The sequence below is a fragment of the Streptomyces sp. NPDC018833 genome, assembly GCF_044390825.1.
In the GTDB taxonomy this organism is placed as follows: Bacteria; Actinomycetota; Actinomycetes; order Streptomycetales; family Streptomycetaceae; genus Streptomyces.
Map to the genome: position 1 here is coordinate 110346 of NZ_JBIRZM010000012.1, position 56259 is coordinate 166604.

The following is a 56259-nucleotide window of genomic DNA, read 5'->3' on the forward strand; positions in this document are numbered from 1 at the left end:
AGGGAGGACGGCCGGAAGCTCACGCTCATCCCGTACGCGACCGCCAGTCGCCCCACCACGGCCAGCCCCAGCCGGGTACCCTGCACCGCGGCGAGGTCGGTGACATGGCCGGACACGGCCTCCTCCGCGCGCCGCATCGCCGCGGGGCCCATCTTCGGACCGCTGTCCTCGATGGTGACCACGAGCCCCGCCGCGCGCTCCTCGACATAGACGTGGACCTCGTCGACGGGCGGCGAGAAGTTGGCCGCGTTGTCCATCAGTTCGGCCAGCAGATGCATCACGCCTTCCGCGGCGAAGCCCGCGATCGCCGCGGCGGGTGCTGAATGCATCCGTACCCGCCGATAGGCGGCGATCCGGCCGACCGCGCCGCGCAGAACGCTTTCGAGCGGGATCGGCCTGTTCCACGACCGGCTTGCCCGGCCGCCCGTCAACAGGGCGAGACGGTCTGTCATGAAGCCCAGTTGCGACGTCTTGTGGTCGAGCCCGAGCAGATCGCCGAAGACCTCCTCGCCGTGCCGGTCCTGCATATCGCGCAGGTCGGCGAGGATCGACACGGTCTGCGCCTGGACACGGCTGAGCGCCTCGGCGCCGGCGGCCTGCGCGGCAGCCGCGCGGCGTTCGCTTGTCGCGAGCTCTCGCACGGCCGTGTCGGTGAGTGCCCGCAGCCGGGTGTCGGCGGGCAGTTCGAGTTCGCCGAGCACCGTCTCGGCCGAGGCGCCGCCGCGCAGCCGGGCGACCGCCGTCGGCAGCGTCACGGTGGTGAGCCTGTCGATGCCGTCGGCTGCCAGGGTCAACTGCCGCATCGCACAGGCGGCGTTGGCGGCGGCGGACCGCACACGGTGCTCGGCGCCACCGACTTCCGTGGCGAAGATATTCAGGACGCGCCGCAGTCGGGGGTCGTTCGGCGGCGGAGTGCTCGTGAGCGCGTCGTCGGTGTTCGCGCCGTCCCGCAGCCGCTTGACGACCGAGGGCATCGTGACATCGACGAGATGGGCCAACTCGGCGGCGCACTGGGCGAATCGGTTCTGCAGAATGCGCAGTTCGCGCCGGGTCGAGGCGGTCGCTTCCTCCTGCCGGTGCAGGGCGACCGTCGCGCCGGCGACGGCGATCGCGAGGCACACCCAGGCGACGGCGACGGTGGTCACCACGTAGGACCCGGCCGTGTCCGGCGCCGCAGCGCCCACCGCGCCGCCGACCGCGGCGGCCACCACGAGCGAGGACATGGGCACGGCGACAGGCATGGGCCGTGGCATACGGGTCCTGTGGGGTTTGGGAGCGACTGGCACTGACATTCCGCGATCCCTCGTTGTTCGACTGCGGGAGGTACAGGAGAACGGGGCCGGCCGTTCGGCGTGTGTGCGGCGGCCGCCCGCATGTCGGTCACCGGGCCGGGTTACCGATCACTAGGAGTGATCCTCCGTGCGCATGCGGTGCTCATGCTAGCCACGGGGCAGGAGATGCGGTCCGAAGCGCGCGCAGTGTCCACAGATCGGTGGAGTTGTTCCCGAAGTCCCGTGCGGTGGCGGGTCGTCGTGGTACGAGTGGCGGTGGAGGCGCCCCGCAGAGGCGGCCCAGCAGAGGCGCACGGCTGCGGCGCGCGGCAGCGGCACCCCGCAGCGGCACCCGGCAGAGGCGCATCGCTGGAGCGCCCAGTTGGGGTGAACGTCACAGCGCTTCCCGCGGATCGGGCGCCGGACGGCCGACTACCGTGTGCGGGTGGGGAAGAACAGAAACACGTTCTCATCGCTGACCGCCTGGCGTCGGCGTGTTCTCGCGCGTGCTGTCCACCGCGGCTGGCAGTGGGTGCAGGAGGCCGGATCCGTCACGGCGCAGCACCCGGGTCGGCTGCGCTTCCGGCGGCTGGGCGTCGGCACCCGGCTGGCTTTCCCGCAGGGGACCGTCTTTGGTGAGCGCTGGATCGAACTCGGCGACCACTGCGTCATCGCCGAGCAGGTCACGCTCACGGCGGGCATGATGCCGGATCTGGACCTCGGGCCCGATCCGGTCCTGACCCTGGGCGACGGCGTGGTCCTGGGGCGTGGCAGCCATGTCATCGCCGACACACGCGTGACCATCGGCTCGGACACGTACTGCGGGCCGTACGTCTACATCACGTCGACCAACCACAGCTACGACGACCCCGGGCAGCCGGTCGGCAGGCAGTGGCCGCGCACGGAGCCCGTCGTCATAGGTCCGGGCTGCTGGCTCGGCACCGGGGCGGTGATCCTGCCAGGCGCCCGCCTCGGCCGCAACGTGGTGGTCGCGGCGGGGGCGGTCGTACGCGGAGAGGTGCCCGACCACGCCGTGGTGGCGGGAGCGCCCGCACGCGTCGTGCGCCGCTTCGATCCGGTGGACGGCTGGCAGCCGCCCCTGCGGACCCCCGCCCCCGTGCCGATCCCGGAAGGGGTAACCCCCGAGCAACTGCTCGCGCTCGCGGAGCTGGAGGACGACCTCGCGGAGCTCGGGGACGGCTGATCGGCCCCCGAGGCCTGCTCGGCCTGTGGTGGGACCGGCAACGCCGCCGTCCGGGTTTCGTCGGCCTGCGGTCCGCTCGGCTCGTGGCCGGAGCGGGCCGCGAGCTCGGCCGTGGCAGGAGGTGCCCTGTGGTCAGCCGGTGCCGAGCAGTGCCGTGCGCTGAGCTGGTGACGAGAAGTGCCGTGCGCTCAGCCGGTGGCGAGAAGCACCGTGCCGACGAGCGCCAGCCCCGCGCCCGCGGCCTGCACCACGCGCAGCCGTTCCTTCAGTACGGCGAGGGCGGCGAGCACGGTCACCACCGGATAGAGGTTCGCCAGGACGGCCGCGACGGTGACCGGACCCGTCTGCGCCGCGATCGAGTACGTGCCGTTGGCCGCCACATCGGCCAGCCCCACGAACGCGAGCGCCGGCAGCGACGCCCAGATGACGCGCATGCCGCCGTCCTCCGGCAGGGCCCGGCCGCCGCGCCTGACCGAGACGACGAGTGCCGCCCCGCCCACCGCCACATTGGTGACCCGCTGCACGAACAGGGCGAGGAAGAGTCCGGTGATCGTGGTGGACGCCTCGGCGATCAGCGCCATCACGGCGCCGAAGCCGAACGCCGCTGTCAGGGTCAGCAGGATCGCCTGCCGCCGCACAGGTGCGCCCCGCAGTTCCGGGCCGCCCGCGAGAACAATTCCGGCGACGGCCACGCCGATGCCCGCGAACTGCAGCAGCCCGGGCCGCTCGCCCAGCACGAGCCCGACTCCGACGGGCACGGCCACGCCCAGTGAACCCAGGGGCGAGACCACGCCCATCGGCCCCAGGGCCAGTGCCTTGTAGAACGAGAGCATCGCGACCGGCCCGACCACGCCGGCCGCCGCCGCGTACCACAACTGGGGCCCGGCCTCGGCGAAACCGCCGGTGGCGACCACGATCGCGCCCAGCACCACGACCGCGATCGACTGCGAGGCGACCACCACGGTGAGAGCGGGCGTACGTCGGGTCAGCAGTCCGCCGCCGAAGTCGGCCAGCCCCCACAGCAGGCTGGTGGCCAGGGCGAACAGTGCGGTCATGACGGCCTCGCAGTACAGTGCGGTGAACGATGGGGTACACCACACGGTAGTGCATTCCATTGAACTCTGCCATTGAATATATTGGACGGAACGTGTCTGATCTTGATCAGCTCACCCAGTCGCTCGCCCGCAACCTCAAGCACTGGCGGGGGGAGCGAGGATTCACGCTGGACGCACTCGCCGCCCGCTCCGGTGTGAGCCGGGGAATGATCATCCAGATCGAGCAGGCGCGGACCAACCCGAGCATCGGCACCACGGTGAAGCTCGCCGACGCTCTCGGAGTCAGCATCACCACGCTCCTCGACTACGGGCAGGGCCCGCAGGTGCGGCTCGTCCCGCCGGAGCAGGCCGTGCGCATGTGGTCCACCCCCGCGGGCAGTTCCACCACCCTCCTGGTCGGCAACGAGCGCGGCGGCCCGCTGGAGCTGTGGGCCTGGCGGCTGGTGCCGGGCGACGAGAGCGTCTCCGACCCGCACCCCGACGGGACGACCGAGCTCCTGCACGTCACCGCCGGCGAACTCACCCTGGTCGTCGACGGAAAGCCCCACACGGTCCCCGCGGGTACCTCCGCCACCTTCGAGGCGAACGTTCCGCACGCCTACCGCAACGAAGGGGACGAGACCGTCGAACTGACCATGGCCGTCTCCGTGCCGCCCGTCCGCTGAGACGCCGCGTCCGCCGAGACATCGGGGGCTCGGACACCCGTCTCCTGAAGACACCCGGACTCCGCCCCGCGCCGTGCTGTTAGCGTGCGTTGTATGCGTACACCCATCGGAGACTTCGACAACGCCAGGCCCGCTCCCGACTGCCTCGACCAGCTCACCGCACCGGTCGCCGAGGCCGTGCGCGCCTGGCACGGGGACGTCCCGGCCGAGCAGCTGATCTACGTCGACACCGACCCCGAGATCGCCGACACCGCCGTGTTCGCCGAGCACTACGGCCGGCAACTGCTGGACGAGTCGGCGAACTGCGTCATCGTCGCCGGGAAGCGGTCGGGCGGGACGAGCCTCGCCGCATGCGTCGTTCTCTCCTGCACGCGCGTCGACGTGAACGGAGCCGTACGCAGACAACTTGGCGCCCGCAAGGCCTCGTTCGCGTCCATGGACACGGCGACCGGCGAGAGTGGCATGGAGTACGGCGGTATCACCCCGATCGGGCTGCCCGCCGACTGGCCGCTGCTCGTGGACTCCCGCGTCGTCGACACCGAGTGGGTCCTCATCGGCAGCGGCCGCAGGCGCGGCAAGCTGATCGTGCCGGGCAAGGCGCTCGCCGGCCTGCCGGGCGCTGTGGTCATCGAGGGACTCGGGGTCTAGTGTCCTGAGTCGTTAATTCATTGGCAGTAGACAGTGAGGGTCTCTCACGCGAGTGTGTCCGGTTCGGTCGTGCTGCATTCGGCGCCACTTCCTGCGTCGTTCCTGTCGTTCCGAGGAAGCTTCAGCCGTGCGCTTCTCCGGCTGTCACACGTGGCTGCGACACTCTCTGCCCATGACGACGCAACCACGCTGGACCGACGACCTGTTCCCGTTCCCCACCCCACCCGCACTCGCCAGAATGGTCGACATCGCCTGGGAGGAGGGGTTCCTCACGACGGACCTGTACGAGGAGGGCCTGTACGACGCTCCCCGCGTGCAGACCAGCTTTGCCTTGCCCTTCGACCTGTGCGAGGTACCCCTCGCGCCTCAGGGGTGGGAGTACTGCTACGCGGGGGAAGTGTTCCGCCGACACCACGTACCGTTCATGTCCGTACCGGAACTCCTGCCCTTCGCGGACCTTGGCACCGGCACCAGCGTCGGATGGGTGGTCCCCGCGCCGGAACTCGGGCGCACCGACCATCCCGTTGCTTCCTTCGGCCACAAGGAGCCGGGCGTCATCGGCCGGAACACCCTGGACGGCCTCACATTTCTGCTATCTCTCGCCCTGCGCAGCGGAGGAGAGCGCCGCCGCACCCAGGTGGCACGCCTGTCGGCTGAACTTGGCATCCGGCCCACCCCGGAGTATGGGGTGACCCCCGACGGCGGGGACGTGGAGATCCCCCTCGATCTCGCGCCACCGGCCGGCTGGCACCACGAACCCGACCCGTCCGGCATCGGGATCGGCGTTCTCGCACCGAACGACGCCTTTGGCGACGAGTACCCCTCGTTCACCGGGGAGACAGACACCATCCTGGCCGACGCCTCCCGGATGCTCGACGCGGGCCACCCGGCGAGCGCTCTTCTGGGACTTACCGCCGCCTACCACGAGGATGCACTGCGCCTCCCGGACCTCCACCCCTTGTGGGCCCGCGCTTACGACGATCTCGACCGCCCTCCCTTCCGTGAACGTCTCGACGTGATGCTGGAGGACCACCAGCAGGCGTTCTGATGCTGTGAGTTGAAAGCGTCTGGGTGGTTGATGGGGTGGGTGGATGCCGAGTCCAAAGCCGTTGCCGCTGGAGTTGTCCGATCAGGAGCGCCGGGTGTTGCGGGGCTGGTCGCGGCGGCGGACGGCGTCTGCATCGCTGGTGCTGCGCTCGAAGATCGTGCTGGCGTGTGCGGAGGGCGCGTCGAACTCGCACGTCGCGCAGATGCTGGGCGTCTCGCGGGAGACGGTGCGCAAGTGGCGGGCGCAGTTCGCCGCGCACCGACTGAAGGGGCTGGTGGACCAGGCCGCGTTCGGGGGCGCCGCGAAAGATCACCGATGAGCAGGTCGAGGCGGTGATCGCGAAGACTCTCGATCAGGCGCCGCCGAAGGGGGACACACACTGGTCGACGCGCTCGATGGCTCAGGCTGCCGGCATGTCGCAGTCCGCCGTCTCCCGAATCTGGCGGGCCCTCGGACTCAAGCCCCACATCGTGCAGACCTGGAAGCTGTCCACCGACGCGCAGTTCGTGGACAAGGTGCGTGACGTGGTGGGCATCTACCTCGCTCCGCCCGAGAACGCCCTGGTACTGGCGGTGGACGAGAAGTCGCAGATACAGGCCCTGGACCGCACGCAGCCCATGCTGCCGCTGGCACCCACCGTGCCCGCGAGGATGACGCACGACTACGTCTGCCAGGAACCACCAGTCTGTTCGCGCCCTGGACATCGTCTCCGGCTCGGTCATCGCCCAGCACTACCGCCGCCACCGGCACCAGGAGTTCCTGCGCTTCCTCAAGCTCATCGACACGGCCGTGCCCAAGGACCTGGACCTTCACTTGGTGCTGGACAACTACGCCACCCACAAGACCGAACCGGTCAAGAAGTGGCTGCTGCGCCATCCCCGCTTTCACCTGCACTTCACTCCCACCTCCGCCTCCTGGCTCAACCTCGTCGAGCGCTGGTTCGCCGAACTCACCACCCGGAAACTGCGCCGCTCCACCCACCGCAGCGTGGTCGAGCTGGAACGCGACATCCGAAGCTGGACCAACGAATGGAACAAGGCCCCCAAGCCATTCGTGGACCAGGACAGCCGACGAGATCCTCGAAACCCTCACCGCATACTGCCAACGAATTGACGACGCATGACACTAGTGTCATGCGCCGGAAACCGCGGGCTGAAGTCTGTAGCGTGTTGCCATGTCGCCGGGACCCCGTGCTGTCGAAGCCGGGCTGCCCGATGCGGAGTTCGCCTAGTTGTCGCGCTGGGTGGATGGGGCGGTAGAGCCCCGTCTTGCCGAGCGGGCCCGCATCATTCTGTCGTGTGCGGCCGGGGCGCCGAATACGCGCGTGGCGGCGGATCTCAACGTGACCGCGCACACGGTGCGGAAGTGGCGCTCGCGGTTCGCTGCACATCGGCTCGAGGGGCTGACGGACATGCCGCGGCCGGGTCGGCGCAAGGCAGAACTGGTGCTCACCCGCCACGCCGTGCCCACAGGCCAGGGCTGTTGACGGTGCGGCGCAACACCACGCGGCTTGCATGGCGTGGCGGCCGGCGTCGGCGATGGCGCGCCCGCTGGTGTTGTGGGCGCCCGGCGAGAATGGCAATCCGCCATCAGACGAGGGTCCTTGAGTGGGTGTGACGTGCCAGTTTGCGATCACATAGCGCCGGGTGTAGAGAGGGAAGAAAGGCACTCTCGATCTGCCTTCCTCTGCGGGGAGGCTGCCATGTTCGACCATGGATGGCTCATAGGTCTCGTTGCCCTCATTGCCACTTTGGCCGTCGCGGGATCCATCTTGGCCCTCAGTGCCTGGCGGATGGCAAGAAATGAGGAGAAGACGACTCGCGAACCCAAGATAGAGGTTCTTGCCGGGATCGGTGGCGGCCTGGTCACAGGGATTGCTGTCGGGCTGTCGGCGCTGTTCCTGGAACAGTCCATAGAGAATGCGCAACTCTATGCTACCTGGAAGTCCAACGTCGAAGTTGCGGATAGTATACCGGGGTTCGATCCTGACGGACGTGATATCGAGGGCATCAACTTCAGTGGAAAAGAGCTTCGCGACGCCGACTTCAAGGACAACGAAAAGCTCAAAGGCGCCCAGTTTCGAGATACGGACCTCACCGGCGCAGACTTCCGCAACGCGAACCTAACCGGTGCGAATCTCATAGGTGCCAATCTCCAGGAAGCGGATCTCACCGGTGCCACCCTCGACGGGGCGATGCTGCAGAGCGCGAATCTGGCCGGCGCAATCATCAATCACCCGGGAACTTCCTTCAACGGGGCAATGGTGAATGCATACACGTGTTGGCCGGAAGACGTTGATGTGCGCAAGGTCGAGGGCGTGGTGGCGGTGAAAGCCTACAGCAGCTACCGGGATGGAAAGACGGTGACTGTTGCGGAGGAGGGTGATGACGGATTTATCGGAGGCGAGAGGTACGAAGGGGGGGAGAACCCGAAACAGTGCACCATGTGGAAGGAGGGAAAGCGAATTCGGTGAAGTCCATGGGCGAACCGGCGGTGGGACGGGCGAAGACACCCCAACTGCAAACAAGGCGATGACCCCGGGCATCGCCGCCCACGCGATGCGCACCTGCACCAAATCGCACGACCTGTTCTGCGACCCCATGTGCGGCATCGGCACCACCCTCGTCGAAGCGTCCACAGGCGGACCACGACCGGCTGTTCGTGGTCGACGTAGGTCAGCGCCGTACCCGATCATGCGTTCATGCCCCTGAGAGAGACCCTTGCCCGAATCGATGCAGACCTGGCTGCCGGCCGGGTTCCCGTCGCGCGCCAGCGCCTGCGCGGTCTCATCTCGTCCTTCCCGCACGACCTGACGCTCCGCCGTCGTCTGGCCGAGGTGTACCGGCTCTACGGCGACGCCGCCGAGGCTGGACGCTGGATGTACCTCCAAGAGGACCGGAACGCCGACGAGACCGCCGCCTTCGAGGCGCGGTACGGGTCTCCCGGGTGGCGGATGAAGGCCCTCGCCTGGCACGGCCCTGAGGCGAAGGCCGCCACCGCCTTCGCGGAGGGGCAGTTGGTCGCGGTGCGGACCGCCTGCGCCGAGGAGTTGGGGCACCCCGTCGACTGGGACGACCCCGCCTCCTACCGGGACGACCTGGAAGGGGAGTACGAGGCGCCCTCCGAGCCGTGGACGGTCGGCGGTGTGCTGGCGGGCGTCGGTTGCCTGGTGGCGGCCCTTGTGTTCCTCGCGATCTGGGTGAATGGACTCGTTGCCCTCTTCGACTGACTTAGGTCACCGGGGCATGTGAGGAGCGCCGCTCAAGGTGTCCCTACGTTCTTCCACGGGACTGGGCGAGCCCTTCGTATGGTTGGCCCACCCAGGGGCGTCGGGTGTGGCTTTCAAGCGGGCGGTTCTCCCGGCACGGGCCGGCCGGCTAGCCGCATCGGTCCAGCAGCGGGAATCAGTCCAGCAGCGATATCTCGATCGCCGGGCAGCGGTCCATCACCATGTCGAGACCGGCCTCGCGGGTGCGGGCGTAGGCCTCCGTGTCGATCACGCCCAGTTGGAACCACACGGCCTTCGCGCCGATCGCCACCGCCTCGTCGGCGACCTTGCCGGCGAGGCCGGAGTTCACGAACACGTCCACGACGTCGACCGGGAACGGGATATCGGCCAGCGAGGCGTACCCCTGTTCCCCGTGAACCGTCTCCGCCTTCGGATGCACCGGCACGATGCGCTTGCCGAAGCGCTGCAGCACACGCGCCACCCCCCACGCGGCGCGCGACGGGTTGGTCGACAGACCCACCACCGCCCAGGTGTCGCCCGTAGAGGTCAGGATCCTGCGGATCGTCTCAGCCGTTGCGTCCATGCCCGGGACAACGGGCGGAACAGTCCCGATCATTCCCGGAGACGGGGAGCGGTCCCGGTATTCCCCGGTGGAGAGGGCGCCGACGGGCGACGCATAGGGTGGCGGGATGCAGGACCAGTACCGGACGGTCGCCCGCGAGGGCGTCCACGAGAGCGAGATCAACCGCTCCCGCTTCCTCTGCGCGCTCGCGCCCGCCGCGACCGAGGAGGAGGCGCAGGCGTTCATCGCGCGCATCCGCAAGGAGCATCCGACCGCCACCCACAACTGTTTCGCCTACGTCATCGGCGCCGACGCCGCCGTGCAGAAGGCGAGCGACGACGGCGAGCCGGGTGGCACCGCGGGGGTGCCCATGCTCCAGATGCTCATACGGCGCGAAATGCGGTACGTCGTCGCGGTCGTCACCCGGTACTACGGCGGCGTCAAGCTCGGCGCCGGTGGTCTGATCAGGGCGTACGGGGGAGTGGTGGGCGAGGCTCTCGACGCGCTCGGCACCCTCACCAGGCAGCGCTTCCGGCTGGCCACCGTCACGGTCGACCACCAGCGCGCGGGCAGGCTCGAGAACGACCTGCGTGCCACCGGCCGCGCTGTGCGCGAGGTGACCTACGCGGACGCCGTCACGATCGAAATCGGCCTGCCGGACTCCGACGTCGACGCCTTCCGGGCCTGGCTCGCCGACGCCACCGCGGGCACCGCGACCCTGGAACTGGGCGGGGAAGCGTACGGGGATGCCTGAACCCGCCCGTGATGTCCGACCCCGCCGATACGCTCACGGATCATGAGACTCCTCCATACGTCCGACTGGCACCTGGGCCGGTCGCTGCACCGGGTGAGCATGCTCGACGCCCAGGCCGCCTTCCTCGACCACCTCGTGTCGACGGTCCGCGAGCGCGGGGTCCACGCGGTGCTCGTCGCGGGAGACGTGTATGACCGGGCGGTGCCGCCGCTCGCCGCCGTGGAGCTCTTCGACGACGCGCTGCACCGGCTCGCGGCGGCCGGGGTGCCGACCGTGATGATCTCCGGCAACCACGACTCGGCGCGCCGGCTCGGCGTCGGCGCCGGACTCATCGAGCGCGCCGGCGTGCACCTGCGCACCGACCCGGAGGGATGCGGCACCCCCGTCCTGCTCGCCGACACCCACGGGCCGGTGGCCTGCTACGGACTGCCCTACCTCGAACCGGCCCTGGTGAAGGACCGGTTCGGGGTCGCGAGGTCCGCGCACGAGCCGGTCCTGGCCGCGGCCATGCAGCGGGTGCGCGACGATCTCGCCGCGCGGGAGCCCGGCACCCGCTCCGTCGTCCTCGCGCACGCCTTCGTCGCCGGGGGCGAGGAGAGCGACAGCGAGCGGGACATCACCGTCGGCGGCGTCGCGGCCGTGCCTTCGGCCGTCTTCCACGGCGTCGACTACGTCGCCCTCGGCCACCTGCACGGCTGCCAGACCATCACCGAGCGCGTGCGCTATTCCGGCTCCCCGCTGGCCTACTCGTTCTCCGAGGCCGACCATCGCAAGACCATGTGGCTCATCGACCTCGACGCCCGGGGCGACGTGAGTGCCGAGCGTGTCGACTGCCCCGTGCCCCGGCCCCTCGCACGCCTGCGCGGCACCCTCGACGAACTCCTCGGCGATCCCGCACTCACCCGCCACGAGGACTCCTTCGTCGAGGCGACGCTCACCGACGCGGAGCGGCCAGCCGATCCGATGGCCCGCCTCACCGAACGCTTCCCGCACACCCTCAGCCTCGCCTTCGAGCCGGAGGGCGCCGAGGAGCACGGCACCACCTCCTACGCCCAGCGGCTCCGGGGCCGCACCGATCAGCAGATCGCGGAGGACTTCGTGACCCATGTGCGCGGCGGCAGTGCCCCCGACGAGGAGGAACGCGCCGTGCTCCACGGGGCGTTCGACGACGTCCGCGTGGACGCCGGTGTGCGCGAGGTGGCCGGGTGAGGCTGCACCGGCTGACCGTCACGGCCTTCGGACCGTTCGGCGCCACCCAGGAAGTCGACTTCGACACGCTCTCATCGGCGGGCCTGTTCCTGCTCCACGGCCCCACGGGCGCGGGCAAGACCTCTGTCCTCGACGCGGTCTGCTTCGCGCTCTACGGAGCAGTGCCCGGCGCGCGCCAGAGCCCGGGCACCTCGCTGCGCAGCGACCACGCCGATGTGCGCACCCCCACCGAGGTCCGCCTCGAACTCACCGTCGCGGGACGCCGGCTGGAGGTCACCCGCCGGCCCGCACAGCCCCGTCCGAAGGCACGCGGCACCGGCTTCGTCACCGAGCGGGCGCAGAGCCTGCTGAGGGAGTACGACGCCGACACCCGGCAATGGCGTCCGCTCAGCCGATCGCACCAGGAGATCGGCGAGGAGATCACGCAGCTGCTCGGTATGAGCCGGGACCAGTTCTGCCAGGTCGTCCTGCTGCCGCAGGGCGACTTCGCCCGCTTCCTGCGCGCCGACGCCGAGGCGCGCGGCAAACTCCTCGGGCGCCTCTTCGACACCCGCCGCTTCGCCGCGGTGGAGGAGCGTCTCGCCGAGCTGCGGCGTGCCGCCGAAGCCCGGGTGCGCGCCGGCGACGAGCGTCTGCTCGCCCTGGTCCACCGGATGGAACAGGCCGCGGGCGACGCGGCGGGCGACTGGCCGCCGCCGGACCAGCAGCCGGGCGATCCCGGGCTCGCCGCCGCCGCCCTGCGGTGGGCGGCCGTGGCCCGCTCCGGCGCGCGGGAACGGCTGGACATCGCCGCGCAGGCCGCCGCCGCCGCGGAGAGCCGGCAGGCCGCGGCCCGGCACGCACTCGACGGCGAGAGGGACCTCGCCCGGCTCCAGCTGCGCCACGCCGACGCCCGGTGCCGGGCCGACGCCCTGGATGCCGCGCGGCCCGGACACGAGGCGCTCGTCGCTGAGTTGGAGCGGGCCCGCAAAGCGGATCTGGTCGGGCCCGCATTGCGGCTGCGCGACGAGGCCGAGCACGAGCACAGCGCCGCCGGCGTGGAACGGGAGCGGACGCAGGCCGGCCTGCCCGCCGACCTGGCCGAGGCCGGCGCCGAACAGCTCCTGGCGCGCGAACGGGCGCTCCGCCAGGAACTGGGCGGCCTGGAGTCGGCGCGCCGGGCGGAGCAGCGCAGCGCGGACATCGCCCGCGAGCGCGCCGACCTGGACCGGCAGGCCCGCGCGGACGACGACGTGCTCCAGGAGGCGACCGCGTGGCTGGCCGAATGGGAGGGCCTGCGCCGCGCCCACCAGGACCGGATCGCGTCCGCGCAGGAGGCGGCGACCCGTGCCGAACAGCTGGCCGGCCGTCTCGAACCGGCCCGCGAGCGGCTGGGCGCGGCACGCGAGCGCGACGAGCTGACCGCCCGCGCCGGACGCGCCGAGGCTCGTCTGCGCACCCTCCACGACGGCGCCAACCGTGCGAAGGCGGCCTGGCTGGACCTCAAGGAGCGCCGACTGCGCGGCATCGCCGCCGAGCTGGCGTCCCGGCTGACGCCCGGACAGCCGTGCGCGGTCTGCGGGTCGGCGGCCCATCCGGCACCGGCCCGCGTGGGGGCCGACCATGTGGACCGCGCCGCGGAGGAGGAGGCGTACGCGGCGAGCACGCGGGCCGAGGCGGCGAAGACCGAGGCCGAACGCGACCTGGCGGTCCTTCACGAGGCCCGTGCGAGCGCGGCGTCCCGCGCACGGACGGGCGGTACGGCGGCCGGGGGGAGTGCCGCGTCCGGTGAACCGGAGGCGGTCGTATCGACGGCCGGCGTCCGCGTGATGCCCTCGGGTGACCGCGGGGCGACCGTTGCCGGCGCTCCTGCCGCAGCGGCTGAGAGCGGGCTGCCGGGCGAGGGTCCGGCGGGCACCGCGTCCTGGGGTGCGGGTCCGGCCCCGCGACACGGCGACGGCGCTGAACCGGACGCCCCGGAGGCGGGCCCCGCCGGACACGGGACCCTGCCCGGCAGCCGCGCGCACAGCATCGACGGCATGCTCGGCGGCGCCGCGCCCCACAGTGGCGCTCGCGGTGTTCCCGCGCCCCGACAGGCGCATGACGCCCCGTCTGTCGACGATCTGCGCGCCGCCGTCGAGGAGTTGGAGCACGAGCACGCCGAGGCGCGTCGCACCGCCTCCGGCATCCACGCCGCTCGGGAAGCGCTCGAACGGGCTGAGCGCGAGCACCGGGAGCGTGTCGACGCACGGCAGCAGGCGGAGCGCCGTATCGCCGCCCGCATGTCGCGGCGTGAGGCGCTTGACGGGGAACAGGCCGTGCTGGACGCCGAGTTGGCGCGGGCACGCGGCGACGCCGCGAGCGTGGCCGAACGCGCCGAGCTCCTTGAGCGCCGTGTCGGACTGCTCGCGGCCGCCGCCGAAGCCGTACGGGCACTCGACGCCACCGGGCAGCGGCTGAAGGAGGCGGACGACCGGCTGGCCGATGCCGCTTTCCGGGCCGGGTTCGACACGCCGGCCGACGCGGCGGCGGCCGTCGTCGCCGACGCCGCGCAGCGCGACATGCAGCGGCGGATCGACGCCTGGCGCACCGAGGAGGCAGCCGTCGCCGATCGGCTCGCCGAGGAGGACGCGAGAAGCGCGGCCGCGCGGCCCGCCGCCGACGCCGAGGGGGCCGAGGCCGACGCCCTGGCGGCCGACCGGGCCCTGCGTGACGCCGCGTCCCGGCTCGCCGCCGCCCGGCGGTGCTGTGCCGAGCTGGACCGGCTCTCCCGCGAGTCCGAGCAGGAGGTCCTGCGGCTCGGCCCGCTGCGCGAGCGGTACGACCGCGTGGCCCGCCTCGCTGGGCTGACCGCGGGCACGTCCGCTGACAACGAGCGCAAGATGCGCCTGGAGTCGTACGTCCTCGCGGCACGGCTGGAGCAGGTGGCGGCGGCAGCGACCGTGCGGTTGCAGCGCATGTCGTCGGGGCGGTACACGCTCGTCCACTCCGACGCCCGCACGGGCGGGAAGCGGGCCGGGCTGGGTCTGCATGTGGTCGACGCATGGACCGGCAGGGAACGGGACACGGCGACGCTCTCGGGCGGCGAGACGTTCTTCGCTTCGCTCGCCCTCGCACTCGGCCTCGCCGATGTCGTCACCGACGAGGCCGGCGGCATGCGGCTCGACACGCTCTTCATCGACGAGGGCTTCGGCAGCCTCGACGACCAGACCCTCGACGAGGTACTGGACGTCCTGGACTCACTGCGCGAGCGGGACCGAAGCGTCGGCATCGTGAGCCATGTCGGCGATCTGCGGCGGCGCATCCCGGCCCAACTGGAGGTCGTCAAGGAGCGCCACGGCTCGGCGGTGAGGCTGCGGACCGGCGGAATGGGCGACTGAGCGGGGCGCGGGCCGACCGCTCAGCGGCTGATCGGCCGGCTCGGCATGGGCGACGAGTACACGATGCTCGTCGTCACCGACCCCAGCGCGCCGACCTTCCCGGAAACCTCTTCGAGGTGGCGCATCGAACGGGCGGCCACCTTCAGCACGAAGCAGTCGTCGCCCGTGACATGGTGCGCCTCGAGGATCTCGGGGGTGGTGTCCAGCAGGTCGTGGAACGGCTTGTAGTTCCCGTTCGGGTACCGCAGGCGTACGAACGCGAGGATCGGCAGCCCCAGCCGCTCCTGGTCGACCACCGCTGCGTACCCCTTGATGACGCCGGCCTCCTCCAGCCTGCGCACCCGCTCGGTGACGGCACTCGCCGACATGGACACGGACCTGGCCAGCTCGGCGAAGCTGGCCCGTCCCTGGGTCTGGAGGGCCTGCAGGATGCGCCAGTCGGTGGCGTCCGGTGAATATCCCGTCATCCCCGAGAGCTAACAGGGGAATCCCCGGCAGATCAAGAGATGTGCCGGGGATCTCTCCTTGAGGGACGTGGTCGGCGCATCTAGATTCCTGCATATGACAACGACGCGGACCCACGCTGCCGAGACGCCCGCCGCCAACCCCGTCCTGCGGGTGCCGCCCGCCGCACCGGCCGAAGCCGCGGCGTACTTCCGCGCGAGCCTCGCCTTCCACGCCGACGTCTCCGACGTGGCCACCGCGCTGGCCGCGGGCGGCGACCCGGGATTCGTGGTGCTCGACTCCCGTTCGACCGAGTCCTGGGACCAGGGGCACGTCCCCGGCGCGATCCACCTGCCGACCGCCCGGATCCCCGAGCAGGCCGGGACCCTGCTGGACAGGTCCGTCCCCGTCGTCACCTACTGCTGGGGCCCCGGCTGCAACGGCGCCACCCGCGCCGCGCTCGCCCTCGCCGAACTCGGTTTTCAGGTCAAGGAGATGCTGGGCGGCTTCGAGTACTGGGCGAGGGAGGGCTTCGCGTACGAGACCTGGGAGGGCAGCACCACCCGCGACGCCGACCCGCTCACGACCCCTGTCGGCACGGACGCCTGCGGCTGCTGACCGACGGCGCGGCCGCGCCGAAGCGGTCCATGCGGGCCAGGACCGCTCCCGATCCCGAGGCGCCCGCACGGCTCGTGGCCACCGCGGCCGAGGCGGCGGCCGGCTCGACATCCTCGCCGCTGACCACGCGCCCAGCGGCTGCGACGGCCGCTCGACGCGATCGGCGCGATCGGCGCGAATCGACGCCGGGATGCTCGACGCACATCGAGCCGTCGACACGCGTTCGGTGATCCCGATCCAGGCGTACGCGCGACGGCGCGCGGACCTTCCGGGCATGCCGCCGGGCGGAAGCCGCCACGGACGTGGTCGGGACCGTGCATCACGACGCCCGCTGTCCGGGCGGAAGCCGCGGGCGTGGTCGGGATCACGCACCTACGCCCGCCGGCCCGCTCGTCCCCTCACAGCCTGGACAGTTCCTCCACCAGGTCGTCCAGGCCCAGCGGTCCCTGGGACAGGGCCGCCATGTGCCACGCCTTGGCGTCGAACGCGTGCCCGCGCGCGCGGCGCGCGTTCTCGCGGCCCAGCAGCCACGCCCGCTCGCCCAGCTTGTAGCCGATCGCCTGCCCCGGCATGGACAGATAGCGGACCAGTTCGCTCGCCACGAAGTCCGCCGGGCGGCCGCTGTGGGCGCCGAAGAACTCCTGCGCCAGATCCGGCGTCCACCGCTCTCCCGGGTGGAACGGCGAGTCCGCCGGGATCCGGAGTTCCAGGTGCATGCCGATGTCCACGATGACCCGGCACGCCCTCATCATCTGCGCGTCCAGGTAGCCGAGCCGGCGCTCCGGGTCGGTCAGGAAGCCCAGTTCGTCCATCAGCCGCTCCGCGTACAGCGCCCAGCCTTCGGCATTGGCGCTGACCATGCCGATCGTCGCCTGGTAGCGGGAGAGGCGGTCGGCGACGTGCACCCACTGCGCGAGCTGGAGATGATGGCCCGGCACGCCCTCGTGGTACCACGTGGACACCAGGTCGTAGACGGGGAAACGGGTCTCGCCCATCGTCGGCAGCCATGTCCGGCCCGGGCGGGAGAAGTCCTCCGACGGCACGGTGTAGTACGGCGCCGCCGCGCCGCCCGGCGGAGCGATGCGGGACTCCACCTTCCGTACCCGCGCGGCGAGTTCGAAGTGCGTGCCGTCCAGCGCCTCGATCGCCTCGTCCATCAGCTTCTGCAGCCAGACACGGACCTCCTCCACGCCCTCGATGTGCTCACCGTGCACATCGAGATGGGCCAGTGCCTCCCACGGACCGGCGCCGGGGAGGACCTTGTCCGCCTCCGTCTTCATCTCGCCCAGCAGACGGTGGTATTCGGACCAGCCGTACGCGTACGCCTCGTCGAGGTCCAGGTCCGTCCCGTTGAAGTAGCGCGACCAGCGGGCGTAGCGCTCACGACCGACGGTGTCCGGTGCCTCGGCGCCGGCGGGGGCGTACTCATCGCGCATCCAGTCACGCAGCGCCATCAGGGACTCGGTCGCGTTGCGGGCCGCCACCTCCAGTTCGACCCGCAGTGACGCGGGGCCGTCCGCCGTGAAGTCCTCGAACCAGCCGCGTCCGCCGCCGATCCACTCCGTCATCTGTCCGATGAAGGTACGGGTGGCCCGTGGCCCGCCGAACAGCTTCCGGTCCAGGCCGAGCGCGAGCGAGGCGCGGTACCCCTCCAGCGCACGCGGCACCGCCCGGAGCCGTTCCGCGACCGCGGCCCAGTCCTCGTCGGTCTCCGTCGGCGTCACCGTGAACACCTCGCGCACCGCGTGTGCGGGTGAGCGCAGGTTGCTCACCGTCCGCAGGCCCTCGTCGGCCTCGTGGACGGCGAGCTCGGCGGTGAGCCGCTCGCGCAGCAGCCGGCCGCAGCGCCGCTCGGCCTCGCTGTCGGCACCCGGCAGCATCTCGGCGGCATCGAGCTCGGCAAGGGTCGCCCGGGCGAGGTCGGCGATCTCCTCCTGGCCGGCCGGTGAGAAGTCGGGCAGGAGCCCGTTGCTGTCCTTGACGCCCAGATACGTTCCGGCGATCGGGTCGAGCTCGACGAGGGCGTCGACGTAGGCGTCGGCGACCTGGCGGGGCAGCGCGCTGATGGAAGTGGGTGACATGGGCCCATCCTCGTACGCGGGCGCACTCCCCGTCACCATCATCCGGCGTCGGACGCCTGACGTCCCGGCGCCGGCGGCAGCAGCGGTCCGCACTCCCACTGCTGGAATATCAACCTCGTCTCCACGCGGGCGACTTCGCGCTGAGAGGTGAATTCGTCCAGAACCAGCCGCTGCAGGTCGGCCATGTCCGTGACAGCCACATGCACCAGGTAGTCGTCCGGGCCGGTGAGATGGAACAGCGCGAGCGACTCGGGGAGCGCACGGATGCGCTCGACGAACGGCCCGATCAGTTCACGCCGGTGCGGACGCACCTGGACCATGAGCAGGGCCTGCAGCCCACGCCCGAGCCGGGCGGGGTCGAGGGCGAGACGGTGGCCGAGGATCACGCCGGAACGGCGCAGCCTGGTGACCCGGTCCAGACAGGTCGAGGGTGCCACGCCGACCTCCGCCGCCAGGTCGCGATAGGTGGTCCGGGCGTCGTTCTGGAGCAGGCGCAGGATCTTCAGGTCCACCGGGTCCAGTGCGACAGATTCAGCCATTCATCGAACGTAGCACGGAGAAGAAACGCTACTTCCCGGTAGGTGTTCACAGTGCCGCTCATGGAGAACGCAGCCGCGGTCGCGCCCGCACACCGGGCCCTGGCCACCGAAGCCGTGCACGCCGGACGCGAGGACCTCGCGCAGCTGGGCGTCCACGCCCCGCCGCTCGATCTGTCCACCACCTACCCCTCGTACGACGCCGCCGCCGAGGCCGCCCGGATCGACGCGTTCGCCGAGACCGGCGCCCGCCTCGACGGCCCGCCCGTCTATGCGCGCCTGGACAACCCCACCACCGCGCGGTTCGAGACGGCCCTCGCCAAGCTGGAGGGCACCGAGGCGGCGGTCGCGTTCGCCAGCGGCATGGCGGCACTCACCGCCGTGCTGCTGGTACGGGCGAGCATGGGCCTGCGGCACGTCGTCGCTGTCCGGCCGTTGTACGGCTGCAGCGACCATCTGCTGAACGCCGGACTGCTCGGCACCGAGGTCACCTGGACCGATCCGGCCGGCATCGCCGAGGCCCTGCGCCCCGACACCGGCCTCGTCATGGTGGAGACCCCCGCGAACCCGACGCTCGCCGAGGTCGACCTGCGTGCCGTACGGCATGCCTGCGGGTCGGTCCCGCTGCTCGTCGACAACACCTTCGCCACTCCCGTCCTCCAGCGGCCCGCCGAGGACGGCGCGCGGCTGGTGCTGCACAGCGCGACGAAGTACCTGGGCGGTCACGGTGATGTCATGGGCGGCGTCGTGGCCTGCGACGAGGAGTTCGCGCGCAAACTGCGGCAGGTGCGGTTCGCGACCGGCGGGGTGCTGCATCCGCTGGCCGGCTATCTGCTGCTCCGCGGACTGTCCACGCTGCCGGTACGGGTCAGGGCCGCGTCCACCACGGCGGCGGACCTCGCGCGCAGGCTCGACGCCGATCCGCGGGTCGCGCGGGTGCACTACCCGAGCATCGGCGGCGCGATGGTCTCCTTCGAGGTGTACGGCGACCCGCACGGGGTGATCGCCGGTGTCCGGCTGATCACTCCGGCGGTGAGCCTCGGCAGCGTCGACACGCTGATCCAGCACCCGGCCTCCATCAGCCACCGGATCGTGGCCGAGGGCGACCGGCACGCGCATGGGGTCAGTGACCGACTGCTGCGGCTGTCGGTGGGCCTGGAGGACGTCGAGGACCTGTGGCGCGACCTGACCGAGGCCCTCGGCGCCCACCCGGCCGACGCCGTGGCAGCCCGCCGCCCGGAACACGTGTCGTCCGCCCGCGGCTAGCCCGCGGCTCCTGGTGCGTCGGCGCCGCCCGGCCGGGCGGCGCCGACGCCCGGTCACGTCGTCGGGGTCGTCAGCGCTCGGCCTGCTCGTAGTGGGCCGAGGGGCGTACCGGTGTCGCGTCCAGTCGTGCCGTGACGACCAGCGTCCCTTCCTCGATCTGGTAGTCCAGTGGCAGGCCGAGACCCCGCATCGCCGCCACCATGGCGGTGTTCGAGGACTGGGTCACGGCGTAGACGCTGTCGCAGCCGGCCTCCACGGCCAGGGTCACCAGGCGGCTCAGCAGCTCCGAGCCGATGCCGCGGCGCTGCCACTCGTCCTCGACGAGCAGCGCCACCTCGGTCTCGTCGCCGTCCCACAGCAGGTGCCCCAGCGCGACCAGCCGGCCCGAGGCCGTCTGCACGGCGAGCGTGCGGCCGAAGCGCGGGCTGAGCAGATGGTTGAGGTAGCGGTCGGCGTCGCCGACGGGGCCGTGGTACCGCAGGCTCAGTGTGCGGTCCGAGCAGCGCTCGTGCATGGCGAGCGCCGCTGCCACATCGCCCTGGTCCGCGCGGCGGACGATGATCTCGTTCCCCTCGGGGAGGGTGAGAACGTCCCGGCTGCGCGGGATACGCGGCCCGAGGCGGGCGTCGAGCTCGACGAGCGCGCGGGCGCGGGCGAACTCCGTGGGTGTGAAGGGAAGATAGGGCCGCTCGACGGTGATCGCGCCGCCGTTCGGGTCGCAAAGATGCATCACCGTCTCCTCCAGCACGCCCTCCACCGGCGGCATGTCACCGGTGGGCCGGCCGCTCAGCGACAGCGCGGGGCGCGACCGGATCGTGCAGCGTCCGAGCAACTGGCGCAGGGCGAGCGGCAGCTCCGCCGCGTCGAGTGCGGTGCGGGTGGCGAGGCCGAGCACGCGGGTCGGGGTGTCGACGAGGTCATGGGCGTCGGCGCGTTCGGTCCAGGTGCTCGTGCCGCCCGCCGCCGCGATCTCGCGGGTGAGCTGCTGGGCCTCCAGGCCGGCGGGCGCGCGCAGCAGGAACTCGTCCACCGTGCCGTCGCCCAGCGGATGCGTCTGCAGGGTCAGGATGTCGACGTCGAGGTGTGCCAGGGCGCTGCAGAGCGCGGCCAGGCTCCCGGGCGCGTCCTTGACCGTCGTGCGCATCCGCCACAGCGCCGTCTCGCGCGGATCCGCGCCGGACTCCTCGTCTGCCGGCGTTTCTGCCGCGCTGCGGGGCTGGGTTGTCGTGGGAGGGGCATGACTGTGGTGCCGTGCCCACCATGTGTGGAACGCCGCCGTGGCGATCAGCGCGACGGCGGACGCCACGAGCAGGAACGGGCCGTCGGGGCCGTGCCCGATCAGCTGAGCGATCGCGTCGGCGACGGCGACCGCCGTGAACAGGGCTGCCAGTTCGACAAGGTCCCGCCGCCAGTGGTGCGGACGGCGGGCACTCTTCGCAGAAGTCACATCTGTCATGTCATCACTGTGACCGAACGGTGTTGCGTGATCACGAACGCTTTGTGACTGATGGGTTAAGCGCAGATCTGGGCTGCTATCAACTGATTTTGGCTGTCTCTGGCGTGGAGTGTTCGCTTCCCTGACGCAGCGCGGCCAGCAGCCGGGACGCCTGAATGGCCAGTTGCAACGAACCACGCCGTCCCGCCAGGTCCGTGAGTCCTTCAGCCCGCGCGAGCGCCGGCGCCGCTCCCGCACCGCAGCGCTCGACGCAGTCGGCGGCCACGCCCAGTATCTCGCCCAGAGCACGCGGAGCGGGCGTGGTGGCCAGCAGCGCGGGCAGCGCGGCCGCGAGCAGCGACCAGACCGTCCCGTACGCCCCGGAGGCAGCGGCCGTGCGGGCCGAGTCCGCCAGCCGGTTGAGCTTCACGGTGCCGCGCCGGACCAGCGCCGCGACCGCCCTGCCGGCCCCCTCCGCGTCGAGCTGTCCCCGGGCGGCCAGCACCAGCAGCGCGTCCACCGCGGACAGCCGGTCCTCGCCGAACCGCGCGCCGAGCCCGGCCGCCAGCGCTCCGTGCAGATACGGGCCCGGGACGCCCTCCGCCTCGGCGAGCGCGGGCAGCGACGAGGCGTTGCCCCGCGCATCGTGCTCAGCCGCCGCCATCACACCGGGCAGCAGCCACATCGCCAGTGCCTCACGGTCCTGGGGCAGCACCGCCGGCCAGTACCGCTCACCGCCTTCCCAGTGGTAGCAGCCCCGAAACGGCACCTCCTGGGGGTGGCCGAGCCACTGGAGCGGGCGGGGGAACTCCCACTGGAACGCCGGCCCTTGTCGTGTCTCGGCGACACGCCGGCCCAGCCCCGTCCGCGCCGGAGATGCCGTCGGGGATGCCGTCGCGCCGGCGTACTCCGCGCCGATGTCGTCCGCACCGGCGGTGTGCGGCGCCGGGAGGACGGCGTCCGGCTCGCTCAGCCACGCTGAGAGCTGATCGCCCTCCCGTGTGCCGAGCCCGGCCGCCGCCTTCGCCGCGGCCTCGTCCCCGCTCCGGCGCACGCGCAGCAGCGCCTGTGCGAAGTCCACCGGAGCGGGCGCCGCACCCAGCCGCCCGTACTCCCGGAGCCGTTCCACCAGGACCTCCGCGTCCAGCGCCCCGGTGTGCCAGGTGGGTGTGGCCAGCAGGAACGGCAGGGGCCGTGTCAGCAGGAAGTAGCTGACCTCCCACAGCCGGGAGTTGACGGTGTGGGCAAGCCCGGTGTGGGCGCAGAGCCCCGGCCGGACCGTGCGCGACCGGGCTCTGTCCAGCATGCCGGCTGAGAGGCGGCCCACGAGTGTCGCGGCCACCACCTCCAGCCCGTACGTATGCTGCGAGAAGCGCTCGTCGGCCGTCCGGGGCGTCCAGTCGGACCACCACTGTCCCGCCGTCGCGGCCCGCAACGCCTCGGCCAGCGCGTCGCGTTCCTGATGGGCCACCCGGACCAGACCGTCCAGGACTCGCTCGAACGCGACCACATCCTCCTCGCCGCGCACCAGAACCAGCAGCTGCTCGACGACCTCCGCAACCGACTCGGGCGCCGCCTCCAGCCGCCTGGGCACCGGCACGGGCGGCAGGATCTCCTCGTACGCGGCTCCGCCGGCGCCGTCCGCGAGCACACCGAACACCGCTTCCGCCCTGGCCCGGTGCACCGGCCCGAGCAGCGCTGCCGAGGCGGCCAGCTCCTCCCGCAGCCCCGCATCCACCCGCGGGACGTACCGCGCCACGAGCTTCAGCGCACGGTCCTGAACACCGGTGTCCTCGTGCCCGAACGCCTCGGCGATCACAGGCAGCAGCTCCGGTGCCGCCGCCGGGTCCCGGCGCAGCTCCTTGCCCAGCAGCGACAACTGGGCGCGCACCAGCTTCTTCTCCGTACGGAACAGCACGCCCGCCGAGGCCTCGGCCAGCGTCCGCGTGGACAGCTCCCCCCGCTCGGCCACACGCCCCAGCACCTCCTGGGCGTGCCCGGCCACGGTGGAGAGGCCGTCGGCGGCCATGCCGGCCCAGTCGGCGACACGGGCGCTCTCCTCGGCCGGGGTGAGGCCGAGCCTGCGCAGCACCTGAAGGACGGCGCGCATCTCGCCGGGGCGCCCGCCGCGCAGAAGTCGCCGAACGCATCCCCCGACGAGCGCCGCCCGCTCCAGCACGCCTTCCTCGGCCAGCCGGGCCAGAGCGGAGGGCCAGTGCAGGGGATTGTCCGGATCGTCGTACATCGTGAGGGCCGCCGGCAGCGGCGTCGCCTCGAACATGCGGGGCACGAGGACCGGTGCGTGCCGGTCCTCGCGCACGGCTTCGGGGCCGACCCTGGCCGGGGTGACCGTCAGGGCCCAGCCGTGGACGTACTCGTCGGTCGTGGGCGTCTCACAGCCCGACAGCGCGACCAGCTCCTTGATGAGCGGAGCGTCCTCCTGGGCGGTGGAGGGCCGGGCGGCGAGCCGGTGGGCGACGTCCGCCAGCCAGGCCGGGTCCCGGTCCTTGAGGACACCGGTGATGACCCGGGGTGAAACGGCCGAGAAGCTGCGCAGGTCCCGTGCCCCGATCCAGGCCGCCGCCGCGGCGGCTCCGGAGAGGCAACCCGCTCCGGCGACCAGCAGCGCGTCCTGGACGGCGCCGCGCTCCCGCCAGCGTTCCCAGTCCCAGCCGCGGACCTCGGCCCGGATCTCCTTCAGCACGGGCAGCGCCGCCTTGCGCTCCTCGCCCGTCATCGTCCCGAGCAGTCCGGGCACATCGTGGGACCTGCCCTCGCCCACCGCAGCTGCCAGTCCGGTCATCGGGCCGCTCCCGTCGTCGAAGAGGACTCGTGCGCCGCGACCATCGCGCCGCGCCGGGCCATCCGCACCGCCAGGGCGTGCTTGCAGGGCCCGCGCCGGCCCTGGTGGCCGGTCCACCACCGGCAGGTACAGCTCAGTGCCCCGCCCGAATCCCGCACCTGATAGCGCCGTTCACCCGAGAGCACGGTGGCCGGCTCACCGGACGGGTCGACCGCCCCTGCGGACACGAGCTCACGTGCTCCGGTCAGCCGGGGATTGTGCCGCTCCGCGTGGTCGGCGTCGTACGGCAGCTCGCGGTGGAAGTACGCCGCCTCGGCGAGGTCGTAGCCCACGCGGCCCGCCGTGCCGAGCCGGGTCAGCGCCGCGCGGACCCGCTCGGGTGTCAGGCCGCTCTGCTCGGCGAGCTCCGCGGGGTCGATCCGCGGCTCCCATGCCAGCAGCACCGAGACGAGCTCCGCGTCCTGCGCGGTCTCGTCGATGGCCAGGGCCTCCAGCACCCCGCCCTCGCCGGAGAAGCCGCGCGAGGCGTCCGGTGACAGGGTGAGGGTCAGCCGCATACCTGGCAGCACGACCTCCCACGCACTCGCCGTCGGCAGCCCGTCGCCCACGGGGCCGTACACCCGCAGCGCCGCTGCCTGGCGCAGCACCCGGTGGAGCGCGGCGAGCCGCTCGGCACCCGGCAGGCACACCGAGCCCGGGCCCGGCCGGGTGGTGGGCCGCAGCGTCCGGCCGGTGGGCACCACCCACTGCGCGCCGTGCGCGGCGCTGCCCGAGCCACGCGGCAGCGACCGGAGGAAACGTACCGCCTCGGTCGCGGGCAGCTCGGCACGCAGGTCGAAGCCGACCGTCGCGACCTGGGCCTCGGCGAAGCCGCGCAGCCACCGGTCCGGCAGCGACACCTTCTTCTCCACCACGGCGCCCGCCACGGTGGTGACCGTCAACTCGTCCGGACCGACGCGCATATGGAGCGGATCATCGCCGGTCAGACGGGAAAGCGCCTCGCGCAGAGGGTGGTTGACGTCCACGTTCGTCGTGCCGTGCCCCGTGTCGGCGCCGTCCAGGCCCTCGGGCAGCACGTCCAGGCGGGCGTAGACCCCGTTGCAGCCGGAGAAGGACTCGAAGCGCAGCCGGTCGCCGTTGCCCGTGACGACCGGGTCCAGTATCGGCCGGACACTGTGATCGTGATACCGCGCGGCGGCCACGTCGGCGACCGCCAGCAGGCCGCGGGCCGCCGCCTGCGGGGAGGCGAGGAAGCCGGAGAAGAAGTGCGGATGCGCCTCGGCACCCCGGGGCGTGAGCCCGCTCGACGTCTCCAGGCCGAGAAGCCGGCCGCCCTGTCCGGAGACGAGAGCGGACGCACGGGAGTAGGCGAACGCCTGCAGTGATCGCGTCATGGAAAGACCGTAGAGGCCTCCACTGACACTGATGCTCGTAGCCGGTTCTCGGCGGCTGTCTCTGCCACTGACTGACGTCATTGACTGACGGTCTGCTGGGCCGTCAACGGGCCCCGGCCTGCGCGGCCGGGGCCCCGAGCGCGTCCGAACAGCGGGGACCGGCCACGACTTCCGTGCGCCGGACGGGGGTTACTGCCCCACGCGCCCCGGCTGCAGAGTCCTGCTGAACAGAACCGTTCCACCCTCGGCGCGCAGCCGCACCGTCAACTCACCGCTGCCGCCGTCGATGTCGACCTCGCCGAAGTACTGGGGAGACTCCATCGGCGACACGTTCGCCCGCTGCGGGGCGCGGACGAAGACCCGGTCGGGGCCGAACGTCCCATCGAGCGCGTTCGCGGGGAAGCCGCCCGCCGCGAGCGGCCCGGAGACGAACTCCCAGAACGGCGCGAAGTCCTTGAAGGCGGCGCGCTCCGGCGCGTAGTGCTGCGCCGAGGTGTAGTGCACGTCCGCGGTCAGCCACACCGTGCCGGTGATCCGCCGGTGCTTGATGTGCCGCAGCAGGTCGGCGATCTGGAGCTCGCGCCCGAGCGGCGCACCCGGGTCGCCCTGTGCCACGGCCTCGAAGTCCGCCGCACCATCGGGCACGATCAGCCCGAGCGGCATGTCGGACGCGAGCACCTTCCACACGGCACGCGACCGGGACAGCTCGTGCTTGAGCCAGGCGAGCTGCTCCGCACCGAGGATGCCCTGGGTGTCGTCGGCCTGCCGCCCCGGCGAGTTGGGGTTGCGGAAGCTGCGCATGTCGAGGACGAAGACGTCCAGCAGCGGACCGTGGTGCACCACCCGGTGGATGCGGCCCTCGCTTCCGCGCGCGGAGAGCGTGCCGACCGGGAAGTACTCGCCGAAGGCCCGCATCGAGCGTCGCGCGAGCACATCGACGTTCTTCTCCGTGTACCGCGCGTCCTGAAGGATCTGTCCCGGATACCAGTTGTTGCGCACCTCGTGGTCGTCCCACTGCACGATCGTCGGGACCTGCGCGTTGAACCGCCGGACGTTCTCGTCGAGCAGGTTGTAGCGGAAGGTGCCCCGGTACTCGTCCAGCGTCTCGGCGACCTTGGACTTCTCCTCGGTCACGAGGTTGTGCCACACACGCCCGTCGGGCAGCGTCACGCTCGGCACGAGCGGCCCGTCCGCGTACACCGTGTCGCCGCTGCACAGGAAGAAGTCCGGATCGAGCCCGCGCATCTCCTCGTACGCGCGATAACCCCCGATGTCCGGGTTGATGCCCCAGCCCTGTCCGGCGATGTCACCCGACCACAGGAAGCGCACGCCCTGCCCGCGCCGCGCCGGCGCGGTGCGGAAGGTGCCCCGGACCCCCTCGCCGGTCCGCCGCGGATCGTCCGGGTCGGCCAGCGTGACGCGATAGTGGATCTGCTCGCCGGGCGGCAGTCCGCGCAGCGCGGTCGTGCCGGTGAAGTCGGTGTCCGGGCCCAGCAGCGGGCCGTGCCAGATGCGCGGATGCCGGAACGACTCCGTCGCGGACGTCTCCACGATCATGCGCGCGGGCCGGTCGGAACGTACCCAGACCAGCCCCGACGACGTGGTCACATCACCGGTCTGCACACCCCACGCCGCGCGCGGCCGGCCTGACAGGGCCAGGGCGGGCGCCGATCCCGCGGCAGGCAGGGCCAGGGCCGCCGATGCGGCGGCCGTGCCCCGCAGGACGGAACGCCGGGCAGGGGTGAATCTCCGTGGGGTCTGGGACATCGCTGCGCCTCCATACGGGTCCGGACGGTGTGCCGCCATGCCTAACGTCCGGCCACGGCCGGGACGAGAACCCGAAGTGAACAGCGCGCTGCGCAGGTTGCCGCGGCGCCTGCCGGCCCGCGGCCGCCGATGGCGAGCGGGGTGACCGGCACCCGTGGCGTCAGCGGCTGCCGTCCAGCAGCACACGGGCGACGAGCGCGGGGTCGTCGCTCATCGGCACATGGCCGCAGCCCGGCAGCCGTACGAGCCGAGCCCCTGGGACCACCTGCTTGGCCCGTACCCCCTGGCGGCGCAGCAGGAGCCGGTCCTTGGTGCCCCACCCGATGGTGACGGGGATCCCGCGGACGTCGTCGGTGAACAGCACCTCCCGGCCGGCCGCGAGGGTCCGGTGGAAGCCGGTCGCCTCGCGCAGGGCGCACGTCTCGGCGACGGCGGCCTCGGGCGAACGGCGGGCGGGCCGGGCGTAGATGGTGCTCACGAGTGCGGCCCGGCCCACGGCGGAGCGGGACAGCCGCTCGACCATCGGCGTGGGCATCGAGCTGGCTCCCACCCGCATCGCGCGCAGCAGCCCGAAGGCGTAGACGCGCTCGCTCCGCGACCAGAAGCCGCCGGGGGACAGGGCCGTCACCGACCGGACGAGCTTGTCGCGGCCGAGCTCCAGGGCGAGCAGCCCGCCCAGCGAGTTGCCCGCGACGTGGGGGCGCTCGATGCCGATCGCCGTGCAGAACGCGCCGAGCACGGTGCAGACCGTACCGAGGCTGTACGGCACCCCGGCCGGCAGCGCGGGCGAGGCGCCGAAACCGGGGAGGTCCACGGCGACGACGTCCCGTTCGGTGGCGAGGATGTCCATCACCGGCTCCCAGGCCTGCCAGTGGTGGCCGATGCCGTGAAGCAGCAGCAGAGGCTCGCCGCTGCCCCTGCGTTCGTAGTGCACGGAGAGCGTGCGGCTGCCATCGCCGGTCTCGACGGCGAACGAGATCTCTGCGGCCATGTACGCCAGCTCCCTGGTACGTGAAAGATGTAGACGACCTGTCAGTAAGAATTACCGCCCGGTAGCCCAGAGTTCAAGAGACGGTACGCGGGCGAGGCCGACTGTGGCACGCGCCGCACCGATACCTCCTGGACACCGTGGGCGCCGTTCGGTTGGGATGGTGCCGTGGCAGCAGACACCGCGACCGACGTCTTCGAGGAACACCGGCCCGTCCTGACCGGCGTGGCCTACCGCATGCTCGGGCGCGTCGCCGATGCCGAGGACGTGGTGCAGGAGGCATGGCTGCGCTGGTCCGCGGACACGCGCGACGACATACACGAGCCGCGTGCCTTCCTCGTCCGCATCACGACCCGGCTCGCCATCGACCGGCTGCGCCACGTCCAGTCGCGTCGTGAGTCCTACGTCGGCCCCTGGCTGCCCGAGCCGATCGTCACCGACTTCGGCCCCGCTGTCCCGGACACCGCGGAGCGGGCCGTCCTCGCCGACTCCGTCTCGCTCGCCGTCCTCGTGGTCCTCGAATCCCTCTCCCCGCTGGAACGCGCGGTGTTCGTGCTGAGGGAGGCCTTCGGCTTCCCCCACGCGGAGATCGCCGCCACGCTGGAGAAGTCCGAGGCGGCCGTGCGGCAGCTTGCCGGCCGCGCCCGGAAGCACGTCGACGAGCGCAGGCACCGCTACGACGTCGATCCCGGCGAACGCCGCGACCTCACCGAACGCTTCCTCGCCGCCGCGGCCGGCGGCGATCTGTCCGGACTGCTGTCCCTCCTCGCCCCCGACGTGACCCTCGTCGGCGACAGCGGCGGCAAGTCCAAAGCGCCGCTGCGCATCATGCACACCGCCGACAAGGTCGGCCGCTTCCTCTTCGCCGTGTCGCAGCAGCCGATCAACGACATGGAGATCCGATTCCGCGAGGTCAACGGAGCGCCCGCACTGCTCGTCCTGTCGGGCGGTCGGCCGGACAGCGTCATCCAGTTCGAGGTGCTCGACGGGCGCATCAGCTGTGTCTACATCGTCCGAAACCCCGACAAGCTCACCTCGTTGGCCGTTCCCGGGGCGGCCTGAAAACGCCGACGCCGCACGTCAGGCCCCGTGTCCGCTTCTGGATGCGGGGTCTTGTGGTGTACGGCGACGACTCGGTACGAAATCCCTGTGAACGCTCTTCGAAGTTGTTCCGTTCCTCTGCGTGACGACTGCAGTATTGGTCTTGACCAAGGGTGGGGCCCGTCCTATGGTCGCAGGGATAGTGCAGGAACCTTTAATAAACAAGGGCGCGAAAAGCCGCCGGGGACACGGCGATTGCGGAGGATCAGGGTGGGGACCACGCAGCTGGACTCGGTGCCGGAGCCCAAGTACTGGCACCTCAAGACCGTGCTCGGCGAAGCACTCGACTCGGACTTCACGGTGGGTGAGATCCTGCCCAACGAACGTGACCTCGCCGCTCGTTTCGGGGTCGCCCGCGCCACACTCCGGCAGGCGCTCGAACAGCTGGAGCTCGAAGGCCGACTCCAGCGCCGCCGTGGCGTCGGCACCACCGTGGCCCCGCCGCGCATGGGCGTCGACGTCTCGCCGTCCCCGCACGACTGGCCCGGCGCCGGCACGACCGACGCATGGCAGGCCACCGAGTGCGGCCGCGCGGTACCGCCCCCGTCCGTCGCACGGCTGCTGGACCTGGACGCCGACGAGGAGACGCATGTGGTGCGCCGGGCGCGTGCCCACCACGGTCAGCCCGTGGCCACCGACCTGCTCTACGTACCCGACTCCGCCGTGCCGGACCTGCCGGCCATCGACGCCCCTTCCGGACCCGCGCTCGCCCGCGGCGTCCTGCGCGCACTGGCCCGCCTCGACCTCGAGGGCGAGGACCGCGCCGTGGAACTGGGCTCGGCCGGCGCCGTCGACGCGAAGGAACTGGACCGGCTGCCCGGCGCTCCCGTCCTCGTCGTCACCACGCGCTACTTCTCCGCGGGCCGCACGGCCGCGGTGTCCGTCGCGACGTACCGGGCCGACACCTGCCGGCTCACCTTCGTAGCGTACGGCGACCTGGAGATCAGCCACGGCGCCGAGGAGCGGCGCGCCTCCTGACACCTGACCTGCCGCGGCACGACGGACCGGAAGCCGGTCACCGGCGGGCCGTCACCGTGCCCTCCACCGCGAACAACTGCTCCTCCACATGATCAAGTGCCAGCCGCAGCGCACCCGTCGCCACGGCCGCCTCGCCCAGCAGCGACAGCGTCACCCGAGGCGGCCGCAGGCAGTAATGGGACAACTCGTCGCGCAGCGGCTCCAGTACGCCATCGAGCCCCGCGGCCCAGCCGCCGATCACCACGAGTTCCGGATCGAGCGCCAGCACGAGCGCCGCGACATCGTGCACCAGGCGCTGGTTGAAGCGGTCGACAGCCGCGCGCGCCCGCTCGTCGCCGCTCTTCGCCAGCGAGAACACTTCGGTGACGGCCTGCTCGTCCAGCGCATGCAGGGGCTCGTCCGTCGTCGACAGCAGCCTCTCCGGGGTCACGTCACGGCCCAGCAGATGCAGTGCCCCGATCTCGCCCGCCGCACCGCCGAACCCCCGGTGCAACCTGCCGCCGATCAGGGAACCGGCCCCCGGGCTCAACCCGGCCAGGACGAACACGATGTCGTCCGACTCGGTGGCCGCGCCCTTCCAGTGCTCGGCGACCGCCGCGGCGTTGGCGTCGTTCTCCACGAGCACCGGGCAGCGGAACGACCGGCGCAGCCGGTCCCCGAGCTGCAGCCCCGTCCAGCCGGGCAGCGCCGTCGACAGCCGTACCGTGCCGTCGGCCTCCACGATTCCCGGCGAGCCGACGCCCACGGCCCGCAGACCGCCGCGCGCCACACCCGCCCGGCGCAGCACATCCGCGACGACCGTGCGCACCCGCTCCAGCCTCTCGTCGGCCGACGCCGTCTCGGACACGTCGCGGGAACCGGCGCAGATGATGCGCCCGTCCAGCCCCGACAGCAGCACCGCGACCCGGTGCGCCCCGATCTCGATGCCCAGCAGATGGCCGGCCTCGGCACGGAACCGGAAACGGCGGGCCGGACGCCCCTGCCGGCGTGCCTCGCCCTCCTCGGGGACGCTCTCGACGACCAGACCGGCCCCGATCAGCCCTTCGACCACGCCTTCGACCGTCGGCCGGGACAGCCCCGTGATCCGGGTGAGGTCCGTGAGCGTGGAGGAGTCGGCACCCCGCAGGGAATGGAGTACCACTGCGGAGTTGATGCGCCGCAGTAGCGACGGGTCTCCACCGGTCAGCCGCCCCACTGTGTGTCCTCCAGTTCGAGCGCGTAGTGTGCCGGATCGTACTCGCTGCCACCGTGATCCGCGCGCCCGGCCCGGGACCGCGTCGGCACCCCGCCGGTTCGGCCCGTGCGTCCGCCCGCCGCAGAGCCCACACGGCATGGCCGAGAGGGGCCTGACGGCGTGCCAATTGTCAGTAGGGGCCGCTTTACTGGCGTCATGACCACTGCACAGCACCTTGCTGCGATCGACCTGCTGCGGGGCCGGGCGTTCCCGGCCCGGCGCGGCCCGTCGGAGCTCGGCGACAGTGGCCCCGGCTACCACCTCGCCCGCCTCGCGCCGGCCGCCGAGACCCCGCACCCGTACGTGATACGGGAGGAGGACGCGGCCGAGCAGTGCCGTGCGGAGTGCGAGGCGCTGGCGGACGCGCTCAGCACCCGCTGGGGCCCGACGCAGCCGGTCAGCCTGTGGTCGGTGTCCGTGAGGAGCGTCGCGGGGGAGGCGATACCCCACCCGTGGGACGAGCTCAGTCACCTCACCGACGACGTGCACCTGTGGCACGTGGACGGCCACTGGATAGCCGTCGGCGTGGCACGTGCGGACGAGCTCCGCTGGGAACTGCTGGCGGTCGTCACGGAGACGGACCCTCCCTGAGATCCGTGCCGGGGGCGGCCGGAGGCAGCCTGGGTGACGCCGTACCCGGGCGGTGCCGGGTCGTGGAGCACCGCGCCGGATGCGCCGGGCCGGGTCGGCAGGACATGGTGGCGCCGGGCCGGAGGCCGGCCGCGGCGAGCGGTGTCAGTCGCGATGTGCCACGCCGGAGGACGCCGGGCCGCAGGTCGCCGGGGCATCGGAGGTCGCCGGACCGAGGACGGCCGGCCCGACGGGCGCCGGCCGCAGGACTGCGCCGGGGGGAATGACGCCTGCCCGTTCAGGAAGGGCGGCCGTCGACCCCGTGGGCGGCCGCGCGCAGCTCCGCGTACGCCGCTGCCATCGTCTGCGCGGTCCAGTGGGCGTTCAGACCGCTCGGGTTGGGCAGCACCCAGATCCGTGTGTCGCCGATCGTCCGCTCCTGCGGCCCGATGACGGCCCTGCGCTCGCCGAAAGCCGTGCGGTACGCCGTCACACCCACCACGGCGAGCCAACGCGGCCGCAGCCGCTCCACCTTGGCCGTGAGGATCCGCCCGCCCTCGCGGTACTCCTCCGGGCTCAGCTCGTCGGCGCGTGCCGTGGCCCGCGCGACCACGTTCGTGATCCCCAGCCCGAGCGCCGGCAGTTCGTGCTGCTCCGACGGCTTCAGCAGCCTGGGGGTGAACCCCGACCGGTGCAGCACGGGCCAGAACCGGTTGCCCGGACGGGCGAAGTGATGGCCCGTGGCGGCCGTCATCAGCCCGGGGTTGATCCCGCAGAACAGGACGCGGAGGCCGGCCGCGACGACATCCGGCACGAGCCTGTCGCGGGCGGCCTCCAGGTCCGCGGGTCCGAGCCGTGTCAGAGGATCGCTCCGGGGGCGTAACCGGCCGCCTCGGGGTGCTGCTTGGCGATCTCCTCGATGCGGGAGACGACCGCGGCGACCTGGTTCCCGGCGGCGCCGGTGAACGACAGCTTGTCCGCCATCAGTTCGTCCAGCTGCGCCCGCTCCAGCGGGATGCGCTCGTCCGCGGCCAGCTTGTCCAGGAGCTCGTTGCGCTCCGCGCCCTGCTCGCGCATCGCGAGCGCGGACGCCACCGCGTTCTCCTTGATGGCCTCGTGCGCGACCTCGCGGCCGACACCGGCGCGCACCGCGCCCATCAGCACCTTGGTCGTGGCGAGGAACGGCAGGTAGCGGTCCAGCTCACGGGCGACGACGGCGGGGAACGCGCCAAACTCGTCGAGCACCGTCAGGAACGTCTCGACCAGGCCGTCGAAGGCGAAGAACGCGTCCGGCAGTGCCACCCGGCGGACCACGGAGCAGGACACGTCGCCCTCGTTCCACTGGTCGCCCGCGAGCTCGCCGGTCATCGACGCGTAGCCGCGCAGGATGACCATCAGCCCGTTCACGCGCTCGCAGGAGCGTGTGTTCATCTTGTGCGGCATCGCGGACGAGCCGACCTGACCCGGCTTGAAGCCCTCGGTCACCAGCTCGTGGCCGGCCATCAGCCGGATGGTCTTGGCCACGGAGGACGGCGCCGCCGCGAGCTGCACCAGGGCCGAGACGACGTCGTAGTCCAGTGAGCGAGGGTAGACCTGCCCCACCGAGGTGAAGGCGTGCGCGAAGCCGAGGTGGCCGGCGATGCGCTGCTCCAGCTCGGCCAGCTTCGCGGCGTCGCCGCCCAGCAGGTCGAGCATGTCCTGTGCGGTGCCGACCGGGCCCTTGATGCCGCGCAGCGGGTAGCGGCCGAGGAGGTCCTCCAGGCGGTTGTAGGCCACCAGCAGTTCGTCGGCGGCCGTCGCGAACCGCTTGCCCAGCGTCGTGGCCTGCGCGGCGACGTTGTGCGAGCGGCCCGCCATGACCAGCTCCGCGTACTCGCCGGACAGCCGGCCGAGCCGCGCGAGCACCGCCACGGTGCGGTCGCGCATCAGCTCCAGGGACAGCCGGATCTGCAGCTGCTCCACGTTCTCGGTCAGGTCGCGCGAGGTCATGCCCTTGTGGACGTGCTCGTGCCCGGCGAGGGCGTTGAACTCCTCGATGCGGGCCTTCACATCATGGCGCGTGACCTTCTCGCGCTCGGCGATGGACGCCAGGTCGACCTGGTCGAGCACGCGCTCGTAGTCGGCGATCGCGGCGTCCGGCACGTCGATCCCGAGGTCCTTCTGAGCGCGCAGCACCGCCAGCCAGAGCTGACGCTCCAGCTGGACCTTCTGCTCGGGGGACCAGAGGACGGCCAGCTCCGTGGAGGCGTAGCGGCCGGCCAGGACATTGGGGATGCGAGGCTTCGCAGACACAGCAGTCACGTGTCCAGATTCTACTGGCGGTTTCTGCAGGCCAGCGCCACGGCCCCGCTTGTACCTTGCTACGAGACCGCGCGGCCGCCTGCCGAAGGGCGCCGGACGTCCGCGAACGCGCCCCGGACGTCTGCGGACTGGCCGGTCGCCGCCTGCCGACCGGCGCCGAACCCCGTGGCGCACGCCACCGGCGTCACCCCGCGGGCGGCTCGTACGGCAGCAGCTCCGGCCGCTTCGCCGGACGGCCGTCGCCCGACGAGCGCCCCGTCAGCCGTCGCCCGATCCACGGCCCCAGGTGCCGGCGCGCGAACCGCAGATCGGCCGCCCTGCGTGCGGCCCAGTTCGTCCGCATCGCCGGCGGCAGCAGCGCCTGCCAGTCGGCCTCGGCGTCCAGGCCCAGCGTCTGCCAAACGGCCTCGGCGACGCGCCCGTGCCCCTCAGTCGTCAGATGCAGCCGGTCCACGTCCCACATCCGCTGGTCGCTCAGCACCGAGGAGCCGTACAGGTCCACGACCAGCGCACCGTGCCGGGCCGCCAGCGCGTCGACATGGGCGAACAACTCCTCCATGCGCGGGCGGAACCGTTTCAGCACAGGGCCGCTGCGGCCCGGGCTGCGCATCAGGACCAGCGTCTTGCACGAGGGCGCGAGACGCTCGACCGCCTCCTCCAGCAGATCGCGCACCCTGACCATGTCGCACTTGGGGCGCAGGGTGTCGTTCAGCCCGCCGACGAGGGTGACCACGTCGGCCCCCATCGCCGCCGCCGCGCCGACCTGCTCGTCGACGATCTGCCCGATCAGCTTCCCGCGCACGGCCAGGTTCGCGTAGCGGAAGCCCGGCGTACGGGCCGCCAGACGCTCCGCGAGCAGATCGGCCCAGCCTCGGTAGGTACCGTCGGGCAGCAGATCGGACATGCCCTCGGTGAACGAGTCCCCCACCGCGACAAAACTCGTGTAACTGGCATTCATCTCCATGGCGCAGCGATCCTACCGCGCGGTAAGGTCCCTCGGTTCCGTACCGGGAGGAGAGCATTCGTGAGCGACGCACTGCTCAACGCGCTGGCCGAAGCGCTGGCCGATGTGGTGATCTCGATCGACACCTGTGAGGACGACGTACTCGACCCGGACACCGCGGTGAAGTGGCTGGAGACCACGGGATTCCTGCTCGACCGGCTGCCGCCCGCCGACCGGCGCGAGCTCGCCCGGCTCTTCCGCCGCGCGGCCGGCCGCCACCCCGAAGGGGCCTGGCAGGACGAGCTGTTGCGCATACCCGACAGCTTCGGCCTCGACGACGACCAGCACGAGCTGTACTGCGACGCCATCGAGTACGTCGAGGGGCGCTTTGTGGCTGCCGTACGGGAGGCGGATCCGGCCACGCCGGTGACCACCTGCCCCGGATGGACGTTCGCCGACCTCGTGCGCCACCACGGGACCACGCAGCGCTGGATGGAGCACCTGGTACGGACACTGGCCGCCGAGCGCGTGTGGTCGCGCGAGGTCCCCCTCGACCTGCCGGACGACCCGGCCGACTATCCGGACTGGCTCGCCCGGAGCACCGCGGCCGCGCTCGACACCCTGCGCAAGGTCGACCCGGACACGCCGATGTGGTCCAACGGCGCGGACCAGCGGGTGGGCTACTTCCCCCGCCGGCTGCTGTTCGAAGCGATCGTCCACCTCGCCGACGCCGAGCTGTCGCTGAGCCGCGAGCCGAGTGTCACACCGGGGACGGCGGCGGACGGGATCGAGGAGTTCCTGGAGAACCTGCCGTACTTCTCCTGGCTCGCCGAACCGGTGGCGCGTCTCGCGGACGGCTCGATCGGCCTGAGTTCGACGGATACGGGAGCCTCGTGGACGGTGACGTTCGGCGAGGCGGGCTTCGCCTGGACGAAGTCGGCGGCGGCACCGTCGGTGCATGTGGCGGGTCCGACCGGTGACCTGCTCCTGCTGATGTACGGACGCCGCGGCGTGGACGACCCCCGCTTCAGGGTCACGGGAGACCCGGCGGTGCTGACGGCCTGGCTCGCCGCGACGAGGTTCTGACCCTGAAGGAGGTTCGCCGGTCGGCGAGGCCGCCGCGCGCAGCGGCGCACGGGCACCGGGGGCGTCGCGTACCAGCGCTCCGCGACCGGCGACCGGCGACTCGGGACCCGGGTCCCCGCGCCCGCGTCCCTGCGACCACCGGCCCCCGGCCTGCAACGGGCGCGCCCTGCGTCCTGCGCCTGCGATTGAGCACCCCCGGGTCTGGGCCCCCGGGGCCCCGCGGCACGCGCCTGCGGTCGCACGCCCCGAGGCCCGGGGCCTCCGGGTCTCCGGGGCCTCCCGGTCTCCGGGTCTCCGGGTCTCCGGGCCGCGGGACCCCTCCGGGTCTCCCGGCCGCGGGACCCCGAGGCCCGCGGGGCCGGATGCCTGGGCGCGGCGCTCAGGCATTCGGCCGGCCGACGAGCTCGCGCAGGATGTCCTCCATCGTCACCAGGCCCTCGGGCCTGCCCTGCTCGTCGAGAACGGCCGCCAGGTGGGTGCGGCTGCGCCGCATCGCGGTGAGCACGTCGTCCAGCGGGGTAGACGCCCGCACCCGGGCGATCGGGCGCATCGCGTTCAGCGGGAACGGCACATCACGCGGAGTCGCGTCGAGCGCGTCCTTCACATGGAGGTAGCCGAGGATGCGACGGCCCGCGTCCACGACCGGGAACCGGGAGTACCCGGACTCCACCGACATCTGCTCCAGCTGCTCCGGCGTCGTCCCGTCCTTCGCGTACACGACCTGCTCGACCGGCAGCACGACATCGCGCACCGGCCGCCGCCCGAGTTCCAGCGCGTCGCGCAGACGTTCCGCCGAGCGGTTGTCGAGCAGGCCCGCCTCGCCCGAGTCCTGCACGAGGCTCGCCAGCTCGTCGTCCGAGAACGTGGCGGACACCGCGTCTTTCGTCTGGACCCTGAGCAGTTTGAGCAGCGCGTTCGCGAGGGCGTTGATCATGACGATCACCGGGCCCAGCGCCCGCGCCAGCGCGACCAGCGGAGGGCCGAACACCAGCGCGCTGCGCAGCGGCTCGGCCAGCGCCACGTTCTTCGGCACCATCTCTCCGAGCAGCATGTGCAGATATGTGGCCAGCGCCAGCGCGATCACGAACGAGACCGGGTGGACGGCGCCGTGCGGCACACCGACCGCGTCGAACACCGGCTCCAGCAGATGCGCGATGGCCGGCTCGGCGACGATGCCGAGCACCAGGGTGCACAGGGTGATGCCCAGCTGGGCCGCCGCCATCAGCGCCGACACATGCTCCAGACCCCACAGCACGCTGCGCGCCCGCCGGTTGCCTGCCTGGGCCTCGGGCTCGATCTGGCTGCGCCGCACCGAGATCATCGCGAACTCGGCCCCGACGAAGAAGGCGTTGAGCACCAGGGACAGCAGGCCGATGAAGAGCTGGATCGCGATCATCGTCCGGCCTCCTCAGCCACATCACCGTCGGTGCCGTCGAGCGGTGCGTGCATCAGCACGCGCGCGGCGCGGCGCCCGGAGGCGTCGACGACGTCCAGCTGCCAGCCCGCCAGATCGATCCGGTCGCCCTCGGCGGGGATACGGCCCAGTTCCGTGGCGACGAGACCGGCCAGTGTCTCGTAGGGACCGTCCGGGACATGCAGCCCGATGGTCTCCAGCTGGTCGGTGCGGGCCGCGCCGTCCGCGGACCACAGCACGCGGCCGTCCGCGTCCTCACCGACCCGCGCCAGGTCGGGCGTCTCATGCGGGTCGTGCTCGTCGCGCACTTCGCCGACGACCTCCTCGACGATGTCCTCCAGCGTGACCACACCTGCCGTGCCGCCGTACTCGTCGATGACGACAGCCATCGTGGACTTGCCCGTCAGCCGGTCCAGCAGCCGGTCCACGGTCAGCGTCTCCGGCACCAGCACCGGCTCGCGCAGCAGGTCCGAGACCCGGTGGCGGGCCCGGAGCTCGGCCGGCACCGTGAGGACGTCCTTGATGTGTGCGATACCGACGACGGTGTCCAGGCTGCCCCGGTAGACGGGGAAGCGGGACAGTCCGGTCGCGCGGGTGGCGTTGGCGATGTCCTCGGCCGTGGCGGACGCGTCGAGCGCGATGACCTGGACGCGTGGCGTCATCACGTTCTCCGCGGTCAGCTCCGCGAGGTTCAGCGAGCGCACGAACAGCTCGGCGGTGTCCGCCTCCAGCGCGCCCACCTTGGCGGAGTGGCGGGCCAGGGCCACGAGTTCCTTGGGGCTGCGCGCCGACGCGAGCTCCTCCGTCGGCTCCATGCCGAGGCGGGTCACGATGCGGTTCGCGGTGTTGTTCAGGTGGGCGATCAGCGGCCGGAAGGCGGCGGTGAACATCCGTTGCGGTGGGGCCACCACCTTGGCGACGGCCAGCGGGGAGGAGATCGCCCAGTTCTTGGGGACGAGCTCGCCGACGACCATCAGCACGACCGTGGACAGCGCTGTGCCGATGACCAGCGCCGCGGACGAGGCGACGGAGGGCGACAGGCCCAGCGCCTGGACCGGGCCGCGGATGAGCGTGGCGACGGAGGGCTCGGCGAGCATGCCGACGACCAGATTGGTGACGGTGATGCCGAGCTGGGCGCCGGAGAGCTGGAAGGTGAGGCTCCGTACGGCCTTGAGGGCACCGGCAGCGCCGCGTTCGCCCCGCGCCGCCGCCCGGTCGAGTTCGCTGCGCTCGACCGTCGTGAGGGAGAACTCGGCCGCGACGAAGGCTCCACAGGCGAGTGAGAGCAGCACCGCCACGGCGAGCAGAAGCACCTCGGTCATCGGTTCACCTCCGTCCCATGATCGGACAGGGGGAGGTGGAATGCGCGATGTCGGCTACTGGGAGGCTCGTCCATGGGGCGGACGCTCACACCTTTCATACGGGGAGGGGTGGATCCACCCATGGTAAAGGTCAGGCAATGCAGGCCGGAGCGGTGGCGGCCCGGATCAGCGAGGGGCTGCGGCCCGGCTCGGCGCGGGGGCTGCGTCCCGGATCAGCCAGGGGCTCAGGTGAACGGCTTGACCCAGCGGCGCCAGTGGTCCTCACGGTGGTAGCCGGCCGAGGCCCAGGCCCGGTGCGCCTGTTCGTTCGCCTCCAGCACCATCGCGTCCCCGCGCCGCCCGCCAGCGGCGACGAACCGCTTCTCGGCCGCCGCGAGGAGCGCCGCCGAAATGCCCCGGCGCCGGTGCGAGGGGAGGACGGCGAGACGGTAGAGGGAGCAGCGCCATCCGTCGTACCCGGCGATCACCGAGCCGACGAGCAGCCCGCCGGCCTCGGCCAGGATCAGTGCCTCGGGGTCCCGGGTGATCAGCCGGGTGACGCCGTCCACGTCGTCCGTGATGCTGGTGCCCTCGGCGGCCTCCTTCCAGAAGGCCAGCACGGACTCGGCGTCGTCGACGGAAGCGGTACGTATACGCAGGTCCCTCATGCCAGGGAGCCAAGCACGTCCGCCGTGCGTACCGCCACCGACTTCCGGCAGGCGGGACGGGCGGCGGCCGGTGGCGGCGGAGCGCCTTGCCGTGCTAGCGCCCGAGCGCTAGCTTGAAGGGGTGGCGAAAACCCAGTTGAACGTACGCGTGGACGAGACCACCGCCGAGGCCGCCCGTCGGCGGGCCCTTCAGCGCGGGATGAGCGTGAACCGCTACATCGAGGAGCTCGTCAGACAGGACGCCGGAGAGGTGGGCCGCGCCTTCGTGGACGCTGCGGCCGACTTCATGAAGCAGTACGAGGCGGTCTTCGCCGAGGAGTTCGGCGAGAAGCGTTGAACCTGACGATCGACCTCGCCTGGCTGCTCATGGTCGCCGAGCACAAGACCCCCGGCGACCCCCGGGTCACCGACTGGGGCGCGCTCGTCGCCGCCGTCAGCCGCCACGACGCCGAGATATTCGGCACGCCCGTCTACGCCGACCCGCACGCCCGTGCCGCCGCCCTCCTCCAACTGCTGCTGCACGTGCCCGCGCTGGAGCACTCCAATGCGATGTTCGCCTCCGCCGTCGCCTACGGCTACCTCGTCGCCAGCGGGCTGAAGGTGGTCACCTCGCCCGAGCAGGTGCGCGACCTCGCTCGCCTGGTCAAGGAGGGCAAGGCGGACGTACACGCCGTCGCCGACGAGCTGCGCCGGTGGAGCGAGTGACCGACCTTGCGAACCGCATGATCGACTCTGCGAGGGAGCGATCGTGCCTGAGGGCGAGCGATCGTCGCTAGGACGTGAACGGGCGGCGCGCCACACCGAGAACGCACGGTGAGGTCGGCAACCGCAGCCTGCTGTCCGGCACGTTGAACCTGCGGTGCGTCCCGAGCTCGAAGCCCGCCGCCTCGATCGCGGCGAGCGGGTCCCTCGCCGTGTGGCAGCCGCCGAACAGCCGGGGCCACACCGTACGGTCCAGGGCGCGCTGTGTCCGTGCGAGGCCCGGGCTGCCGGCGCGGCCGTGCTCGAAGAACCGCAGCTCACCGCCCGGCCGCAGCACCCGCCTGATCTCCGCGAGCGCCCGCGGCAGGTCCCGTACGGTACACAGCACGAGTGAGGCCACCGCGGCGTCGAACGCCTCGCTCTTCACCGGCAGCGCCTCCGCCGCACCCGGTACGACGTCCACCGGCACTCCGGAGCGCAGCGCCGCCTCGACCGCCAACTTCCGCAGGGTGCGCTCCGGTTCGAGAGCGACGACCTCCGAGACGGCCGCCGGGTAGTGGGCGAAGTTCAGCCCGTTGCCCGCGCCGATCTCGATGACCCGGCCGGACAGGCCCGACAGCAACTCCGCGCGGTAGGCGGCGATTCCGCCCTTCGCGTCCGCCGAGACGCTCATGCGGGCGTAGAAGCGGGCGAAGACCGGATGGTGGACGGCGTCCCGGGGCGCCTTCGTACGGTGCGGGGGCATCGCGGACCTCCTCGGACGGGACGGACCGGTCACGGCCATTCTCCCCCGGGACGGCGCCGCTCAGCCGTCGTCGCCCGCCACGAAGCAGAATTCGTTGCCCTCGGGGTCCCGCAGGACCTGGAAACGCCCGTGGTCGTCGGTGACGACGGCGCCGACGCGCTGCGCACCCAGCCGCACCGCCTCGTCCGCCGCGGCGTCGACGTCCCCGGCGTCCAGGTCCAGATGCAGCCGGTTCTTGACCGCCTTGCCCTCCGGCACTTGTCTTGAAGACGTAACCAGGCGACCCTGGGGTTATGACTCGATACGTCGCTCTGTACTGCCGACTCTCGCCTCGCCCGGATGGAAGCTATGAAGGTGTTGACCTTCAAGAGCGGTGGGGGCGCTCCTACGCGGGGAGCCTGTGGCCGACCCTGCCCGTCAAGGTGTTCGCGGATGCCGGTATCTCCGCTGCCAACGGCGATCACCGACCCCGGTACGAGGACTTCCGCACGGCCCTTGCACGCGGGGAAGTCGCCCACGTCTGGGCCGTCGAGCAGTCCCGTTTGGAGCGGCGGGAAGTCGAGTGGTTCACTCTCGCCGCAGAGCTGGACGCAGCCGGTATCAGTGAGCTGCACACGAACAGGGATGGCGTTGTCCGCGTACACGATGAAGTCGCCGGAATTCGCGCGGTTCTCAATGCCGGGGAGGTGCGCAAGATGAAAAAGCGGGTCAACGATCGGCTTGCCGAGAATGCCGCCCAGGGGCGCGCGGCAGGGTCCAAGCCGTTCGGGTACGGCCACGGTGTCGATGAGTCAGGCAACAAGACGTACGTCATCATCCCGGAGCAAGCTGACGCGATCCGGTGGGCTGCGGACAAGGTGCTCAACGGGTGGTCGCTCGCGAACATTGCCGCGGAACTGCGGTCGCGCGGACTGGTCGGCGCCCACAAGGTCAAGGTCAAGGACGCGAACGGCGAGATCGTCACCGACGCGTCTGGGAATCCCGTGACACGGCCGTCCACCCTCAGGGCAGGCTCGGTTCGGTCCATGGTCACCAAGCCGACCATTGCGGGATTCCGAGTGCACCAGGGCGTAATCGTGGGCCGTGGCAACTGGGCGCCCATCCTCGATGAGGCAACGTGGCAGGCGTGCCGAGCAAAGCTGTCAGCGCCTCGCACGGTCAGCACGTCGGACGGTTTCACCTACCCCGTGAGCGAGGCGCACAAGGGGAATCCTGCCGGACGGAAATACACCCTGACCGGTGGTCTGGCAGTGTGCGGCGTATGTAACAAGCCCATGGTCGGCTCGATGAAGAAACTCAAGAACGGCAAGAGGACGCCTTACCTGTTGTGCCACCCGAACCGGGGCGGTAAGGGCTGCACCGGCATCATGTTGGAAGCCACCGAAAAGTACGTGACCGACGCGCTCTTTGCCGAACTGGAGAAGCCGGAATTCCAGGACGTGCTCACCTCTGACGACCACGGCGCCCGCCGGGATGAACTCACGGCCGAACTCACGGCAGTTGAGGCAGAGCGCAACGAAATCGCTGTCGAGCGGGGACGTGGTGAGCTGACGCTCTCTGAGTGGAAGAGCATGCGGGCCGGTCTGAACGAGCGGGAGGGGCGCCTACGGGCCGAACTCGCCGCCGTACCTCCGCCTGCCATGCAGATGAACATAAAGGCCATCAAGGCCACACGGAAGGCGTGGGATGGCGGGCTGACACTGGACGAGAAGCGCGCGTTCCTGCGCAGGTTCATCGACTGCGTGACGATCAAGCGTGCTAAGCCGGGAACCAAGGGCTTTGATCACAACCGCGTCGCGATCGAGTGGCGGCCGTGATGTAGTCCAGCACCGCCGCGCCCACAGCGCCCCCGTCCCCCTTTCCTGGGCGGGGGCGCTTTCGTGCGTGTGGACGGCCATAGGGACCGGCAATGTGAGGCCGGTCACAAACCCACTACCGCTGGCAAGAAAATGTGCTTACTCTGGCGGGCAACCGGGCCGCGATAGCGAGCGGCCCCATGTCCTTGACGGGACATATCTAGGACGCCTCATGCCTCCTATCTCTCCCGAAGCGGCGCGCATTCGCGCGAAGATCGCCGCACAGAAGCGACACCACCCTGGAGCGGACACCTCTGCTCTCGAACGAGAGCTGAAGGCTGCCACTCTCGCCGCGCAAGTCAAGCGTGCGGTAGACGACCCCGTACAGCTTGCGATTGCTGGTCGCATTGTGCGCGCGGCTCTCGACCGCATGGGCGTCGCTCTAGCAGATCTTGCGGAACCTCCCCCGGACGGGGATTCCCGCGACGCCGCATAGGCCGACAGTGCGTATAGGCCGGCGCTCAGTGGACCCCCTAGGGGGCGGAGTGATTGAGGAACAGCTAACGCAATCTGAAATAGACACGCGTCTTGCGCTCCATTGGCTACTCGACCCCAAGGCGATGCGCCTAGAGGACCATAGCGAGGGTGTTCAACGCATCGTCTCTATGCTGTCCACCAAGCTTTCTGCGCTTCCTGTCGACGAGAAAGCGCATGCGCTCATAGAGGCGCACAGGCGCGAGGCAACCGAAATAGACAAAGCAAAGGAGATAGCGAGCTATCAGCGCGCCAAAGTGCGGGCGGAAGAGATGGGGGCCGAGGGGCGGCGCATTACATTTACGAGCGCGAGCACCATCAAGGCGAAGCCTGTTCGGTGGCTATGGGAACACCGAATGCCCATCGGTGAAATAACCCTACTCGCGGGACGCGCCGGATTGGGAAAGTCAACATTTGGCGCGCACCTTACGGCAGCTGTCACTAACGGCACCCTGAGCCCAGGGTGTTTTGAGGGGCAGCCCAAAGACGTCCTCATATTCGCGACTGAGGACGCTTGGGAGTACACCATCGTCCCGCGGCTTATGGCTGCCGGGGCAGACATGTCACGCGTGCATCGTGCCGACGTCACAGCCGACACGAAAAGCATCGTGCCGTTCAATGCGGGCCTGGACGCAGAAAGGCTCGTTAGGGACGTGTCTGCCGCAGGACTCGACGTCGGCCTGATCATCTTCGACCCGCTCGTTTCTGCCCTACCGGGACGCAAGCGCAATGACGGAGACGACATTCGTCCAGTGCTCGAAAAGATCAAGAGAATGGCGGAGCGGCTGAACGCGAACATCCTTGCTCTCGTCCATTTCAAGAAAGGAGCCAATACCGAGAGCGCCCTAGAGCGCGTCTTGGGAACCGTTGAATTCGGCAACGTTGCACGGTCCGCCATGGGCGTAGCTGAGAACAAGGAGGACGGGACAACGGTCCTCTCCAACATCAAACACAACCTTGCCCCGTCCGGCCTGCCCAGCATCGTCTACCGGATTGATTCGGCATCCGTCCATACCGAGGAAGGGGAAGTGTGCAACGTCGGCAAGGTGGTCATCCTGGGCGAGACGACCACGCACGTTGAAGACCTCATGCAAGAGGAGAGCGAGGGAGGCAGCCGCAGGAGCGAGGCTAGAGCGTGGCTGCGCGACTACCTCACAGAGCACGGAGAGACGCATAGCGATGATGTCATAAAGGCAGGCGGGGCCGAAAGCCACAGCCGTTCAGCCATTCAGTGGGCGCGTACAAAGCTCAACGTCCAGTCGCGCAACCTTCCCGTAGTCCCACGCAAGACGACATGGCGCCTGCCCGACGTCCAGCGAGAGCTACGACCATTCATCCCAGGACAGAACGACTGACACGCTGGGACAACTGGAATGACTGGAATGACTAGCATTGGCACAGTCGTTCCAGTCATTCCATCCATCTCATTCATTTCATTCATTCCATTCACAGCAACACAGGGCAGGCAAGAAGGGCCCAGGCGCTCACTGGACGGAGACAGGGCCGCGCAGCTAGAGCCGCAGGTCAGAGGGGCAGGCCGGCGGAGCGCTCAGGGCAAAACCGCAGGTCAGAGCACCTCCGTTTTTAGGCCGCGCCCCCTTTCCCAGCCCCGGCCCAAACTCGGATTTTTCTCCCCGACGCCAGATGCGATGCACAGATGATCTTGAAGGAGTCGCTATGGACAAGACCCTTGAGCCCGCGATCGTTCCGGCTCTACTCCGTGCCTGCCTCGCCGGAGACGAGACCGGCGCCGCAGTGATCGTGAACAACTCCGACCCGCTCACGCTGATATTCGCCTTGTGCGGGTTTATCAACCAGCAGTGCACTGCATACATGGACGGTGACCGCGGACGCTGGGATGCTGCACTCGCGGAAGTCCAGCGACAAATGACTGGTCGATGATTTACAATTCAGGCGGTTCCTGGCAAGAGGCAGGCGCTCCCCCGGCAGATATCCCGGGGGAGCGCAACCAAGCCGGAATCCCAGTGCCGGGCGCCCCTCGCCGGAACGGATGACTTTCGGGTGGGTGGTGAGTCCGGGCCTGTCGGGCAGATGCCCCGACGGTCGACCCCTTTGCAGCGGGCACGCGCCATTTCTCCGCGCATTCACTCAAGGGGTGGATCATGCCTACACTCGCCGACCAGATACGCAAGCTTGAAGGCGTCCGCGACGACGCGCGCCACCGTAAGGACACCGTGCAGGCGCAGCTACAGCGCATCCTGGACGCTGCCCAGCAAGCTGGACGCACGCACCTTTCCGCCGAGGAAGACAGGGCCGTACAGGAACTCACGGAAGCCCGTGACGCTGCGGTTATCGAAACGCGCAATGCCGCGCGTGATCTGGAGCGCCTGCGCGCCGTGCAGCTCGAAGAAATCGCGTACAACAAGAGGGCGAGCCAGATAACGCCCACGAATGTCCGTAAGCCTGCCTATGACCGTGTTGCGCGTATCGGAGGGGAGGAGCGGACCTATCGTCCCGACCATGACCCCAATGGGCGCAACTTCCTGACGGACGTCAGCCGACAGTACTTGTTCGGCGACCCTGGGGCTCAAGATCGTCTCGCCCGGCACATGCGGGAAGAGCAGACGGAGCGAGGCGAATACCTGTCGCGTGCGGTCGGCACGGGCGCCTTCAGCGGCCTCACCGTGCCGCAGTACCTCACCGAACAGTTCGCCCCCGCTACGGCCTCACTGCGGCCGTTCGCGGATGCCGCGTGCAACCGTCACCCTCTGCCAGCACAGGGCATGACCATTGAATTGTCCCGCATCACGACGTCTTCTAGCGCGGCAATTCAGTCGACGCAGAACACGGCGGTTGCCAATCAGGACATGGACGACACGGTGCTTTCGATTCCCGTGCAGACGGCAGCCGGTCAGCAGACCGTTTCTCGGCAGGCGATTGAGCGCGGCTCGGGAATTGATGATGTGACAATGCAGGACCTGTTTAACCGGGTGGCCACCACGCTTGACTCAACGCTGCTGAATCAGGCATCCACGGGTCTGACGAATGTTGCATCGTCCACGGCCTACACCGACGCGTCGCCGACGGCTGCCGAGCTGTGGCCGAAAATACAGGGGGCCGCCTCCACTGTTGAGGCCACGCTCTTGAACATGGGGTATGCCACGCATGCGGTGATGCATTCACGCCGATGGAATTGGCTTGCCTCCCAGGTGGGCTCTTCCTGGCCGTTCGTGTCGACCGGTGGAATGCCGGTCAACGCGGGTGGTCTGACGCTCACCAATGAGTACGGGTCGGCGGTGCGGGCCAAGCTTTCTTCGGGCATTCTCGTGGTGGTAGACAACAACATCGCGACGAATTTCGGGGCGGGTACCAACGAGGATGAGATTTACGTGGTGCCGCAGAATGAGTGCCATCTGTGGGAGGACCCTTCGGCGCCCATGTTCATCCGCGCCGAGCAGCCTGCCGCGGCATCGCTGGGCGTCCTGCTCGTTGCCTATTCATACTTCGGCTATACCTTCCAGCGCTACTCTTCCGGCGCCATGGCAAAGGTGTCGGGGACCGGCTTGATCACCCCGGTATTCTAGCCTTTGGCCATAAAAGGGCCCCCTCTTGTCTCGCCTCGCGCGGGACGGAGGGGGCCATTTTCTGTGTTCAGAACTATTAGGGTGCTACGGGCGTACTCTCGATCGGCACGCCCCTTGACCACAGTTCCTCGGCATGCTCGGAGAATCGGTCGAACATGCCGCCATCGACGTACTGCCGCAAGTGCAATAGCGGAGAGTCGTGGCCGACCAGTCGCGCAAGGTGGGGAGTCACTAGCGCGTCATCATCGAATCGGAACACCGACAGAGACACGTGATTCACCGCGTCGCCATGGGCCGAGAAACGCGCTTCCAATCCCTCATGGGACCCAAGCTTGTCAAGGTGTTCAAGCGTGATCCGGATACGCGTGGACACAGTGAGTGCGACGTCTTCAATCTGCTCACGGTTGCGGGTGGTCTCTGCAACGGGGTCGCCCATGAGGAACCGCACTCGGCAACCGCTATCGAGTTTCCGCCTCAATGTGGAGACGAATGCAGGCTGGTCAAGCCACAGGAAATAGTTCGTATATCCCGCGAAGAAGAGTTCCCGCTTAGCGTTGCCGATTAGTTCACCCCAAGCCGTTGAGGGGCAGGAGGACCGATAGGGATAGGAGCGGATAATTTCGCGGTCGCCACCTACCTTGAGCCGGTCTTGAACCACTTTCGGCCACAGCATTTCTTCGTCAACTCCCAACGCCATGCAAGCGTCTTCCCGGTTTCTGGCGTGCGGGATTAAGTCGGCGTTCGCCACCCATCGTTCGATGGTCTTGCCAGAAACGCCCACACGGGCCGCTAGCTGTCGAGGTGACAGGTTGGCGGCCTGCATAGCCGATCTTAGGGCCGTGTTCAAGGTCCCTCCCTAGGACGTTTGGGCGTTCTCTACGGTACCGCCAAGACGTCCTAGGCGTCGTTAGGTCTGTCCTCATACGTCCTTGATGGCCCGTCAGCATGGCCAGACGCAAACGACCCCCGCGATCGCGGCGAACGATCCGGGGGCGTGGCCAACGCTTCGAAGGAGCGTCGACAGTGACAGATCTTATCCGCCGCGCACTCGATTGGGTGACCGGGTTACCGCTCGGCCGGCGAGAGTTGGGCAGGCATCGCAGGGCCTCTCTTCCGTGCGCCGCCCCCGCATTGACGCAGGTCACGCGGCATCTCTCCCCCGACGTCTGGGGCGCTCGACCGGTCGCAGCCCGCAGGCTCCGCGCGCAGAACGCCCCATGCGTTCCGACCCTTCCGGAGCCGCGCGCACAGTGGTTCCCGCCTGCCCCCTGGGAACGCCCCCTGGTCCTGGTCCGGCCGTACGTGCTCGCCTCACTGGGCGAGGAATGGCGGCACGTGGTGCACGGAGAGGGCGCGTGATCACGTGGCTATGACGATCGCTGTGTATCGGATCAACGCCCAGACAGGCACCCGGACGGAAGTTCAGGACAAGGTCACGCACCTGTGTCCCCCCAATCGGCCGCCCGACGCGGGATTCGGAATCCCGCCGTGCTCATGCCCGCCGTGCAGGAAGAAGCGACAGGCACAGGGGGCAACACGGTGATTCGGTCAAGGCGCATTGCTACCGCACTCGCGACAGCCGAAAGCGCTATGCAAACGGCCTACAGGGCATGGCTGGTGCACGCCCAGGGGTGCGAAGAATGCACCGCTGCCGAAAAGGCCGATACCGGCTGTGAGACCGGTCAACGCCTCTGGCGCACCTACCGGGATTCCCGCCGCTAGAGAGCGCCCAGGCATCCCAGCAAGGCCAGCACGAAACCCGATGGCTGCCGCTCCGGGGCGCTGCGAGGCGCAAGGGCAGCAACGCATGAACTCCCGTGCCGGACAACCCCCCCCGCCGATCCGGCACGGGCCGCGCCCCCCAATTGCTCACCTGTCCGGGCAGTTGGGGGGCGCAATCCAAACGGCAGGGAACAGAAGGAAGGGAAGCACGATGGATGCACCCGAATTCGAGTTCATCGGCACGCAGATGTGCCGTGATGCGCGCGTCAACAACTGCCCGCAGGTGGCAAGGAACGTTCCGGGGGTAGTGGCGTTGCGCGACTCTGAGCGGCCGGACATCATCGTCACGATGACTGCGGACGGATGGGCGAACCTTGCCGCAGCCGTCAAGGCCGGAGAGTTCGACTAAGCCTGAAAGGGCCGCAATGCCCAAGTGCCCGCGCTGTCACGAAGATTGCGTGACGGACCCTGAGACAGGATGGGCCGTCTGTCTGCCGTGCGGTGAGCCTGTCGCCCCTCCGGACCCTGTGGCGTGCCCAGGCCCGGAGGCATGGCGGGGCAGAGCCACGCGGCTGCCGTACCGGCCACGCGAGCACTGACCACCTGCGCCCCTCAACTGCCCTTGCACCCTGGGCGGTTGGGGGGTGTCGTGCTGTGTGGCCTCCCGTGCCGGTGGTTACGTGTTCGCTACGACTTCCCTCGGGCACGAGCTGGAAGGCGACCCGTACGAACTCCGGCGGATCGACGTACGACCAGTCCGCGCCGCGGTCCACCGGCTCGCCGCCCAGCAGCGCCGACCAGAAACGGACCAGGCGGGCGGGGTCGTGACAGTCGAAGACGATCTCGTCGATCCGTGCGTGCATGAACGTCAGCCTACGAGCGTGCCGAACGCCTCCGGGGCCCATACGCCGCCGAGCCGGGGAGCCAGCCACTGCCCGGCCCGCGCCCGGAACTCGGCGGGAGCGAGCGCCCCGGCGCCTTCCGGGACCGCGCCCAGCAGCGGCGCGCCCGCCGCCTCGGGAAGGTCCGCCAGATTGCAGCGCGCCGCGAGGTCCGGCTGTTGGGGCCAGCTGCCGACCACCACGCCCAGCTGCGACAGCCCACGGGCACGCAGCGCCTCGGCGGTCAGCGTGGTCATGTTCAGGGTCCCGAGCCCGGCGGGCGCGACGACCAGGACGGGAGCGTCGAGCAGACCCGCCACGTCGGCGAGCGTCGAGCCCGTGTCGTCGAACCGTACGAGAAGCCCGCCGGCTCCTTCGATCAGCACGAGGTCGTGCTCGGCCGCGAGCTTCCCGGCCGCCTCGGCCACCGCGTCGGGCGTCACCGGGGCGAGCCCGGCCCGCCGGGCGGCGGTCGCGGGCGCCAACGGCTCGGGGAACCGGGCCAGTTCGACGGCCGTGACCTCGCCCGACAGCCGCCGCACCTCGTCGACATCACCGGGCTCCCGGGGCCCAACCCCCGTCTGGGCGGGCTTGACCACGGCGACGGACCGGCCCTCGGCCACGGCGAGCGCGGCCACGGCCGCGGTCACAACGGTCTTCCCGATCTCGGTCCCGGTCCCGGTAACGACGATCACTGGCATGCTGCGCTTCCCTCTCCTGCTCTCGCTCCTGCGTCCCGACGCACCCGCGCGCCCGTCCCCTCCGCCGGGTCCGCCGCCCGTCCCGGCCGCCGAACCACCCGGATCGGTTTCCCCGTCCGACGGCGTCCGTCGCGCCGGGCGCCGCACGGCCCTCCGCCGACGGCGGGCTTCCCGGCTGCCACCCTGCCGACGCGCCGCCCCGCCCGACGCCCTGCCGGGCCGCCGGCCTCGGCAGCACCCACGCCGCGCCGTGTCCCGGTCCGGAAGCCGAACCGGCAGTATGCCGTGCCCCCGGGGCCGAATCGGCACCACCCCTGCCGTCCGCCCTGTCCGACCAAGTCCATCCCACCGGGCGCCGTGGGACGCCCGGTGCATGCGGGGCAGGGTCGCCGCGTGGCCCTCCGACGCCCCGCCCCTGGCCCGGGGCGAGCCAGACCGGCACCATCCTGGAGCGGGCTGACCCCTCGGGCGGGTGTCAGGCCGCGGACGCGGCCGCGCGGACCGCGCGGCACAGCCGCTCCAGGTCCTCGTCGCTCGTCACGTACGGCGGCATCGTGTACACGAGGTCGCGGAACGGCCGCAGCCACACGCCCTCGCGTACGGCCGCCGCCGTCGCCGACGCCATGTCCACCTCGTGGTCCAGCTGTACGACCCCGATGCCGCCGAGCACCCGGACGTCCTTCACACCCGGCAGCGCGGCAGCTTCGGCCAGCCCGTCCCGCAGGCCCGCCTCCAGGCGTTTGACCTCCTGCTGCCAGTCCTGGCCGAGCAGCAGGTCGATCGATGCGCAGGCCACCGCCGAGGCCAGCGGGTTGCCCATGAACGTCGGGCCGTGGGCCAGGACAGGGACCTCGCCCCGGGAGATCCCGTCCGCCACCCGCGCCGTGCACAGCGTCGCCGCCAGCGACAGATAGCCGCCGGTCAGCGCCTTGCCCAGGCACATCACGTCCGGTGTGACACCCGCGTGCCCGGCCGCGAACAGTTCGCCCGTGCGGCCGAAGCCGGTCGCGATCTCGTCGAAGACCAGCAGCACGTCGTGCTCGTCGCACGCCTCCCGCAGCACCCGCAGGTATGCGGGGGAGTGGAAGCGCATGCCGCCCGCGCCCTGCACCACCGGCTCCACGATCACCGCGGCCAGCTCGTCCGCGTGCCGCCCGATCAGCTCGCGCAGCCCGTCCGCGTACGACTCGTCGTATTCGGTCGGCGGCGCGGGCGCGAAGACCTGCCGTGGCAGCACGCCCTTCCACAGACCGTGCATGCCCCCTTCCGGGTCGCACACCGACATCGGCTGCCACGTGTCACCGTGGTAGCCGCCGCGCCAGGTCAGCAGCCGCTGCTTGGCCGGGCGTCCCACCGAACGCCAGTGCTGGAGGCACATCTTGACGGCGACCTCGACCGACACCGAGCCCGAGTCGCACAGGAAGACGTGCTGCAGGGGCTCCGGGGTGATCTCCACCAGCCGCGTCGCGAGCCGTACGGCCGGCTCATGGGTGAGCCCGCCGAACATCACATGGCTCATACGGCCCAGCTGCGCGGTTGCCGCCTCGTTGAGGACGGGGTGGTTGTAGCCGTGCACCGCCGACCACCACGATGACATGCCGTCGATCAACTCGCGCTGTCCGTGGATCTCTTCGGCCAGCCTGAGCCGTACCCCGGACGCGGACTCCACGACCACGGGATCCGTAAGGCCCGGCATCGGAGCGTACGGATGCCAGACATGGGCGCGATCCAGGGCGCGCAGCTCGCCGGGGGAGAACTCAGGCATTGGGCGCGACGTCCGTACCGGCACCGCGGCGGCGTACGGCGACCAGTTCCGTGCGCGCGGCGGGCGCCTCGGCCGGAGCGGCCTCGGCGGCGGGCGTGTCACCGGCGCAGCCGCCCTCGCCGCCGTCACCGCACACCGACCCGCAGCCGCCACCGGAGACACGGTGCTCGGGCAGCGTCGTCGTGTCGGTGCCCTCCACCTCGAAGCCGGCGTCCGCGATCATCTCCAGGTCGGCCTTGCCCGCCTGGCCCTCGCTGGTCAGGTAGTCGCCCAGGAAGATCGAGTTGGCCAGGTGCAGCGCGAGCGGCTGAAGGGTACGCAGATGGATCTCGCGCCCGCCCGCGAGGCGCACCTCGACGTCGGGGCAGACGAACCGGACCATCGCCAGGATGCGCAGCGCCCGCTGCGGGGTCAGGTGCCACTCCTTGGCGAGGGGGGTGCCTTCGAAGGGGATGAGGAAGTTGACCGGCACCGAGTCCGGGTCGAGCTCGCGCAGCGAGAAGACCACGTCCACCAGGTCCTCGTCGCTCTCGCCCATGCCGGCGATCAGACCGGAGCATGCGGACAGGCCCGCGGCGTGCGCCTTGTTCACCGTGTCCACGCGATCGGCGTAGGTGTGTGTGGTCGTGATGTCCCCGTACGTCCCCTCGGACGTGTTCAGGTTGTGGTTGTACGCGTCGGCGCCGGCGTCGCGCAGTCGCTCGGCCTGGCCGTCGGAGAGCAGCCCGAGGCAGGCGCACACCTCGACGCCCTCGTTCTGTTCCTTGATCGCCTCGATCGTCTTCGAGACCCGGTCCACGTCCCGGTCCGTCGGGCCGCGGCCGCTCGCCACCAGACAGACCCGCTTCGCGCCGCCGGCCACACCGGCGGCCGCGGCCTCGGACGCCTCGTCGGGCTTCAGCCAGGTGTACTTGAGGATCTCCGCCTTCGAACCGAGCCGCTGCGAGCAGTACGAGCAGTCCTCGGGGCACAGACCGGACTTCAGGTTGACCAGATAGTTGAGCTTCACCCGCCGTCCGAACCACTGGCGGCGCACCTTGCCGGCCGCGGCCACCACATCGAGCAGATCGTCGTCGGAGGTCGCCAGTACGGCGAGGGCTTCTTCACGGGTCGGCAGCTCGCGCCGCAGCCCCTTCTCCACCAGGGTGTTCAGCAGGTCCATGGTGCTGATCCTTACCCACGGCAGCGGCCCCGGCCAAGGAGGAACCCCACAACAGCCCGGCTTTGAGGTGTGTGCATGGCCACATCGGTTCCCCGCCCGCATCCGGTTAGGGTCTGTGCGCTGCCTACAAAAGGACCGGACACCTCATGCCGCAGGCCACTCAGGATCCTTTCGACTGGATCGACGACGAGGCGCGCCGCCGGGAGCGCGCGGGACTCGTCCGTACGCTCCGGCCGCGCACCGCCGACTCGGTCCTGCTCGATCTGGCGAGCAACGACTACCTGGGACTCACTCGGCGGCCCGAGGTCACCGGGGCAGCCGCCGACGCCGCTCGCCGCTGGGGCGCGGGCGCCACCGGCTCCCGCCTGGTCACCGGCACCACCGCGCTCCACACCGAGTTGGAGCGCGAACTCGCCGGATTCTGCGGATTCGAGGCCGCCCTCGTCCTGTCCTCCGGCTACGCGGCGAACCTCGCCGCCGTCACCGCGCTCGGCGGCCGGGACGCCCTCGTCGTCTCCGACGCGGGTAACCACGCCTCCATCGTCGACGGCTGCCGCCTCTCCCGCGCCGAGAGGGCGGTCGTCCCGCACGCCGACCCCGAGGCCGTGCGCAAGACCCTCGCCGCCCACCCCGGCCACCGGGCCCTCGTCGTCACCGACTCCGTGTTCTCCGTGGACGGCGACGCGGCGCCGCTGCCCGCACTCGCCGAGGTCTGCCGCGAACACGGCGCGGCCCTCCTCGTCGACGACGCCCACGGTCTCGGCGTCCTGGGCGACGGCGGCCGGGGAGCGCTCGACGCCGCCGGACTGGCCGGCGCGAGCGGAGTCGTCGCCACCCTCACCCTCTCGAAGTCCCTCGGCAGTCAGGGCGGCGCGGTCCTGGGCCCGGCCCGGGTGATCGAGCACCTGATCAACACGGCCAGGACCTTCATCTTCGACACCGGACTCGCACCGGCGGCGGCCGGCGGCGCGCTCGCCGCCCTGAGGGTGCTGCGCCGGGAACCGGAGCTCGCCGACCGTGCCCAGGAGGTCGCCGCCGTGCTGCACCGGCGGCTGACGGACGCGGGGCTGACCGCCGCACGGCCGGACGCGGCCGTCGTCTCCGTACAGGCGCCCTCGCCGGACGCGGCGCTCGCCTGGGCGGCGGACTGCCGGGCGGCGGGCCTGGTCGTGGGCTGCTTCCGGCCCCCGTCGGTACCGGACGGGATCTCGCGCATCCGGCTCACCGCCCGCGCCGACCTGACCGACCGGGAGCTCGACACGGCCGTCGCGACCATCGTCGGGGCCGCGCCGCGCGCCTGAAGTGAGCCGTCCCGCGCGCGGTACGCACCTCCCCAAATACGGTCTCCCGTGGCAGAGTTCACCGCTTTGAGCGACAGACATATCCCTATCTCGGTGGATCGCCGCGCCGGATGGACGACAAGTGGCAGTCTGACGACGAAGCGCAATCCGTGGCCGTCCTCGCGTGTCATCCGCTACGAGTCGGAGCCCGGCCCGGTGGGAAAGGGACAGCGTCGCCATGGCAGACCGTCGAGAAGCATCCGTCACTCTGCCGAGCGATCCGGCTTCGGTCTCCGCCGCCCGGAGATATGTCACCGATGTCATCTGCGACTGGGGACTGTCCGACGGGACCGACGTCGTCGACACCGTGCGACTGATCATCTCCGAACTCGCCACCAACGCCGTGCAGCACACCTTCGGCCAGTCGCCCACCTTCACCGTCGACGTGCACCTCGAACGGGACGAGCAGCTGTTCATCGGAGTCACCGACAGCCATCCGCGCTGGCCGCGCAGGCTGCCTGCCGCGGTCCGGCAGGACAACGGGCGGGGCATGGTCATCATCCGCAGTCTCACCGCTCAGTACGGCGGGCGGCTTTCCGTGACCCCCACGCGGGAGGGCGGCAAGACGGTGTGGATCGCGCTGCCGTGGACCGTTCCGGTGCAGAGCTAGGCACCCTCTGCCGGGTCAGGCCCCTGCCGAGTCAGGCCCCTGTCGGTCAGGCTCCTGTTGGCTCGGCGGCCCCTTATCTCCAGTCAGGCTCCCGTCGGCTCAGGCCCCTTCGCTCCGGTCAGGCCCCTCTCTCGGGTCAGGCCCGACCAACGGGGTGCCGGGCGGATCACGACGTCCGTCCGCCCGTCCCCTGTTGTCCCGCCCGGCCGAACGAGCCCCGCAGCAGTACCCGCAGCGACTGCGTCGCCGGCCCCGACTCCTCGCCCCGGTGCACGACCGAGATCGTTCGGCGGAACGCGGCCGGTTCCAACTGGCGTATCTGCACCGGAGTCGCGGACATGGCCGCGACCATCTCCGGCACCACGGCCACGCCGATGCCCGCGCTCACCAGCGCGCAGACCAGTGCGTAACCGGGGGACTCGCACACCACGGCCGGTGTCGCGCCCGCTTCGGCCAGCGCTCCCTCCACCCCCCTGCGCGGCGGATGCGACGGAGCGCTGCTGATCAGCGGCTGTCCGGCGAGATCGCTCACCGGCAGTCGCCCCGAACCGCCCGCCAGGGCGTGCCCGGGGGCCGTGACGATCACCAGCTCCTCCACCAGCAGCGGTTCCATGACCACTCCCGGCGGGAGCGGCGCCGGCTCGGCGGGCTCGTAGGCGTGCGTCAGCGCGAGGTCCATCTCGCCGCGCGCCACCGCCGTGACCCCCGCCGGCGGCTCGTACTCCGCGACCGTCAGCTCCACGGCCGGATGCGCGCGGCGAAAGGCACTGAGCACCGGGGGCAGCAGATGGATGCCGACCGTGGTGAACGTCCCCACGCGCAGT

General features: G+C 70.8%; 52 protein-coding genes and 1 pseudogene (2 of these 53 running past the window's edge). 27 read left to right on the plus strand and 26 right to left on the minus strand.

Features of this window, described 5'->3' with window-relative positions; translation table 11 throughout:
- Positions 1-1241: the 5' portion of an ATP-binding protein gene (locus tag ACH5AF_RS23505; protein WP_398903883.1), read on the minus strand. 661 nt of this gene lie to the left of the window's left edge; the window shows 1241 of its 1902 coding nt (coding positions 1-1241); it begins with the start codon at positions 1239-1241; its stop codon lies off the left edge, out of view.
- A gap of 475 nt (positions 1242-1716) precedes the next feature.
- Between ACH5AF_RS23505 and ACH5AF_RS23510 the strand changes: the two genes are divergently transcribed.
- Entirely contained in the window at positions 1717-2475 is a 759-nt protein-coding gene (locus ACH5AF_RS23510; protein WP_398903885.1) for an acyltransferase, read from the plus strand.
- Positions 2476-2663: 188 nt separating this feature from the next.
- On the opposite strand, the gene ACH5AF_RS23515 is transcribed toward ACH5AF_RS23510, so the two are convergent.
- Entirely contained in the window at positions 2664-3530 is an 867-nt protein-coding gene (locus tag ACH5AF_RS23515; protein ID WP_398903887.1) for an EamA family transporter, read from the minus strand.
- 92 nt (positions 3531-3622) lie between these two features.
- Between ACH5AF_RS23515 and ACH5AF_RS23520 the strand changes: the two genes are divergently transcribed.
- From ACH5AF_RS23520 to ACH5AF_RS23555, 8 genes and pseudogenes are all read left to right on the plus strand, one after another.
- The gene (locus ACH5AF_RS23520) at positions 3623-4195 is read left to right on the plus strand and encodes a helix-turn-helix domain-containing protein (protein ID WP_398903889.1); all 573 of its coding nucleotides are present in this window, start codon (positions 3623-3625) and stop codon (positions 4193-4195) included.
- Positions 4196-4288: 93 nt separating this feature from the next.
- Positions 4289-4843 (plus strand): YbaK/EbsC family protein, encoded by a 555-nt coding sequence (locus ACH5AF_RS23525; RefSeq protein ID WP_398903891.1) that lies wholly within the window; start codon positions 4289-4291, stop codon positions 4841-4843.
- 172 nt (positions 4844-5015) lie between these two features.
- The gene (locus tag ACH5AF_RS23530) at positions 5016-5891 is read left to right on the plus strand and encodes a hypothetical protein (protein WP_398903892.1); all 876 of its coding nucleotides are present in this window, start codon (positions 5016-5018) and stop codon (positions 5889-5891) included.
- 43 nt (positions 5892-5934) lie between these two features.
- Positions 5935-7014: pseudogene (locus ACH5AF_RS23535) on the plus strand (IS630 family transposase).
- Positions 7015-7134: 120 nt separating this feature from the next.
- Complete coding sequence (locus tag ACH5AF_RS23540; RefSeq protein ID WP_398904123.1) at positions 7135-7377, plus strand: helix-turn-helix domain-containing protein; 243 nt, start codon at positions 7135-7137, stop codon at positions 7375-7377.
- Between the two features lie 216 nt (positions 7378-7593).
- Positions 7594-8364 (plus strand): pentapeptide repeat-containing protein, encoded by a 771-nt coding sequence (locus tag ACH5AF_RS23545; RefSeq protein ID WP_398903894.1) that lies wholly within the window; start codon positions 7594-7596, stop codon positions 8362-8364.
- A gap of 85 nt (positions 8365-8449) precedes the next feature.
- Positions 8450-8602 (plus strand): hypothetical protein, encoded by a 153-nt coding sequence (locus ACH5AF_RS23550; RefSeq protein ID WP_398904124.1) that lies wholly within the window; start codon positions 8450-8452, stop codon positions 8600-8602.
- Positions 8593-9120 carry a DUF6584 family protein gene (locus ACH5AF_RS23555; RefSeq protein WP_398903895.1) on the plus strand — a complete coding sequence of 176 codons (528 nt, stop codon included), beginning with the start codon at positions 8593-8595 and terminating at the stop codon, positions 9118-9120. The genes ACH5AF_RS23550 and ACH5AF_RS23555 overlap by 10 nt, the downstream gene beginning before the upstream one ends.
- Positions 9121-9295: 175 nt before the next feature.
- On the opposite strand, the gene ACH5AF_RS23560 is transcribed toward ACH5AF_RS23555, so the two are convergent.
- Complete coding sequence (locus ACH5AF_RS23560; RefSeq protein ID WP_398903897.1) at positions 9296-9703, minus strand: CoA-binding protein; 408 nt, start codon at positions 9701-9703, stop codon at positions 9296-9298.
- A gap of 106 nt (positions 9704-9809) precedes the next feature.
- Between ACH5AF_RS23560 and ACH5AF_RS23565 the strand changes: the two genes are divergently transcribed.
- The 3 genes from ACH5AF_RS23565 to ACH5AF_RS23575 are packed head-to-tail and all read left to right on the plus strand — an operon-like array spanning position 9810 to position 15004.
- Complete coding sequence (locus ACH5AF_RS23565; RefSeq protein ID WP_398903899.1) at positions 9810-10436, plus strand: YigZ family protein; 627 nt, start codon at positions 9810-9812, stop codon at positions 10434-10436.
- 42 nt (positions 10437-10478) lie between these two features.
- Positions 10479-11645 (plus strand): exonuclease SbcCD subunit D, encoded by a 1167-nt coding sequence (locus tag ACH5AF_RS23570; RefSeq protein ID WP_398903900.1) that lies wholly within the window; start codon positions 10479-10481, stop codon positions 11643-11645.
- Complete coding sequence (locus ACH5AF_RS23575; RefSeq protein WP_398903902.1) at positions 11642-15004, plus strand: AAA family ATPase; 3363 nt, start codon at positions 11642-11644, stop codon at positions 15002-15004. The genes ACH5AF_RS23570 and ACH5AF_RS23575 overlap by 4 nt, the downstream gene beginning before the upstream one ends.
- A gap of 20 nt (positions 15005-15024) precedes the next feature.
- Here the strand turns inward: ACH5AF_RS23575 and ACH5AF_RS23580 are convergent, their stop codons facing one another.
- Positions 15025-15471, minus strand: a complete 447-nt coding sequence (locus tag ACH5AF_RS23580) for an Lrp/AsnC family transcriptional regulator (protein ID WP_398903904.1) — start codon at positions 15469-15471, stop codon at positions 15025-15027.
- A gap of 94 nt (positions 15472-15565) precedes the next feature.
- On the opposite strand from ACH5AF_RS23580, the gene ACH5AF_RS23585 reads away from it, so the two are divergent.
- Complete coding sequence (locus tag ACH5AF_RS23585; RefSeq protein ID WP_398903905.1) at positions 15566-16066, plus strand: rhodanese-like domain-containing protein; 501 nt, start codon at positions 15566-15568, stop codon at positions 16064-16066.
- 398 nt (positions 16067-16464) lie between these two features.
- On the opposite strand, the gene ACH5AF_RS23590 is transcribed toward ACH5AF_RS23585, so the two are convergent.
- Both ACH5AF_RS23590 and ACH5AF_RS23595 read right to left on the minus strand, forming a co-directional pair.
- Positions 16465-18147 (minus strand): DUF885 domain-containing protein, encoded by a 1683-nt coding sequence (locus tag ACH5AF_RS23590; protein ID WP_398903908.1) that lies wholly within the window; start codon positions 18145-18147, stop codon positions 16465-16467.
- Positions 18148-18185: 38 nt separating this feature from the next.
- Positions 18186-18686, minus strand: coding sequence for an Lrp/AsnC family transcriptional regulator (locus ACH5AF_RS23595; protein WP_398903910.1), 501 nt, complete (start codon positions 18684-18686; stop codon positions 18186-18188).
- Positions 18687-18746: 60 nt separating this feature from the next.
- On the opposite strand from ACH5AF_RS23595, the gene ACH5AF_RS23600 reads away from it, so the two are divergent.
- A complete protein-coding gene (locus ACH5AF_RS23600; RefSeq protein WP_398903912.1) occupies positions 18747-19949 on the plus strand; it encodes a trans-sulfuration enzyme family protein in 1203 nt (400 codons plus the stop codon).
- Between the two features lie 70 nt (positions 19950-20019).
- Here the strand turns inward: ACH5AF_RS23600 and ACH5AF_RS23605 are convergent, their stop codons facing one another.
- From ACH5AF_RS23605 to ACH5AF_RS23625, 5 genes are all read right to left on the minus strand, one after another.
- The gene (locus tag ACH5AF_RS23605; protein WP_398903913.1) at positions 20020-21405 is read right to left on the minus strand and encodes a GNAT family N-acetyltransferase; all 1386 of its coding nucleotides are present in this window, start codon (positions 21403-21405) and stop codon (positions 20020-20022) included.
- Positions 21406-21484: 79 nt separating this feature from the next.
- Entirely contained in the window at positions 21485-24187 is a 2703-nt protein-coding gene (locus ACH5AF_RS23610) for a DUF6493 family protein (RefSeq protein WP_398903915.1), read from the minus strand.
- A complete protein-coding gene (locus ACH5AF_RS23615; protein ID WP_398903917.1) occupies positions 24184-25581 on the minus strand; it encodes an SWIM zinc finger family protein in 1398 nt (465 codons plus the stop codon). The genes ACH5AF_RS23610 and ACH5AF_RS23615 overlap by 4 nt, the downstream gene beginning before the upstream one ends.
- A gap of 189 nt (positions 25582-25770) precedes the next feature.
- A complete protein-coding gene (locus ACH5AF_RS23620) occupies positions 25771-27348 on the minus strand; it encodes an alkaline phosphatase D family protein (RefSeq protein WP_398903919.1) in 1578 nt (525 codons plus the stop codon).
- Between the two features lie 160 nt (positions 27349-27508).
- Positions 27509-28339 carry an alpha/beta fold hydrolase gene (locus ACH5AF_RS23625; protein WP_398903920.1) on the minus strand — a complete coding sequence of 277 codons (831 nt, stop codon included), beginning with the start codon at positions 28337-28339 and terminating at the stop codon, positions 27509-27511.
- Positions 28340-28504: 165 nt separating this feature from the next.
- Here ACH5AF_RS23625 and ACH5AF_RS23630 point away from each other — a divergent pair, with 165 nt between their 5' ends.
- Both ACH5AF_RS23630 and ACH5AF_RS23635 read left to right on the plus strand, forming a co-directional pair.
- Positions 28505-29398, plus strand: a complete 894-nt coding sequence (locus tag ACH5AF_RS23630) for an RNA polymerase sigma-70 factor (protein WP_398903922.1) — start codon at positions 28505-28507, stop codon at positions 29396-29398.
- A 249-nt stretch (positions 29399-29647) separates the two neighbouring features.
- Positions 29648-30415 carry a GntR family transcriptional regulator gene (locus tag ACH5AF_RS23635; RefSeq protein ID WP_398903924.1) on the plus strand — a complete coding sequence of 256 codons (768 nt, stop codon included), beginning with the start codon at positions 29648-29650 and terminating at the stop codon, positions 30413-30415.
- 37 nt (positions 30416-30452) lie between these two features.
- Here the strand turns inward: ACH5AF_RS23635 and ACH5AF_RS23640 are convergent, their stop codons facing one another.
- The gene (locus ACH5AF_RS23640) at positions 30453-31610 is read right to left on the minus strand and encodes an ROK family transcriptional regulator (RefSeq protein WP_398903926.1); all 1158 of its coding nucleotides are present in this window, start codon (positions 31608-31610) and stop codon (positions 30453-30455) included.
- A 195-nt stretch (positions 31611-31805) separates the two neighbouring features.
- Between ACH5AF_RS23640 and ACH5AF_RS23645 the strand changes: the two genes are divergently transcribed.
- Complete coding sequence (locus tag ACH5AF_RS23645; RefSeq protein WP_398903928.1) at positions 31806-32240, plus strand: hypothetical protein; 435 nt, start codon at positions 31806-31808, stop codon at positions 32238-32240.
- A gap of 277 nt (positions 32241-32517) precedes the next feature.
- Here ACH5AF_RS23645 and mug read toward each other — a convergent pair whose 3' ends face one another.
- The 3 genes from mug to ACH5AF_RS23660 form a co-directional block, all read right to left on the minus strand.
- Positions 32518-33081, minus strand: a complete 564-nt coding sequence (mug, locus tag ACH5AF_RS23650; RefSeq protein WP_398904126.1) for a G/U mismatch-specific DNA glycosylase — start codon at positions 33079-33081, stop codon at positions 32518-32520.
- Entirely contained in the window at positions 33078-34520 is a 1443-nt protein-coding gene (gene purB, locus ACH5AF_RS23655; RefSeq protein ID WP_398903930.1) for an adenylosuccinate lyase, read from the minus strand. The genes mug and purB overlap by 4 nt, the downstream gene beginning before the upstream one ends.
- Positions 34521-34704: 184 nt before the next feature.
- Positions 34705-35484: an SGNH/GDSL hydrolase family protein gene (locus ACH5AF_RS23660; protein ID WP_398903932.1), complete on the minus strand. Its 780-nt coding sequence runs from the start codon at positions 35482-35484 to the stop codon at positions 34705-34707.
- 60 nt (positions 35485-35544) lie between these two features.
- Between ACH5AF_RS23660 and ACH5AF_RS23665 the strand changes: the two genes are divergently transcribed.
- Positions 35545-36549, plus strand: coding sequence for a maleylpyruvate isomerase family mycothiol-dependent enzyme (locus ACH5AF_RS23665; protein ID WP_398903934.1), 1005 nt, complete (start codon positions 35545-35547; stop codon positions 36547-36549).
- Positions 36550-36928: 379 nt separating this feature from the next.
- Here ACH5AF_RS23665 and ACH5AF_RS23670 read toward each other — a convergent pair whose 3' ends face one another.
- The 3 genes from ACH5AF_RS23670 to ACH5AF_RS23680 all read right to left on the minus strand — a co-directional run bounded on the left by ACH5AF_RS23670 (position 36929) and on the right by ACH5AF_RS23680 (position 39932).
- Entirely contained in the window at positions 36929-37945 is a 1017-nt protein-coding gene (locus ACH5AF_RS23670) for a hemolysin family protein (protein WP_398903936.1), read from the minus strand.
- Complete coding sequence (locus ACH5AF_RS23675; protein WP_398903938.1) at positions 37942-39285, minus strand: hemolysin family protein; 1344 nt, start codon at positions 39283-39285, stop codon at positions 37942-37944. Before ACH5AF_RS23675 ends, ACH5AF_RS23670 begins: the two co-directional genes overlap by 4 nt.
- A gap of 224 nt (positions 39286-39509) precedes the next feature.
- A complete protein-coding gene (locus tag ACH5AF_RS23680) occupies positions 39510-39932 on the minus strand; it encodes a GNAT family N-acetyltransferase (protein WP_398903939.1) in 423 nt (140 codons plus the stop codon).
- A 121-nt stretch (positions 39933-40053) separates the two neighbouring features.
- Between ACH5AF_RS23680 and ACH5AF_RS23685 the strand changes: the two genes are divergently transcribed.
- Both ACH5AF_RS23685 and ACH5AF_RS23690 read left to right on the plus strand, forming a co-directional pair.
- Complete coding sequence (locus ACH5AF_RS23685; RefSeq protein WP_398903941.1) at positions 40054-40269, plus strand: antitoxin; 216 nt, start codon at positions 40054-40056, stop codon at positions 40267-40269.
- A complete protein-coding gene (locus ACH5AF_RS23690) occupies positions 40266-40637 on the plus strand; it encodes a fic family toxin-antitoxin system, toxin component (RefSeq protein ID WP_398903943.1) in 372 nt (123 codons plus the stop codon). Before ACH5AF_RS23685 ends, ACH5AF_RS23690 begins: the two co-directional genes overlap by 4 nt.
- A gap of 67 nt (positions 40638-40704) precedes the next feature.
- Here the strand turns inward: ACH5AF_RS23690 and ACH5AF_RS23695 are convergent, their stop codons facing one another.
- Both ACH5AF_RS23695 and ACH5AF_RS23700 read right to left on the minus strand, forming a co-directional pair.
- The gene (locus ACH5AF_RS23695) at positions 40705-41379 is read right to left on the minus strand and encodes a class I SAM-dependent methyltransferase (protein WP_398903945.1); all 675 of its coding nucleotides are present in this window, start codon (positions 41377-41379) and stop codon (positions 40705-40707) included.
- A gap of 60 nt (positions 41380-41439) precedes the next feature.
- On the minus strand, positions 41440-41637 hold the full coding sequence (locus tag ACH5AF_RS23700) for a VOC family protein (protein ID WP_398903947.1): 198 nt from the start codon (positions 41635-41637) through the stop codon (positions 41440-41442).
- Between the two features lie 35 nt (positions 41638-41672).
- Here ACH5AF_RS23700 and ACH5AF_RS23705 point away from each other — a divergent pair, with 35 nt between their 5' ends.
- From ACH5AF_RS23705 to ACH5AF_RS23720, 4 genes are all read left to right on the plus strand, one after another.
- On the plus strand, positions 41673-43196 hold the full coding sequence (locus tag ACH5AF_RS23705; RefSeq protein ID WP_398903950.1) for a recombinase family protein: 1524 nt from the start codon (positions 41673-41675) through the stop codon (positions 43194-43196).
- 524 nt (positions 43197-43720) lie between these two features.
- Positions 43721-45064, plus strand: coding sequence for an AAA family ATPase (locus tag ACH5AF_RS23710; protein ID WP_398903952.1), 1344 nt, complete (start codon positions 43721-43723; stop codon positions 45062-45064).
- 322 nt (positions 45065-45386) lie between these two features.
- Positions 45387-45611, plus strand: coding sequence for a hypothetical protein (locus tag ACH5AF_RS23715; protein ID WP_398903954.1), 225 nt, complete (start codon positions 45387-45389; stop codon positions 45609-45611).
- A gap of 221 nt (positions 45612-45832) precedes the next feature.
- The gene (locus tag ACH5AF_RS23720) at positions 45833-47254 is read left to right on the plus strand and encodes a hypothetical protein (protein ID WP_398903955.1); all 1422 of its coding nucleotides are present in this window, start codon (positions 45833-45835) and stop codon (positions 47252-47254) included.
- Between the two features lie 76 nt (positions 47255-47330).
- Here the strand turns inward: ACH5AF_RS23720 and ACH5AF_RS23725 are convergent, their stop codons facing one another.
- Positions 47331-48077: an XRE family transcriptional regulator gene (locus ACH5AF_RS23725; RefSeq protein ID WP_398903957.1), complete on the minus strand. Its 747-nt coding sequence runs from the start codon at positions 48075-48077 to the stop codon at positions 47331-47333.
- Positions 48078-49187: 1110 nt separating this feature from the next.
- Here ACH5AF_RS23725 and ACH5AF_RS23730 point away from each other — a divergent pair.
- On the plus strand, positions 49188-49385 hold the full coding sequence (locus ACH5AF_RS23730) for a DUF397 domain-containing protein (protein WP_398903959.1): 198 nt from the start codon (positions 49188-49190) through the stop codon (positions 49383-49385).
- Here the strand turns inward: ACH5AF_RS23730 and ACH5AF_RS23735 are convergent.
- From ACH5AF_RS23735 to bioB, 4 genes are all read right to left on the minus strand, one after another.
- Positions 49363-49881 (minus strand): VOC family protein, encoded by a 519-nt coding sequence (locus ACH5AF_RS23735; RefSeq protein ID WP_398903961.1) that lies wholly within the window; start codon positions 49879-49881, stop codon positions 49363-49365. The two genes, ACH5AF_RS23730 and ACH5AF_RS23735, sit on opposite strands and share 23 nt — an antisense overlap.
- On the minus strand, positions 49845-50558 hold the full coding sequence (bioD, locus tag ACH5AF_RS23740) for a dethiobiotin synthase (protein ID WP_398903962.1): 714 nt from the start codon (positions 50556-50558) through the stop codon (positions 49845-49847). The genes ACH5AF_RS23735 and bioD overlap by 37 nt, the downstream gene beginning before the upstream one ends.
- Positions 50559-51033: 475 nt before the next feature.
- Positions 51034-52323 carry an adenosylmethionine--8-amino-7-oxononanoate transaminase gene (locus ACH5AF_RS23745; RefSeq protein ID WP_398903964.1) on the minus strand — a complete coding sequence of 430 codons (1290 nt, stop codon included), beginning with the start codon at positions 52321-52323 and terminating at the stop codon, positions 51034-51036.
- Positions 52316-53485 (minus strand): biotin synthase BioB, encoded by a 1170-nt coding sequence (gene bioB, locus ACH5AF_RS23750; RefSeq protein ID WP_398903965.1) that lies wholly within the window; start codon positions 53483-53485, stop codon positions 52316-52318. The genes ACH5AF_RS23745 and bioB overlap by 8 nt, the downstream gene beginning before the upstream one ends.
- 146 nt (positions 53486-53631) lie before the next feature.
- On the opposite strand from bioB, the gene ACH5AF_RS23755 reads away from it, so the two are divergent.
- Both ACH5AF_RS23755 and ACH5AF_RS23760 read left to right on the plus strand, forming a co-directional pair.
- Positions 53632-54786 carry an 8-amino-7-oxononanoate synthase gene (locus ACH5AF_RS23755; protein ID WP_398903967.1) on the plus strand — a complete coding sequence of 385 codons (1155 nt, stop codon included), beginning with the start codon at positions 53632-53634 and terminating at the stop codon, positions 54784-54786.
- Positions 54787-55003: 217 nt separating this feature from the next.
- A complete protein-coding gene (locus tag ACH5AF_RS23760; protein ID WP_398903968.1) occupies positions 55004-55435 on the plus strand; it encodes an ATP-binding protein in 432 nt (143 codons plus the stop codon).
- Between the two features lie 166 nt (positions 55436-55601).
- Here ACH5AF_RS23760 and ACH5AF_RS23765 read toward each other — a convergent pair whose 3' ends face one another.
- Positions 55602-56259: the 3' portion of a LysR family transcriptional regulator gene (locus ACH5AF_RS23765; RefSeq protein ID WP_398903970.1), read on the minus strand. It continues 278 nt past the right edge of the window; 658 of the gene's 936 nt are visible here — the last part of the coding sequence; its start codon lies off the right edge, out of view; its stop codon occupies positions 55602-55604.

Excerpts from the sequence above, each read along its gene's own strand:
- ACH5AF_RS23545 (WP_398903894.1), top strand. The coding sequence starts at position 7,594 with ATGTTCGACCATGGATGGCTCATAGGTCTCGTTGCCCTCATTGCCACT.
- ACH5AF_RS23600 (WP_398903912.1), top strand. The coding sequence starts at position 18,747 with ATGGAGAACGCAGCCGCGGTCGCGCCCGCACACCGGGCCCTGGCCACC.
- ACH5AF_RS23660 (WP_398903932.1), bottom strand. The coding sequence starts at position 35,484 with ATGGAGATGAATGCCAGTTACACGAGTTTTGTCGCGGTGGGGGACTCG.
- ACH5AF_RS23725 (WP_398903957.1), bottom strand. The coding sequence starts at position 48,077 with ATGCAGGCCGCCAACCTGTCACCTCGACAGCTAGCGGCCCGTGTGGGC.
- ACH5AF_RS23730 (WP_398903959.1), top strand. The coding sequence starts at position 49,188 with ATGGATGCACCCGAATTCGAGTTCATCGGCACGCAGATGTGCCGTGAT.
- ACH5AF_RS23715 (WP_398903954.1), top strand. The coding sequence starts at position 45,387 with ATGGACAAGACCCTTGAGCCCGCGATCGTTCCGGCTCTACTCCGTGCC.
- ACH5AF_RS23735 (WP_398903961.1), bottom strand. The coding sequence starts at position 49,881 with ATGGGCCCCGGAGGCGTTCGGCACGCTCGTAGGCTGACGTTCATGCAC.
- ACH5AF_RS23620 (WP_398903919.1), bottom strand. The coding sequence starts at position 27,348 with ATGTCCCAGACCCCACGGAGATTCACCCCTGCCCGGCGTTCCGTCCTG.
- ACH5AF_RS23565 (WP_398903899.1), top strand. The coding sequence starts at position 9,810 with ATGCAGGACCAGTACCGGACGGTCGCCCGCGAGGGCGTCCACGAGAGC.
- ACH5AF_RS23570 (WP_398903900.1), top strand. The coding sequence starts at position 10,479 with ATGAGACTCCTCCATACGTCCGACTGGCACCTGGGCCGGTCGCTGCAC.
- ACH5AF_RS23550 (WP_398904124.1), top strand. The coding sequence starts at position 8,450 with ATGCGCACCTGCACCAAATCGCACGACCTGTTCTGCGACCCCATGTGC.
- ACH5AF_RS23530 (WP_398903892.1), top strand. The coding sequence starts at position 5,016 with ATGACGACGCAACCACGCTGGACCGACGACCTGTTCCCGTTCCCCACC.
- ACH5AF_RS23595 (WP_398903910.1), bottom strand. The coding sequence starts at position 18,686 with ATGGCTGAATCTGTCGCACTGGACCCGGTGGACCTGAAGATCCTGCGC.
- ACH5AF_RS23755 (WP_398903967.1), top strand. The coding sequence starts at position 53,632 with ATGCCGCAGGCCACTCAGGATCCTTTCGACTGGATCGACGACGAGGCG.
- ACH5AF_RS23680 (WP_398903939.1), bottom strand. The coding sequence starts at position 39,932 with ATGAGGGACCTGCGTATACGTACCGCTTCCGTCGACGACGCCGAGTCC.
- ACH5AF_RS23555 (WP_398903895.1), top strand. The coding sequence starts at position 8,593 with ATGCCCCTGAGAGAGACCCTTGCCCGAATCGATGCAGACCTGGCTGCC.
- ACH5AF_RS23580 (WP_398903904.1), bottom strand. The coding sequence starts at position 15,471 with ATGACGGGATATTCACCGGACGCCACCGACTGGCGCATCCTGCAGGCC.
- ACH5AF_RS23590 (WP_398903908.1), bottom strand. The coding sequence starts at position 18,147 with ATGTCACCCACTTCCATCAGCGCGCTGCCCCGCCAGGTCGCCGACGCC.
- ACH5AF_RS23560 (WP_398903897.1), bottom strand. The coding sequence starts at position 9,703 with ATGGACGCAACGGCTGAGACGATCCGCAGGATCCTGACCTCTACGGGC.
- ACH5AF_RS23670 (WP_398903936.1), bottom strand. The coding sequence starts at position 37,945 with ATGATCGCGATCCAGCTCTTCATCGGCCTGCTGTCCCTGGTGCTCAAC.
- bioB (WP_398903965.1), bottom strand. The coding sequence starts at position 53,485 with ATGGACCTGCTGAACACCCTGGTGGAGAAGGGGCTGCGGCGCGAGCTG.
- ACH5AF_RS23675 (WP_398903938.1), bottom strand. The coding sequence starts at position 39,285 with ATGACCGAGGTGCTTCTGCTCGCCGTGGCGGTGCTGCTCTCACTCGCC.
- ACH5AF_RS23745 (WP_398903964.1), bottom strand. The coding sequence starts at position 52,323 with ATGCCTGAGTTCTCCCCCGGCGAGCTGCGCGCCCTGGATCGCGCCCAT.
- ACH5AF_RS23705 (WP_398903950.1), top strand. The coding sequence starts at position 41,673 with ATGACTCGATACGTCGCTCTGTACTGCCGACTCTCGCCTCGCCCGGAT.
- ACH5AF_RS23525 (WP_398903891.1), top strand. The coding sequence starts at position 4,289 with ATGCGTACACCCATCGGAGACTTCGACAACGCCAGGCCCGCTCCCGAC.
- ACH5AF_RS23515 (WP_398903887.1), bottom strand. The coding sequence starts at position 3,530 with ATGACCGCACTGTTCGCCCTGGCCACCAGCCTGCTGTGGGGGCTGGCC.
- ACH5AF_RS23610 (WP_398903915.1), bottom strand. The coding sequence starts at position 24,187 with ATGACCGGACTGGCAGCTGCGGTGGGCGAGGGCAGGTCCCACGATGTG.
- ACH5AF_RS23645 (WP_398903928.1), top strand. The coding sequence starts at position 31,806 with ATGACCACTGCACAGCACCTTGCTGCGATCGACCTGCTGCGGGGCCGG.
- ACH5AF_RS23605 (WP_398903913.1), bottom strand. The coding sequence starts at position 21,405 with ATGACAGATGTGACTTCTGCGAAGAGTGCCCGCCGTCCGCACCACTGG.
- ACH5AF_RS23585 (WP_398903905.1), top strand. The coding sequence starts at position 15,566 with ATGACAACGACGCGGACCCACGCTGCCGAGACGCCCGCCGCCAACCCC.
- ACH5AF_RS23615 (WP_398903917.1), bottom strand. The coding sequence starts at position 25,581 with ATGACGCGATCACTGCAGGCGTTCGCCTACTCCCGTGCGTCCGCTCTC.
- ACH5AF_RS23695 (WP_398903945.1), bottom strand. The coding sequence starts at position 41,379 with ATGCCCCCGCACCGTACGAAGGCGCCCCGGGACGCCGTCCACCATCCG.
- ACH5AF_RS23720 (WP_398903955.1), top strand. The coding sequence starts at position 45,833 with ATGCCTACACTCGCCGACCAGATACGCAAGCTTGAAGGCGTCCGCGAC.
- ACH5AF_RS23760 (WP_398903968.1), top strand. The coding sequence starts at position 55,004 with ATGGCAGACCGTCGAGAAGCATCCGTCACTCTGCCGAGCGATCCGGCT.
- bioD (WP_398903962.1), bottom strand. The coding sequence starts at position 50,558 with ATGCCAGTGATCGTCGTTACCGGGACCGGGACCGAGATCGGGAAGACC.
- ACH5AF_RS23625 (WP_398903920.1), bottom strand. The coding sequence starts at position 28,339 with ATGGCCGCAGAGATCTCGTTCGCCGTCGAGACCGGCGATGGCAGCCGC.